51 protein-coding genes and 1 pseudogene (1 of these 52 cut by a window edge) are annotated in these 55,705 nt (G+C 71.8%); 27 read left to right on the top strand and 25 right to left on the bottom strand.

Features of this window, described 5'->3' with window-relative positions; genetic code table 11:
- Positions 1-631 carry the beginning of a glucosamine inositolphosphorylceramide transferase family protein gene (locus tag WDW90_RS17685; RefSeq protein WP_336488730.1) on the bottom strand. It extends 887 nt beyond the left edge of the window, so 631 of the gene's 1,518 nt are visible here — the first part of the coding sequence; it begins with the start codon at positions 629-631; its stop codon lies beyond the left edge, outside the window.
- Between the two features lie 422 nt (positions 632-1,053).
- Here WDW90_RS17685 and WDW90_RS17680 point away from each other — a divergent pair, with 422 nt between their 5' ends.
- Complete coding sequence (locus tag WDW90_RS17680) at positions 1,054-3,165, top strand: GumC family protein (RefSeq protein ID WP_336488729.1); 2,112 nt, start codon at positions 1,054-1,056, stop codon at positions 3,163-3,165.
- Positions 3,162-4,487: a VpsF family polysaccharide biosynthesis protein gene (locus WDW90_RS17675; RefSeq protein ID WP_336488728.1), complete on the top strand. Its 1,326-nt coding sequence runs from the start codon at positions 3,162-3,164 to the stop codon at positions 4,485-4,487. Before WDW90_RS17680 ends, WDW90_RS17675 begins: the two co-directional genes overlap by 4 nt.
- Here the strand turns inward: WDW90_RS17675 and WDW90_RS17670 are convergent.
- Both WDW90_RS17670 and WDW90_RS17665 read right to left on the bottom strand, forming a co-directional pair.
- Positions 4,450-5,721, bottom strand: coding sequence for a glycoside hydrolase family 5 protein (locus tag WDW90_RS17670; protein WP_336488727.1), 1,272 nt, complete (start codon positions 5,719-5,721; stop codon positions 4,450-4,452). The two genes, WDW90_RS17675 and WDW90_RS17670, sit on opposite strands and share 38 nt — an antisense overlap.
- On the bottom strand, positions 5,718-6,956 hold the full coding sequence (locus tag WDW90_RS17665) for a DUF1972 domain-containing protein (protein ID WP_336488726.1): 1,239 nt from the start codon (positions 6,954-6,956) through the stop codon (positions 5,718-5,720). The genes WDW90_RS17670 and WDW90_RS17665 overlap by 4 nt, the downstream gene beginning before the upstream one ends.
- A gap of 207 nt (positions 6,957-7,163) precedes the next feature.
- Between WDW90_RS17665 and WDW90_RS17660 the strand changes: the two genes are divergently transcribed.
- A complete protein-coding gene (locus WDW90_RS17660) occupies positions 7,164-8,318 on the top strand; it encodes a glycosyltransferase (RefSeq protein ID WP_336488725.1) in 1,155 nt (384 codons plus the stop codon).
- Between the two features lie 37 nt (positions 8,319-8,355).
- Here WDW90_RS17660 and WDW90_RS17655 read toward each other — a convergent pair whose 3' ends face one another.
- Positions 8,356-9,663 carry an MATE family efflux transporter gene (locus WDW90_RS17655; RefSeq protein WP_336488724.1) on the bottom strand — a complete coding sequence of 436 codons (1,308 nt, stop codon included), beginning with the start codon at positions 9,661-9,663 and terminating at the stop codon, positions 8,356-8,358.
- Between the two features lie 208 nt (positions 9,664-9,871).
- On the opposite strand from WDW90_RS17655, the gene WDW90_RS17650 reads away from it, so the two are divergent.
- The gene (locus tag WDW90_RS17650; protein ID WP_336488723.1) at positions 9,872-10,822 is read left to right on the top strand and encodes a GNAT family N-acetyltransferase; all 951 of its coding nucleotides are present in this window, start codon (positions 9,872-9,874) and stop codon (positions 10,820-10,822) included.
- Positions 10,823-11,045: 223 nt separating this feature from the next.
- On the opposite strand, the gene WDW90_RS17645 is transcribed toward WDW90_RS17650, so the two are convergent.
- The 12 genes from WDW90_RS17645 to WDW90_RS17590 form a co-directional block, all read right to left on the bottom strand.
- Positions 11,046-11,606 (bottom strand): hypothetical protein, encoded by a 561-nt coding sequence (locus tag WDW90_RS17645; RefSeq protein WP_336488722.1) that lies wholly within the window; start codon positions 11,604-11,606, stop codon positions 11,046-11,048.
- A gap of 55 nt (positions 11,607-11,661) precedes the next feature.
- The gene (locus WDW90_RS17640; protein WP_336488721.1) at positions 11,662-11,883 is read right to left on the bottom strand and encodes a hypothetical protein; all 222 of its coding nucleotides are present in this window, start codon (positions 11,881-11,883) and stop codon (positions 11,662-11,664) included.
- 39 nt (positions 11,884-11,922) lie between these two features.
- Positions 11,923-12,939 carry a formate dehydrogenase subunit gamma gene (locus WDW90_RS17635; protein ID WP_336488720.1) on the bottom strand — a complete coding sequence of 339 codons (1,017 nt, stop codon included), beginning with the start codon at positions 12,937-12,939 and terminating at the stop codon, positions 11,923-11,925.
- A gap of 55 nt (positions 12,940-12,994) precedes the next feature.
- Positions 12,995-13,591, bottom strand: a complete 597-nt coding sequence (fdh3B, locus tag WDW90_RS17630) for a formate dehydrogenase FDH3 subunit beta (RefSeq protein ID WP_336488719.1) — start codon at positions 13,589-13,591, stop codon at positions 12,995-12,997.
- 15 nt (positions 13,592-13,606) lie between these two features.
- On the bottom strand, positions 13,607-16,549 hold the full coding sequence (locus tag WDW90_RS17625) for a formate dehydrogenase subunit alpha (RefSeq protein WP_336488718.1): 2,943 nt from the start codon (positions 16,547-16,549) through the stop codon (positions 13,607-13,609).
- A gap of 7 nt (positions 16,550-16,556) precedes the next feature.
- On the bottom strand, positions 16,557-16,775 hold the full coding sequence (locus tag WDW90_RS17620; RefSeq protein WP_336488717.1) for a formate dehydrogenase: 219 nt from the start codon (positions 16,773-16,775) through the stop codon (positions 16,557-16,559).
- Positions 16,776-16,822: 47 nt separating this feature from the next.
- The gene (locus WDW90_RS17615) at positions 16,823-17,401 is read right to left on the bottom strand and encodes a TorD/DmsD family molecular chaperone (protein WP_336488743.1); all 579 of its coding nucleotides are present in this window, start codon (positions 17,399-17,401) and stop codon (positions 16,823-16,825) included.
- 151 nt (positions 17,402-17,552) lie between these two features.
- Positions 17,553-18,317: a DUF3306 domain-containing protein gene (locus WDW90_RS17610; protein ID WP_336488716.1), complete on the bottom strand. Its 765-nt coding sequence runs from the start codon at positions 18,315-18,317 to the stop codon at positions 17,553-17,555.
- On the bottom strand, positions 18,314-18,823 hold the full coding sequence (locus WDW90_RS17605) for a DUF3305 domain-containing protein (protein ID WP_336488715.1): 510 nt from the start codon (positions 18,821-18,823) through the stop codon (positions 18,314-18,316). Before WDW90_RS17605 ends, WDW90_RS17610 begins: the two co-directional genes overlap by 4 nt.
- 15 nt (positions 18,824-18,838) lie before the next feature.
- On the bottom strand, positions 18,839-19,843 hold the full coding sequence (locus WDW90_RS17600) for a DUF6352 family protein (protein ID WP_336488714.1): 1,005 nt from the start codon (positions 19,841-19,843) through the stop codon (positions 18,839-18,841).
- The gene (locus tag WDW90_RS17595) at positions 19,840-20,397 is read right to left on the bottom strand and encodes a DUF6505 family protein (protein ID WP_336488713.1); all 558 of its coding nucleotides are present in this window, start codon (positions 20,395-20,397) and stop codon (positions 19,840-19,842) included. Before WDW90_RS17595 ends, WDW90_RS17600 begins: the two co-directional genes overlap by 4 nt.
- A complete protein-coding gene (locus WDW90_RS17590; RefSeq protein WP_431311063.1) occupies positions 20,394-21,119 on the bottom strand; it encodes a biotin/lipoate--protein ligase family protein in 726 nt (241 codons plus the stop codon). The genes WDW90_RS17595 and WDW90_RS17590 overlap by 4 nt, the downstream gene beginning before the upstream one ends.
- Positions 21,120-21,279: 160 nt before the next feature.
- Here WDW90_RS17590 and WDW90_RS17585 point away from each other — a divergent pair, with 160 nt between their 5' ends.
- Complete coding sequence (locus tag WDW90_RS17585) at positions 21,280-23,280, top strand: 4Fe-4S binding protein (RefSeq protein WP_336488711.1); 2,001 nt, start codon at positions 21,280-21,282, stop codon at positions 23,278-23,280.
- A 10-nt stretch (positions 23,281-23,290) separates the two neighbouring features.
- Here WDW90_RS17585 and WDW90_RS17580 read toward each other — a convergent pair whose 3' ends face one another.
- Positions 23,291-24,595, bottom strand: a complete 1,305-nt coding sequence (locus WDW90_RS17580; protein WP_336488710.1) for a c-type cytochrome — start codon at positions 24,593-24,595, stop codon at positions 23,291-23,293.
- A gap of 163 nt (positions 24,596-24,758) precedes the next feature.
- Here WDW90_RS17580 and WDW90_RS17575 point away from each other — a divergent pair, with 163 nt between their 5' ends.
- Genes WDW90_RS17575 through WDW90_RS17560 form a run of 4 tightly spaced genes read left to right on the top strand, consistent with a single transcriptional unit; the run spans position 24,759 to position 29,635 of the window.
- Positions 24,759-25,871, top strand: coding sequence for a molybdopterin-binding protein (locus WDW90_RS17575; protein ID WP_336488709.1), 1,113 nt, complete (start codon positions 24,759-24,761; stop codon positions 25,869-25,871).
- The gene (locus tag WDW90_RS17570) at positions 25,868-27,868 is read left to right on the top strand and encodes a molybdopterin biosynthesis protein (protein WP_336488708.1); all 2,001 of its coding nucleotides are present in this window, start codon (positions 25,868-25,870) and stop codon (positions 27,866-27,868) included. The genes WDW90_RS17575 and WDW90_RS17570 overlap by 4 nt, the downstream gene beginning before the upstream one ends.
- Positions 27,859-28,398, top strand: a complete 540-nt coding sequence (mobB, locus tag WDW90_RS17565) for a molybdopterin-guanine dinucleotide biosynthesis protein B (RefSeq protein ID WP_336488707.1) — start codon at positions 27,859-27,861, stop codon at positions 28,396-28,398. The genes WDW90_RS17570 and mobB overlap by 10 nt, the downstream gene beginning before the upstream one ends.
- Complete coding sequence (locus tag WDW90_RS17560) at positions 28,382-29,635, top strand: molybdopterin molybdotransferase MoeA (RefSeq protein WP_336488706.1); 1,254 nt, start codon at positions 28,382-28,384, stop codon at positions 29,633-29,635. The genes mobB and WDW90_RS17560 overlap by 17 nt, the downstream gene beginning before the upstream one ends.
- A gap of 60 nt (positions 29,636-29,695) precedes the next feature.
- Here the strand turns inward: WDW90_RS17560 and WDW90_RS17555 are convergent, their stop codons facing one another.
- Positions 29,696-30,700, bottom strand: coding sequence for a substrate-binding domain-containing protein (locus WDW90_RS17555; RefSeq protein ID WP_336488705.1), 1,005 nt, complete (start codon positions 30,698-30,700; stop codon positions 29,696-29,698).
- A 72-nt stretch (positions 30,701-30,772) separates the two neighbouring features.
- Between WDW90_RS17555 and WDW90_RS17550 the strand changes: the two genes are divergently transcribed.
- The 9 genes from WDW90_RS17550 (at position 30,773) to WDW90_RS17510 (ending at position 39,122) form a co-directional block, all read left to right on the top strand.
- Positions 30,773-31,468, top strand: coding sequence for an ABC transporter permease (locus WDW90_RS17550; RefSeq protein ID WP_336488742.1), 696 nt, complete (start codon positions 30,773-30,775; stop codon positions 31,466-31,468).
- A complete protein-coding gene (locus WDW90_RS17545) occupies positions 31,465-32,193 on the top strand; it encodes an ATP-binding cassette domain-containing protein (protein ID WP_336488704.1) in 729 nt (242 codons plus the stop codon). The genes WDW90_RS17550 and WDW90_RS17545 overlap by 4 nt, the downstream gene beginning before the upstream one ends.
- Entirely contained in the window at positions 32,166-32,996 is an 831-nt protein-coding gene (locus tag WDW90_RS17540) for an ABC transporter substrate-binding protein (RefSeq protein WP_336488703.1), read from the top strand. The genes WDW90_RS17545 and WDW90_RS17540 overlap by 28 nt, the downstream gene beginning before the upstream one ends.
- Positions 32,997-33,280: 284 nt before the next feature.
- Positions 33,281-34,561: a dicarboxylate/amino acid:cation symporter gene (locus WDW90_RS17535; RefSeq protein ID WP_336488702.1), complete on the top strand. Its 1,281-nt coding sequence runs from the start codon at positions 33,281-33,283 to the stop codon at positions 34,559-34,561.
- A gap of 45 nt (positions 34,562-34,606) precedes the next feature.
- A complete protein-coding gene (locus WDW90_RS17530; RefSeq protein WP_336488701.1) occupies positions 34,607-35,509 on the top strand; it encodes an amino acid ABC transporter substrate-binding protein in 903 nt (300 codons plus the stop codon).
- A 384-nt stretch (positions 35,510-35,893) separates the two neighbouring features.
- Complete coding sequence (locus WDW90_RS17525) at positions 35,894-36,814, top strand: amino acid ABC transporter substrate-binding protein (RefSeq protein ID WP_336488700.1); 921 nt, start codon at positions 35,894-35,896, stop codon at positions 36,812-36,814.
- Between the two features lie 9 nt (positions 36,815-36,823).
- Positions 36,824-37,546: an amino acid ABC transporter permease gene (locus WDW90_RS17520; RefSeq protein ID WP_336488699.1), complete on the top strand. Its 723-nt coding sequence runs from the start codon at positions 36,824-36,826 to the stop codon at positions 37,544-37,546.
- Positions 37,546-38,238 (top strand): amino acid ABC transporter permease, encoded by a 693-nt coding sequence (locus tag WDW90_RS17515; protein ID WP_336488698.1) that lies wholly within the window; start codon positions 37,546-37,548, stop codon positions 38,236-38,238. Before WDW90_RS17520 ends, WDW90_RS17515 begins: the two co-directional genes overlap by 1 nt.
- Positions 38,239-38,393: 155 nt before the next feature.
- The gene (locus WDW90_RS17510; RefSeq protein WP_336488741.1) at positions 38,394-39,122 is read left to right on the top strand and encodes an amino acid ABC transporter ATP-binding protein; all 729 of its coding nucleotides are present in this window, start codon (positions 38,394-38,396) and stop codon (positions 39,120-39,122) included.
- Between the two features lie 147 nt (positions 39,123-39,269).
- Here the strand turns inward: WDW90_RS17510 and WDW90_RS17505 are convergent, their stop codons facing one another.
- The 3 genes from WDW90_RS17505 to WDW90_RS17495 form a co-directional block, all read right to left on the bottom strand.
- On the bottom strand, positions 39,270-39,404 hold the full coding sequence (locus tag WDW90_RS17505; protein ID WP_336488697.1) for a hypothetical protein: 135 nt from the start codon (positions 39,402-39,404) through the stop codon (positions 39,270-39,272).
- A 159-nt stretch (positions 39,405-39,563) separates the two neighbouring features.
- Entirely contained in the window at positions 39,564-40,463 is a 900-nt protein-coding gene (ypfJ, locus tag WDW90_RS17500) for a KPN_02809 family neutral zinc metallopeptidase (RefSeq protein WP_336488696.1), read from the bottom strand.
- A gap of 91 nt (positions 40,464-40,554) precedes the next feature.
- Positions 40,555-41,418, bottom strand: a complete 864-nt coding sequence (locus tag WDW90_RS17495; RefSeq protein WP_336488695.1) for a uracil-DNA glycosylase — start codon at positions 41,416-41,418, stop codon at positions 40,555-40,557.
- A gap of 194 nt (positions 41,419-41,612) precedes the next feature.
- Between WDW90_RS17495 and WDW90_RS17490 the strand changes: the two genes are divergently transcribed.
- The 3 genes from WDW90_RS17490 (at position 41,613) to WDW90_RS17480 (ending at position 46,552) form a co-directional block, all read left to right on the top strand.
- Positions 41,613-43,286 carry an electron transfer flavoprotein-ubiquinone oxidoreductase gene (locus WDW90_RS17490; protein WP_336488694.1) on the top strand — a complete coding sequence of 558 codons (1,674 nt, stop codon included), beginning with the start codon at positions 41,613-41,615 and terminating at the stop codon, positions 43,284-43,286.
- 175 nt (positions 43,287-43,461) lie between these two features.
- Positions 43,462-45,333, top strand: a complete 1,872-nt coding sequence (locus WDW90_RS17485) for a tetratricopeptide repeat protein (protein WP_336488740.1) — start codon at positions 43,462-43,464, stop codon at positions 45,331-45,333.
- Between the two features lie 343 nt (positions 45,334-45,676).
- Positions 45,677-46,552 carry a 4-(cytidine 5'-diphospho)-2-C-methyl-D-erythritol kinase gene (locus WDW90_RS17480; RefSeq protein WP_336488693.1) on the top strand — a complete coding sequence of 292 codons (876 nt, stop codon included), beginning with the start codon at positions 45,677-45,679 and terminating at the stop codon, positions 46,550-46,552.
- Between the two features lie 227 nt (positions 46,553-46,779).
- On the opposite strand, the gene WDW90_RS17475 is transcribed toward WDW90_RS17480, so the two are convergent.
- Entirely contained in the window at positions 46,780-47,802 is a 1,023-nt protein-coding gene (locus WDW90_RS17475; RefSeq protein ID WP_336488692.1) for a polyprenyl synthetase family protein, read from the bottom strand.
- Between the two features lie 196 nt (positions 47,803-47,998).
- Between WDW90_RS17475 and WDW90_RS17470 the strand changes: the two genes are divergently transcribed.
- Together WDW90_RS17470 and WDW90_RS17465 are read left to right on the top strand one after the other, a co-directional pair.
- Positions 47,999-48,232: a putative signal transducing protein gene (locus WDW90_RS17470; protein WP_336488739.1), complete on the top strand. Its 234-nt coding sequence runs from the start codon at positions 47,999-48,001 to the stop codon at positions 48,230-48,232.
- Positions 48,216-48,971 (top strand): tRNA1(Val) (adenine(37)-N6)-methyltransferase, encoded by a 756-nt coding sequence (locus WDW90_RS17465; RefSeq protein ID WP_336488691.1) that lies wholly within the window; start codon positions 48,216-48,218, stop codon positions 48,969-48,971. The genes WDW90_RS17470 and WDW90_RS17465 overlap by 17 nt, the downstream gene beginning before the upstream one ends.
- A gap of 38 nt (positions 48,972-49,009) precedes the next feature.
- Here WDW90_RS17465 and WDW90_RS17460 read toward each other — a convergent pair whose 3' ends face one another.
- Positions 49,010-49,354, bottom strand: coding sequence for a hypothetical protein (locus WDW90_RS17460; RefSeq protein ID WP_336488690.1), 345 nt, complete (start codon positions 49,352-49,354; stop codon positions 49,010-49,012).
- 216 nt (positions 49,355-49,570) lie between these two features.
- Here WDW90_RS17460 and WDW90_RS17455 point away from each other — a divergent pair, with 216 nt between their 5' ends.
- On the top strand, positions 49,571-50,428 hold the full coding sequence (locus WDW90_RS17455; RefSeq protein ID WP_336488689.1) for a S49 family peptidase: 858 nt from the start codon (positions 49,571-49,573) through the stop codon (positions 50,426-50,428).
- Between the two features lie 4 nt (positions 50,429-50,432).
- Here WDW90_RS17455 and WDW90_RS17450 read toward each other — a convergent pair whose 3' ends face one another.
- Entirely contained in the window at positions 50,433-50,681 is a 249-nt protein-coding gene (locus WDW90_RS17450; protein WP_336488688.1) for a hypothetical protein, read from the bottom strand.
- A 214-nt stretch (positions 50,682-50,895) separates the two neighbouring features.
- On the opposite strand from WDW90_RS17450, the gene WDW90_RS17445 reads away from it, so the two are divergent.
- Both WDW90_RS17445 and glyS read left to right on the top strand, forming a co-directional pair.
- Entirely contained in the window at positions 50,896-51,825 is a 930-nt protein-coding gene (locus tag WDW90_RS17445) for a glycine--tRNA ligase subunit alpha (RefSeq protein WP_336488687.1), read from the top strand.
- Between the two features lie 59 nt (positions 51,826-51,884).
- Positions 51,885-54,077, top strand: a complete 2,193-nt coding sequence (gene glyS, locus WDW90_RS17440) for a glycine--tRNA ligase subunit beta (protein WP_336488686.1) — start codon at positions 51,885-51,887, stop codon at positions 54,075-54,077.
- Positions 54,078-54,349: 272 nt separating this feature from the next.
- On the opposite strand, the gene WDW90_RS17435 is transcribed toward glyS, so the two are convergent.
- Positions 54,350-55,354 carry a magnesium transporter CorA family protein gene (locus WDW90_RS17435; protein ID WP_336488685.1) on the bottom strand — a complete coding sequence of 335 codons (1,005 nt, stop codon included), beginning with the start codon at positions 55,352-55,354 and terminating at the stop codon, positions 54,350-54,352.
- 222 nt (positions 55,355-55,576) lie between these two features.
- Here WDW90_RS17435 and WDW90_RS17430 point away from each other — a divergent pair.
- A pseudogene (locus WDW90_RS17430) lies at positions 55,577-55,705 on the top strand (co-chaperone GroES); the annotation flags it as partial.

Genomic DNA, 55,705 nt, shown 5'->3' with positions numbered 1-55,705 from the left:
GCTGCACCACGGCCATCGCCAGCATGCGGGCGACGCGCGGGGCGAGCGCGGGCCGCGGGCAGGCCGCCTCCGGCGATCCGGGAGGCGGTGCGCCGGAGGCGGCCGGCCGCGGCCGGTCCTGCGCGAGGGCCGCCAGGATCAGGGTCGTGGTCCGGGCGAGCCCGTCCTCGAAGGCGGTGACCAGCCGTCCCGGAACCTCCGTGCCGAGGTGGCCCGCGCGCACGCGCTCGCCGCCCTCCTGAAGGGTGGCGAGCGGAACCCGCCCGGCCAGAAGGCTCGCCAGCAGCCCGGCCTCGCCCGGCATGCCGTCGAAGGCGAGGCGCCAGATCCGCGCGCCCTCCGGACCCTCCGCGTCTCCGCAGAGGTCCAGGATGAGGTCGGGCGGCCGCCCGGACGGCGGCGGGTGGGCGGCGAGCGCTCCGGACGGCGCCGGGGCGGAGGCGCCGGTCGCCGGCAGCCGGTTGACCAGGCTCTCGAGGCGAAACAGGAGGTCGGCATTGTCGGGCCAGGCCTCGGGCCCGGGCCGGGCGTCGAGCTCGATGTCGAGGCCGGGCATGGCCGCGATCCGCCCGGCGAGCGCCGCGTGCCACCGGCGCGGCCGCCGTCCATCGATTCGCAGCCTCAGACGCATGTCATCCCGTTCCCGGCCCCGATCGACGAATCCTGCACGCTCACGCGCCCCTCTCGGCACCCTGCGCAAGGAGGTGACGTCTTCCGCCCCGCTCCGCCCTCCCCGCACGCGGGAGTGGACCCGGGCCCGATCGGCATGGATCGAGACGATCGTCGGCCTCGTGTCATGTCGCGACGTGAGAAACAGCGCAATGGGGGCGGCGAATAAATCGCCGCGCCGGCTTTATCCCCAAACATTCTCGCGGGATGGTCTGGTATTCGCTCACCTCAAGGCCGGATGCCATTAACCATCGTCCGATGAAACGCCGGTCGAACACGCCCGGATCGGGCGGAATTCGGAAATCCTCAGGCGGTTGCCTGTCTCTTGCAGGGTCGTGGCGGCGGGTGCCCCGCTGTCCCAACTCGAACCGGTAATGGTCAGGCGTGACACAGTTCGACAGAGACATCGCGATCGGGAAGTGGTTGGGGCCGGTCACGCCGGCGCCGTTCCAGCCCGCGCGTCCCGATACCAGCGTGGAGATCGGCGACCTCTGGCGCATCCTGGTGCGCCGGCGGGTGCTGATCATCGGGACGGCCTGCGTCCTCGGCCTGCTGGCCCTGCTCTACGCCTTCCTGACGCCCGCTCTCTACACGGCCTCCGCTCAGATCCTGATCGATCCGCGCGACCGTCAGGTCGTCACCAACGACGTCAATCCCGGGGCGCTGGCGCCGGACGGGGGCGTCGCCCAGATCGAGAGCCAGGTGCGCGTGGTCGAATCGGACAGCGTTCTCCTGCGCGCCATCGCGGCGACGGGGCTCGAGACCGATCCCGAATTCGGGGCGCCGAGCGAGAGCCTGCCGGCGCGCCTCGTCGGCAACCTGCGCAGGGCGCTGTTCGGCACGGGCGAGAGCCCGGTCGATGCGCGCACGCGGGCGCTCACGAGCCTGCGGCGCAAGCTCGCCGTCAAGCGCGCCGACAAGGTGTTCGTCGTGGACGTGATCGTGACGACCCGCGACGCCGAGAAATCCGCCCGCATCGTCAACGCCATCGCCAAGGCCTACCTGACCGACCAGTCGGATTCCCGCGCGGAGGCCGCCAAGCGGGCCTCCGGCGAGTTGCGCTCGCGCCTCGACGACCTGCGCGAGGCCGTGAACAAGGCCGACATGCGGCTCGAGGCCTTCAAGGCCGAGAACGGGCTCATCGCGTCGAGCGGCCGCCTCGTCGGCGAGCAGCAGCTCACCGAGAGCAACGCGCGGGTCGTCGCGGCCCGCACGCGCACGGCCGAGGCCAAGGCGCGGCTGCAGGGCGTCCGGGACGCGCGCGGCCAGGTGATCGGCTCCGGGGCGACGCCGGAGGCGGTCCAGTCTCCCGTGATCGAGCGGCTGCGCGGCCAGTACGCGGAGCTGGCCAGCAAGGAGGCGGACCTCCGCACCAATCTCGGCGAGCGCCATCCCTACATCGCGGCGACCCGCACGCAGATGCAGGACGTCAGGCGCCTGATCGAGGTCGAGCTGAACCGGATCGCGGGCGCGGCCGATACCGAGTACCAGCGCGCGCTCGCCGCCGAGCGCGCCCTGGCGGCCGAGCTCGAACGCCTGCAGAAGGCCTCGGCCGTCACGGCGAAGTCGTCGGTCCGCCTGCGCGAGCTCGAACGGGAGGTCGACGCGAGCCGGGCCGTCTACAACAACTTCCTGGTACGATCGCGCGAGATCAAGGAGCAGGCCGGCATCGACACCACGAACGCCCGGGTGATCACCTGGGCGCGCCCCCCGCAGGACCGCAGCTGGCCGCCGCGCATCGTGCTGATCGTCGCCGCGATCCTCAGCGGCGTCGGCCTCGGCACCGGCCTCTCCCTCGTCAGGGAGTACAGCGACCCGACCGTGCTCTCGCAGCGGCAGCTGGAACGCCTCGCCAACGCGCCGGTCGTGGCGCGGCTGCCGCGCCTGAACCGGGCCGCGGACGGGACGACCCACGCGGCCGCGGCCTTCGTGCTCGACCACCTGACGGGAGCGCGGCGCGGCGCCTCGGCGGGCAACTCGCTCAGCCTCCTCGTCACGTCGAGCGCGGCCGACCTGCGGGATCGGCGGGCGGTGATCGACCTGCTCGCCTCCGTCGCCGTCGCGCGCGGCGACCGCGTCCTCGTCGTCGACGCGGATCCGCGCGGGCCCGGGTCCGGGCGGGGCGGCCTCCTCGACGTGCTGCGCGGGGAGCAGAGCCTGAATGCCGTCGCGGTGCAGGATCCCGCCACCGGCGCGCGCCGGATCGGCCTCGGCGACACCCACAAGCCCGTGCGCGACGCGCTGACCCCCGGCAATGTCGAGCGCTTCCTGGCCGCCGTGAAGGGGCGCTTCGAGCTCGTCGCAGTCGACGGCGGCACGCTCTCGGAGAACCTGCGCGTCGCGCCCGTCGCGGCGGCGGCCGACCGCGTCCTCCTGATCGTGCGGGACGGCGCCACGCGCCAGCGCGACCTGCTCGACATCGTCGAGACCAGCGAGAGCCTCGGGCAGCCCGTCTCCGCCTCGCTCCTCGTCGACGCCCGGGGCAGGGAGCGGTGAACGGCGCGGCGAACTCGGCCGGGGCCGGGATCCGGCGCCCGCTGATCAACCCGGTCGCCGGCCTCGTGAGCGCCCTTGGCCGGGGCGAGACCCTCCTGCTGATCCTCACCGCCCTCCTCGTCATGGGCCTGTCGGGCGGCATGCTGTGGACGGTCGGCCTGAACTACGACGGGCTGTCCGGATCGGCGCCGCAGAAGGTGCATCCCTCGACCTATCTCGCCTGCCTCTGCTTCGGCTGGGCGATGCTGCGCCACGGCAATCCGGTCGGCTATCTCGTCCAGGCGTCGCGGAACCGGCCGGCGAGCTGCTTCATCGCCGCCTGCGGCGTCGGCTTCCTGCTCTTCATCGGCCTGCGCGGCGGCACCGGGCTCGCGGGCGCCCTCGACACGTTCACGCTGCCCGGCCTCGTCGTGATCCTGATGGCCGGGCGAGACCGGCGCACGATGACGTGGCTCGAACGGGTCGTGCACGGGGTGATGATCGTGAACGCCCTGATGGGCCTCCTGGAATTCGTCAGCGGCCAGCGCTTCTTCCCCTTCCGCCTCGACGGCCAGATCTTCGAGACCGACACCCGCTCGGCGGCCCTGCAGGGGCACCCGCTCAACAACGCGACGCTGACCGCCTGCTACGTGCTGGCGCTGATCAGCGGCGGCGGCGAGTTCCCGCGGCTCGCGCGCGCGGCCCTGATCGGGCTTCAGCTCGCCGCCCTCGTCACCTTCGGCGGCCGCTCGGCCAGCGTGATGACGGTGGCGCTCGGCGGCGCCTACGGGCTCGTCGCGCTCCACCGCGTGCTGCGCCATGGCCGGGTGCCGCTCCTCGGCGTGGCCGCCGCGATCTTCCTCTTGACGCTCGTGCCGATCGCCCTCGGGGGCCTGGTGCTCGGCGGCTTCTTCGACACGCTGCTCGGCCGCTTCGCCTCGGACGGGGGCAGCGCGCACGCGCGGGTGGGCATGCTGGAACTGATCGGCCGCTTTCCCTTGCGCGACATGCTGATCGGCCCGGACGCGGCGCTCGTCGACAGCTGGCGGCGGATCGAGGGCCTCGAATGGGGCATCGAGAACCCGGTCGTGAAGACGCTTCTCTATCACGGCGCCCTGATGACGGCCCTGCTCACGCTCGCCGTGACGCTGTTCCTGTTCGAGGTCGCGCGCCTGTGCCGGCCCGGCATCGCGATGCCGATGCTGGCCTTCGTGATCCTGGTGAACACGTTCGAGGGGCTCGGCGGCAAGACCACGCTCCTGGCGAAGTTCGCCCTGTTGCTGATCGTGATGTACCGGCCGCCGCTCAGCGGGGCGGCATCCGCAGGCCGAGGGCGCGGATGACCTCGCCGTCGAGCGCGCGCGAGGCGTCATCCATCAGGCCCATCCCGTCGAACAGGTTCCAGAACGCCCAGGGGAAGCCGAACGCCTCCGCGCTCTCCCGCACGTCCCGGATGTAGCGGACCCGGTCGGCGCGGCGGGCCGCGACGTAGCGCGCGTCGCTGCGCAGCGCGCCGAACTCGCCCATCAGGATGTCCCCGGCCGGGATCCCGTAGATCTCGGCCCAGCTCTTCACGGCGCCGAGATGGCGATCGAGGTAGCGCCGGTCGGGGCCGGCCGCGAAGTACTCGCGGAGTTTGGCCTCCGTCGTCGCGTAGGCGGCCTGCTTGGCCGCGGGCGAGGTCGCCCCGTCCGCTCGCATCCTGGCCCTGACCGAAGCGAGCGTCTCCTCCAGCGTCCCGGCCGAGCCCGGCCAGGGCACGCCGTTGAGGGCGCGATAGACCGGCTCCGTCATCCAGGGGGCGCCCTGGTGCGTGAACAGGTAGGGCTCGTAGAAGTGGAAGGTGAGGAGCAGGGGCGCGTAGGCGCGCAGCGGCGCCGGATCGAGGGCGGTGAGGCCCGCCGCCATGCTGCCGCAGGCGCCGGTCGCCACCAGCGTGATGTCCGGCGCGGCCTTGCGAGCGGCGGCGAGGAGCCCGTGCTGGATCCTGTCCCAGCCCTGCGCGCCGCAGGCCTGCGGCGGCTCGTTGACGGGCTCGAGCGCGATCCGCCCGGGCGCGCGCCCGGCCAGGCGGCGGGCGATCTCGGCCAGGAGGTCGCGGAAGGGACCGAGCAGCGGGGCGCCGCCGCCGTAGAGGTTGTCCGGCGTGTAGTGGTGGGTTGCGGCGTTCGCCTGCAGGTTCAGGACGAGGCGGAGATCCGCCGAGAGAACCTCGTCGACCGCCTCCGTCAGGTGGCCGATGAGCGTCTCGCGCGCCGCGCCCGTGAAGGCCAGGAACGGTCCGGGATCGACCGGGAGGCGCACGAAATCGAAGCCGGCCTCCGCGAGGCGGCGCAGGTCGTCCCGGCTCGGGACGGGCCGGCCGGGCTGGAAGGGCGGCCAGTCGTAATCGGTGCGGGGCGCCGGGAACTCGCGCGTCAGGGCGAACCAGGGCCACAGGTTGACGCCGCGCCGCAGCGTCATCGGCTGCGCGGCCGGCGTGCCGGCCGCGGGTCCGAGCCCGGCGCAGGCCAGCGCCCCGGCGATCAGGGCCCGGCGCGTCGGCGCGCCGGGCCTCGCGGCCTCGGCGCCGCTCATCGGGCTCCGGGCGCCCGCTGGCGGAGGCCGGCCTCGGCACCCTCCCGCGCGCGGGCGGGCAGCGCGCTCGCGGCGGGCGCCGGGAGTCCGGCGCGCAGGGGCCGGCGCTGGGGCTGCACGTAGCCGCCGAGGCTCCTCAGCTCGGTCTCGTAGCTCTCGAGGATCGTGCTCCAGTCGAACCGCTCCGCCTGCTGCAGCGCGGCCCGGCGCGCCGCCGCGACCGCGACCTCGTCCGTCAGCACCCGCTCGATGGCGCGCTCGCAGCAATCCGCGTCCCGGAAGTAGAACTGGCCCTCCCCCGCCGTGCCGCGATTGTAGGGATTGTCGTGCGCGATGACGGCGCTGCCCGCCCACAGGGATTCGACCAGGGACGGGTTGGTGCCGCCGACCGTGTGGCCGTGGCAATAGGCGCGGGCGTGGTAGCGCAGCGCCCCCACCGTCTCGCTCTGGTAGATGCCGCCGGGAAAGATCACCTCGTCGCCCGCGGCCGCCATCACGGCGCGGTGATAGGGGATGCGGGGGTCGAGGTCGCCCAGCACCGCGAGCTTGATGCCGCGGACCTTGCGCGAGAAGGCCTCGACGAAGGTCAGGATGTTGTTGTCGGGCTCGATCCGGGCGATCGACACCATGTAGCGGTCGGGCTCGAGCCCGAGCGGGGCGATGCTGCGCCGCTCCGCCGACCGGACCGGGTCGCCGCCGTAGGGGATCGTCGCGATGGCGGCGCGGGGGCGGCGCGTGGCGAGGTGGTCGGCGATGGCCGGATGATCGGCGACCAGCCGGTTCGAGCTCCAGGCGGCGATCCACTCGTTGACCCAGAACCAGGCCCGCACGGGGAACGACCATTTCGGCCGGCGCCACTCGATGCCGTCCATGTTCGTCAGGATCTTGCGGCCCATCAGGCGCAGGTAGGGCAGGAAGATCGCGCCGTTGTAGCCGAGCACGAGGCAGACGCCGTCGCGGCGGGCGGCGTCGGCGACGCAGTGCCCGTCGAACTCGAGCGTCGCCTTCGGCCCCCGCGAGGCGACCTCGACGGTGATCAGTTCGACCCCGTTCCAAGTCTTGCTGCTGACGCGCTGCCGGACCTCGTCGACCTCGCTCTGGCAGTAGACGCCGACATGCCAGCCGCGCGCGACGAGGAACAGCGCCAGCTTCTCGGCGAAGGTCTCGAACCCGCCGTGCGAGGCCGGGATTCCCCGGGTTCCCAGGATCAGGACGGAGGGCTTGGACACCGGCATACGCTCGACCCTTCTGGCAATGGGCCGGTTCGGGTTCGGGACATCCCGCCGCGCGGCCGTCCCGGCCGCCACCGCGTTTCGTCTCGTTCCGGGACAAGGGCCCAGCTTTCAGGGGGTTGTGCGCAATCGGCGGGCCGGGCTCCGTTCTTGCCCAGTCCAGTCCGGGTGTGCCCGGGCCGTTCCGGTCCGGGCCAGAAGGGTCCCGCGATGATGCGCATCACCTGCGTCCACCAGGGCTACGAGCTGTACGGGTCGGACCGGAGCTTCTGCGAGAGCGTGCGGACGATCCGCGAGACCTATCCCGACGCCCGCATCGACGTGGTGCTGCCGCGCCCGGGACCGATCGTCCCGGCGCTCGAGCCCTTCGCCTCCAGGATCCTGTTCGAGCCCGTCTGGATCCTGCGCCGGCGCGACCTCGGGCGGCTCGCCACGATCGGCCTGGCGGCGCTGCCGCTCGCCGTCGCGCGCGCGCTGCGGCGGATCCGGGGGAGCGACCTCGTCTACGTCAACACCACGGTGGTGGCCGACTACCTGCTCGCCGCCCGCCTGTGCCCGGGCCGCACCCTGCTGCACGTGCACGAGATCCCGGAGGGCGCGACGCGCGCGGTGCTGCGCGGCCTCATCCGCTGGAGCGGCGCGAACGTGATCTTCAACTCGCAGGCGACCGCGCGCGCCTTCGCGCTGCCGCGAGCGAGCGTGAGCCGGGTCGTCTACAACGGCATCGCGGGCCCGGAAGGGCCGAACCCGGCCGGCTACGACGGCACCCGCCCGCTGCGGCTCCTGATGCTCGGGCGGATCAGCCGCATCAAGGGGCAGGAGGTGCTGGTCGAGGCGGTGCGGCGGCTGCCGCCGAACCTGCGCGCGCGGATCGAGGTCCGCATCGTCGGCAGCGCCTTCGAGGACGCGGAGCGGGAGCGGGCGCTCGGCGAGGCCATCGCGTCCGCCGGGCTCGCCGACAGCATCAGCCTCTCGCCCTTCGTCCCCGATCCCGCCCCGCTCTACCGCTGGGCCGACGTGGTGGCGGTGCCCTCGCGATTGCCGGAATCGCTCGGCCGCGTCGCCATCGAGGCGCTCGCCTACGGCGTGCCCGCGATCGTGTCCGAGATCGGAGGCCTGCCGGAGGTCGTGCAGGACCGCGTCTCGGGCTGGACCGTGAGGCCGGGCAGCGCCGGGAGCCTGGCGGAGGTCCTCGAGGCGGTCATCGCGCGGCCCGAGGCGTGGCGCGGCTATCCGGCCGCCGCCCGCCGGCGCTACGAGGCGGTGTTCAGCGAGCGCTCGGTCGCCGAGGGCATCGCCGCCATGCTGCGCCGGACCGCCGCGACGGGCGATGACGCCCCGGCGGCCCCGGTCGGGGCGGGCTGACCGGCCCGCGGTCGAACGGCGCGGCTGTTCCGCCGGCTCAGCCCCGCGCCGGCGCGAATGGCGGGGTCGCGAGCGATGCCTCGGCCGTAGCCTCGCGCAGGCTCCTCAGCCGGCCGCGGAAGGACTTGGCCGACCACCAGGCCGTCGTGAGCTCGGAGGCCAGGAGGCCGAGGAGCGCCCAGGCCGGCACCTCCTGCAGCAGCAGGATCGGGATCATGATCAGGAAGCCGACGGCCCCGCTGATCAGCGCCCCGTGGGCGATGATCCGGAAGTCGGCGGCCGCCTCGAGGAAGGCCCGCGGGATCGCGTAGAGGAGCGAGGCCGTGATCACGGTCCAGACCCCGAGGCCGATCATGTTCATCGGCTCGTGCGCGAAGCGGCCCTTGAACAGCTGCGTCTCGATCACGGGCAGCGCCGTCCACATGATCGCGCCGTAGGTCAGGCAGCCGAGCCCGATCAGAGCGGTGCTGCCCACCACGAGGCGGCGCGCCTTCCTGAGCTGGCTGCCGGCCAGGAGCCCGGTGATCTCGGGCAGCACCATGTTGGTGAGCGCGTTCGTGGGGATGCGCAGCGGCGCGAACAGCACGAGCGTCGCGGCGATCGGCGCGTAGGCGGCGGGGCCCGCGATCAGCGCGAAGAGCAGCGTCAGCCCTTGCGCCTGCACGTTGATCGTCGTGATGCCGACGAGCGACCAGGCGAGCGTCGGCCAGATCGCGAGGTAGCGTCGGCGCATGCTCGGCCGGAACGACAGGCGCACCGGCTGGCGCAGGGCGGCGAGCGCGATCGCGATGCCGATCGCGTGCGCGCTCGCGACGGCCACGAAGGCGTGTTCGAGGAGCCCGATGCCGCCGCCGTGGATGAGCAGGGCGCCGAGCAGCAGCCCGGAGGCCGCGTAGGCGATGTCGCTGAGCCCGGCGATGCGCGAGGCCGCGCGGGCGAGGAGAACGATCCGCAGGTAGCTCCGGAACGCGTAGAGGGCGACGAAGACGCCTCCCGCGAAGGCGCTGTAGCCGAGGGTCGGCATCAGGACGACCGACACGGCGAGGCCCATCAGGGCGGCGACGAGCACCGCCCCGGAGCCGAAGGCGACATCGTAGCCGCGCTCGGCCCCGCGCCCGATCCCGCGCGCCAGGAACAGGGTGGCGGGCACGGCGCAGAGCGCGCGGATATAGGTGATGCCGACCGCCCCGATCGTGAAGACGATCGCGAACAGGCCGTAATCGTGGGCGCTGAGCTCGCGGACCAGCACGACGTTCAGCACGAAGTGGAACAGGCTCTGGATCATCTCGCCGGACAGGATCACGGCGAACCGGCTGCCGAAGCGGCCCAGGCGGAGGCGCTTCACGCCCGCGTCCCCGGACGCGTCGCGGGGCACGGACGGCGTGACTGCATCGGCGTCATGATCGGTCAACCTGTTTACGGGTAGAACACCTGAGAATGGTCCAATCCAGTCACTGCAACTTGCATACCCAGTGTTTCCCGGGCGTGTCCCGGCACCGTTCGTCGCGATCTGTGCCAGACTTGTCACGGGCTTTCCCGGAAAGAGACCGGATATGGCGCTCTCCACCCATCACGAGCCCGAACCGGCCGAGCCGGCGCCCGAGGCGATCCGCACCGCCGACGAGCCGCGGGAGGCGCGGGCCGGCGCGGCCCGGCCGCCTCAGGTCCGGTGCCGGCGCATCGCCGGCGACGACCGGGCGGCGCTGGTCGATCTGCTGGCGCGCGGATTTCCGGCCCACGACCACGTCCGGTGGAGCGCGGCGTTCGCGCGCATCGAGGCGCATGCGCGGGCCCAGGGGCGCGAGCCGCTCGGCTTCGTCCTCGTGGCCGACGGCGCGCTCGTGGGCGTCGTCCTGACCATCTTCGGGCCCGGGCCGGATGGATCGGTGCGCTGCAACCTGTCGAGCTGGTACGTCGATCCGGACTATCGCGGCTACGCGCCGCTCCTCGTCGCGGCGGCGATCCGCGACCGGAGCGTGACCTACATCAACGTCTCGTCCGAGGCTCATACGCGCCCGATCATCGAGGCGCAGGGCTTCTCGCGCTACGCGAATGGAACGCTGATCGCCGTGCCGCTGGCCTCGCGCCCGCGTCGGGGCATCCGCGTCGTCACGGGCGCGGTGCCGGACGGCATCGTCGCAGAGGCGAGCGAGCGCGAGATCGTGCGCAGCCACGCCGCCCTCGGCTGCCTCACGGCCTGGGTGATCGCGGACGGCCGGGCGCATCCCCTGGTGTTCCTGCGCCGCCGCGTGCTGCGCGGCCGCGTCGCCGTCGCCTCGCTGATCTATTGCCGGGAGACCGCGGATCTCGGTCGATACGGCCACGCGATCGGCCGCTTTCTCGCCCGGAACGGCCTGTTCTTCCTGATGCTCGACGCCGATGCACCGGTCCCGGGCCTGGCCGGCCGCGTCCTTCCGGGCCGTATGCCGAAATACGCCCGCGGCCCGCACCGGCCGCGGCTCGGCGACCTGTCCTTCACCGAGGCGCCGCTGCTGGGCTTCTGATACGGCATCCGCCTGATCGAAGCGGACGCCAAAGGAGGTCCGCGCGGATCCGATCCAGAACCGGGCGGAGCCGTCCGTCCGACCCGCGACCTCATCCTGAGGCGCCGCGCCAGCGGCCTCGAAGGAGGCCTCCGCTGCGCTGCGGCACCTCAGGATGAAGGGGGGAAGTTGGAACCCCGCACCAGCACCGAAGGGATCGAGCGGACGCCGTACGAGGGCCGCGCTACGGAGCCGCCTGGAGGTATTTCAGGTCGAGCGCCGCGAGGGCGAGGAGCGGCGAGGGCAGCGGGATGCCGGCGAGCCGCATCCTGCGGGCGGCGTCCCGGCAGCCGGCGATGTTGCCGTCGCGGGCGGCGGCGTCGACCTGCTCGATCATCTCGGGCGTCGGCTTCGGGGGCGCCGGGGCGGCGGGAGCGGCCGGCGGTGCGGCCTGTGCCGCCTTCTGCGCCTCGCCCTGCGGCCCGGCAGCCCCGGGGCCGCTCTGCGGCACCGGCCCGCTGAGCCCGGATTTCTGCTGCGGCTCGCCCGCCGCCGGCGAGGCGGTCGGGGTCGGCTGTCCCGGCTGCGGCGCCTGGACGGCGGGAGTCGCGGCCGGCGCGCCGGCAGGTGCCGCCGCGGGCGCGGCGGGCGCGGGCGGATGCACGTAGGCGACGAGCTCCCGGCAGATATTGGCCGGCTTGCCCGCGCGGACGCCCGGGTCCCCCGCTCCCTGCACCGCGCCCTGCGCCAGGGCGGCGCCCGGCATGGCGATCCCGGCCAGCGCGGCGAATGCCACGGCTCTCATGGTCCGTCCCCCCGTCATCATCGGCTGTCTCCCGCGCCCGCAGCCATCGGCCGCGTCACGACCGCTTCGGTGAATGCGCGTCGCCCGCGACCTCGTCGTGCGGACCTTTCACGTCGCCGGTCCAGCGCGGACCCACGAGGTTGGTGCCGGGCGACGAGACCCGCGTGGAGGTCGTCGAGAAGGCCTGCCAGGCGAAGCGCTGGCTCGACGACAGGACGTAGGAGGCCGCGATGCCGAGCGCCACGGCGCAGATCACGGCGACAGCGAACGCTTTCATGGACCTCTCCTGCTCTCGGCCCCGCCGAGACGAACCTTCCTACTCGGCCGGCGCCTGACGCGGCCGCAGCTGCGGGCCGCTCGCCGTCCTGGCCTGCTCCTTCTCGACCCAGAGGTCGTGGTGCGAGCGCGCCCAGGCGAGATCGACCTTGCCGCTGCCCATGGCGTCGTAGGCGCCCTCCATCCCGAGCGAGCCGATGTAGATGTGCGCCAGGATCGCCGCGATGAACACGACGCCGATCAGCGAGTGGATCGCCTGCATCACCTGCATGCCGTTGATGTCGGTCGCGTAGAACGGGAACAGCATCATCAGGCCGGTGACCGACATGGCGGCGCCGAAGCCCGCCACCATCCAGAACACGACCTTCTGGCCGGCGTTGAAGCGCTCGGCATGCGGGTGGCTCTTGCCGATGAAGCCGCCGCCCGCCTTGATCCACTGCCAGTCGATCCGGTTCGGGATGTTGTCCTTCAGCCAGACCGCGACCATGAAGACGATGCCGAGCATGAACGGCCAAGCGAGGTAGACGTGGGCGTACTTCGCCCATTGCGCCAGCGTCGCGAAGGCCTCGGGCCCGATCAGCGGCATCAGCAGGCGCTTGCCGAAGATGTAGTTCAGGCCCGACAGGGCCAGGATCACGAAGCAGCTCGCCGTCATCCAGTGGGTGAAGCGCTCGAAACTGTTGAAGCGCAGGATCTTCCGGCCCGATTCCTCGCTGTGCTCGAGCCTGATCCGCCCGCGCGTGAAGTAGAACAGCGCCAGCGCGGCGATCATGCCGAGGATCGCGGCCGCGCCGATCCAGGGCATCCAGCCCTCGTGGAAGCCGCGCCACTCCCGGCCCTGCGGCTGGATCAGGTTGGCCGCCTTCTGGTCCGGGATGGAGATGCGGCCGCGGATCTTCGGGTCCTGCTTGAACAGGAGGTCCTCGTTCACCGAATCCGCGGTCGGGTTCGGCGCCGTGGTCGGGGCCTGCGCGGAGGCCGGCAGGCCGGCGGCTGAGACCGCCGCGAAGGCCATCGCGGCGATCAATGTCCTGGTGAGCGTCGTTCCCCGCCGCATGGGCTCGTCCCTTCCCTGAAACCTGATCGTCTGAACGCGTTCGGCGCCGGGCCTCTCAGATCGCGACGGTCTCGCGATAGGCGGTCTTCCACCCCCAGGCGCCCGAGCCGTAGCCGCGCTTGATCACGCGCTCCTTGTAGATCTGGGCGATCATCTCGCCGTCGCCGGCGAGCAGCGCCTTGGTCGAGCACATCTCGGCGCAGAGCGGGAGCTTGCCCTCCGCCAGGCGGTTCGAGCCGTACTTCTCGTACTCGATGGTCGAGAGGTCGGGCTCGGGGCCGCCGGTGCAGTAGGTGCACTTGTCCATCTTGCCGCGCGACCCGAAATTCCCGACCCGCGGGTATTGCGGGGCGCCGAACGGGCAGGCGTAGAAGCAGTAGCCGCAGCCGATGCAGAGATCCTTCGAGTGCAGCACCACCGCGTCGGCCGTGGTGTAGAAGCAGTTGACCGGGCAGACCGACGCGCAGGGCGCGTCGGTGCAGTGCATGCAGGCCATCGAGACCGAGCGCTCGCCGGGCTTGCCGTCGTTGAGGGTGACGACGCGGCGCCGGTTGATGCCCCAGGGCACCTCGTGCTCGTTCTTGCAGGCGGTGACGCAGGCGTTGCACTCGATGCAGCGATCCGCGTCGCAGAGAAACTTCATGCGAGCCATGATGACGTCGTCCTCTCAAGCCGCACGGATCTGGCACAGGGCGGCCTTGGGCTCCTGCATGCCGGTGACGGGATCGAAACCGTAGGTGGTGATGGTGTTGACGCTCTCGCCGAGCACCACCGGGTCGGTGCCGGCCGGGTAGTACTGGCGCATGTCCTTGCCCTGGTACCAGCCCGAGAAGTGGAACGGCATGAAGGCCACGCCCTTGCCGACCCGCTCCGTCACCAGCGCCTTCACCTTGGCCTGCGTGCCGTCCTCCGGGCCGGAGACCCAGACCCACTGGCCGTCCTTGATGCCGCGCTCGGCGGCATCCTTGACGTTGATCTCGACGAACATCTCCTGCTGCAGCTCGGCGAGCCACGGGTTCGAGCGCGTCTCCTCGCCGCCGCCCTCGTACTCGACGAGCCGGCCCGAGGTCAGGATGATCGGGAAGCTCTTGGCGATCTCGCGGTCGACCGCCGCCTTCTGCACCGTGAAGCCGATATTGGGCATCCGGAACTGGCGGTCGTCGGGCCGGGTCGGGTACTTGGCCACGAGGTCGGGCCGCGGCGTGTAGATCGGCTCGCGGTGGACCGGCACGGGATCGGGCAGGTTCCAGGCATTCGCCCGTGCCTTGCCGTTGCCGTAGGGGGTCACGCCGTGGTCGAGGCAGACGCGCTGGATGCCGCCCGACAGGTCGGTCGCCCAGCTCACCGCGTCGACGTTGCTGCCGCCGACCTTGGTGATGACCGCCATCTCCTCGGCCGTCAGGTCCTTGTCCCAGCCGAGCTTCTTGAACACCGCCATGGTGAACTCGGGATAGCCGTCGGTCAGGTCCGAGCCCTTGCTGAAGGAATCCTCGGCGAGCAGCGTCTGGCCGTTGCGCTCGACGCCGAAGCGGGCCCGGAAGGTGCCGCCGCCGTCCTTCACGTGGAGGTTGGTGTTGTACAGGATGGCCGAGCCCGGGTGCCGGATCTCGGGCTTGCCCCAGCAGGGCCAGGGCAGGCCGTAATAGTCGCCGCCGACCTCGGGGTCGTCCTTGGGCGCGCGCAGCGTCACCAGATCGAACTTGTGCTGGTTCTTCATGTGCGCCTTGAGGCGCTCGGGCGACTGCCCGCAATAGCCCGTCGACCAGCCGCCGCGGTTGATCTCCCGCAGCAGGTCCTCGGCGAGCGGCACGTTGTTCTCGACCTTGATGTTCTTGAACATCTGCTCGGCGAAGCCGAGCTTGCGCGACAGCAGGTACATGACCTCGTAGTCGGACTTCGACTCGAAGGCCGGCTTCACGATCGTCTCGCCCCATTGCAGCGAGCGGTTCGAGGCCGTGCGCGAGCCGTCGCACTCCAGCGTCGTGCAGATCGGCAGCAGGTAGGTATTGTCCCGGCGCGCGTCGAGCGCCGAGAAGGTGGTCGGGTGCGGGTCCGCCACGACCAGGAGCTCGAGGTTGTTCATGCCCCTGATGGCATCGGGCAGGCGGGTCACCGTGTTGCCGCCGTGGCCGAACACCATCATGGCCTTGATCGGGCTCTTCTGGTCGATCTGGTCGGCGGGCAGGTTGACGGCGTCGAACCAGCGCGTCGAGGTGATCCCCGGCGCCTCCATGTTCTCCTTGCGGGTGCGGGCCTTGCGGCCGGCCTGCGCGGGAACCTCGTCGAAGCGCGACTGCAGCCACTCGTAGGGCACGTCCCAGACGCGGGCCCAGTGCTTCCAGGCGCCCTCGACCAGGCCGTAATAGAGCGGCAGCGTCGTCACATCGAGGCCGAGGTCGGTCGCGCCCTGCACGTTGGTGTGGCCGCGGAAGATGTTGGCGCCGGTGCCCGGCTTGCCGACATTGCCGGTGGCCAGGCACAGGATGCAGAAGGCCCGCACGTTGGCGGTGCCGACCGTGTGCTGGGTCGCGCCCATGCACCAGATCAGCGTCGCGGGCTTCTGGGTCGCGAAGAGCTCGGCCACCCGCTTCAGCTGATCGCCCGGCACGCCGGCGACGCGCTCGACCTCGTCGGGCGTCCACTTGGCGACCTCCTTGCGGACGTCGTCCATCGCGTAGACGCGTTGCCGGATGAATTCCTTGTCCTCCCAGCCGTTCTGGAAGATGTGCCACAGCATGCCCCAGATCACCGGGATGTCGGTGCCGGAGCGGATGCGCACGTACTCGGTGGCGTGCGCGGCGGTCCGCGTGAAGCGCGGATCGATGACGATCATGTTCGCGCGGTTGATCTCCTTGCCCGACAGTACGTGCTGCATCGCGACCGGATGCGCCTCGGCCGGATTGCCGCCCATGATGATCATGGTCCGGGAATTGCGGATGTCGTTGTAGGAGTTCGTCTGCGCGCCGTAGCCCCAGGTGTTGGCCACGCCCGCCACGGTCGTCGAGTGGCAGATGCGCGCCTGATGGTCGACCGAGTTCGTGCCCCAGAAGGCGCCGAGCTTGCGGAACAGGTACGAGGCCTCGTTGGTGAACTTGGCGGAACCCAGCCAGTAGACCGCGTCGGCGCCCGACTTCTCCCGGATGGCGGTGATCTTGTCGCCGATCTCGTCGATGGCCTGATCCCAGGAGATCTTGGTCCACTGACCGTCGACCATCTTCATCGGGTATTTCAGGCGCCGGTCGCCGTGGACCAGCTCGCGGATGGCCGCGCCCTTGGCGCAGTGGGTGCCCCGGTTGATCGGGCTCGCGAAGGAGGGCTCCTGGCCGACCCAGACGCCGTTCACCACCTCGGCGGTGACCGTGCAGCCGACCGAGCAGTGCGTGCAGATGTTCTTGCGGATCGTGACTTCGGGCCCGCTGACGGCGGAGCCGGCGGCCTGCGCCCGGCGCACCGAGCCGAGCTGGATCGAGCCGGCCGCCGCGAGGCCGCCCGCGAGAAGGCCCGAGCGGCGCAGGAAGCCCCGGCGGTCGAGCGTGCCGGAGGCGAGACCCGCGACCACGGCCTGATGTTTCGTGCGGCTCGCCTCGCCGCTCTTGCGCTTGATCAGCATCGCGATCTCACTTCTTCAGGGTCTCGTAGCCGTTCGTCCGGTAGAAGGCCTTCACGTGATCGGTCTCACGGTAGCGGGCCTTCGTCTCCTCGGAGCCGGGATCGTAGGCCTGCGCCTCCGTCGCCGAGATCGGGGAGATCAGCGTCGCCGCGGCGACGGCCGAGCCGCCGCCGATGGTGCGGAAGAACTGACGGCGGCCGATCCCGTCCTTGTTGTCCCGTCGCATCGTCGTCCCTCCAGCTGGTTCGTCCCGTTCGCGCGTCGCGGTCATGCTCAGGGGTCCATCGCGAAGGCTTCCGCCTCGATCTCGAGGAAGAGCCGCCCGAGCGCGCCCACCGCGCGGTAGAAATCCGTTCCGGCCGCCCCCTCGAGGTCCTCGAAGAAGCGCCGGGCCCAGGGCTTCAGGTGCCGCTCGAAGAAGCGCTGCTCGAAGCCGGGCTCGGCATCGAAGCGCGCCGAGGCGAGGCCCGCCATGACCTCGAGCAGGATCGCCGCGTGGTCCTCGGGCTCGCTCACGCTCTCGCTGCGCTCGAGACCGAGGGCGGCAAGATCCTCGCGCACCCGCGCCAGCGGCCGCTCGTTGAGGAAGCCCGTCAGGTAGTAGGAGGCGTAGGGAAGGAGCTTGCCGCGCCCGACGCCGATGAAGACGTCGAAATGGTCGCGCTCCAGGGACTGCGGGTCGGCGCCGCGCGCCGCCCGCCCGAGCGCTCCGAGCGCGCTCCCCAGGGGCGTCGCGTCGCCGTGCAGGCCCGAGACCTGCGCGAGAACCCGCCCGCACGGCACCCGCCCCAGCACGGTCGCCAGGAGATCGTAGTGGCGGGCGCGCAGGAGATCGATCTCGTCCACGCGCATTGCGCCGCCGGAACCCCCCTCAGTCCCGAAATCGCCCGACAGGCCACCCGATTGCATTGGACCCCTCAACCCGCGAGCGCCCCCGCGGACCGAATTCATTGTGCACACTATAAGCGCGTTCGAGAGTGCCGCAATCTCACTTTTGATCCATTCAAATCGGAATCGCGCCTCCATGGCGTCGCACCGGTGACAGAGGCGGGCTTTTGTGGCGTGCCTGCGCCGTTTCCCGCCCGGCCTCGGAGCCCTCGTCACAGGCTCGGGCCGTGGCCTCGCCGGCGACCGGGAGCGGATGAGCGGCCACGTCCTGCGTGCCCGCGCCGCCCTCCGCCGTGTCGGGCGGCGCGGGCTCCGGAGCGGCGGACCAGGGATTCGCCTCCTCTCCCGCGCGGGAGGGTGGGCCAGCATCCGATCCGGAAGCGTCGAGGCCCGCGGGCGCGACGTCGTGCCGATCCGCGGGCTTCGGCCCGGCCGCGCCGGCCTCCTCGGACGGTCGGCCGATGACCTGGCGGAGCAGGTCCCCGACGTCGTCGGTCGGCAGGAGCGGCCCGTAGCCCGGCACGCCGCCCGGGACGTTCCAGTCGTAGGCATATTCCCGCGCCTCGCAGAGGTAGTCGCGGATGCCCGGATCGAGCGACCACATCCGGCGCAAGGCCGCGTTGCGCAGGCCCGGCGGGACGCCCCTGCGCAGGAATTGCGTGAGATCCGTGTCGAGCCGGAACTGGTCGGGCGTCGGCAGCGCCGCAATCTCCTCCGCTGAGAGAGCGTCGATCTCGGCGTCGGTCGCCGCATCGGTCGCGGTCGTGGGCGGCGCGGCGGCGCCCGGCTCGTCCCCCATCGCTTCCGGCGCGGGGCCGGGGCCCGGTTCCGCGGCCTCGCGCTTGCGGCGGGACCAGCGTGAGAGGAAATCGCCGCTCATTCCGTCCCGCTCCTCGGCTTCGCGGTGAGGTCGCGGCGGGCCAGGGCCTCGGGGTCGGCCCGGTCGCGCTTGCGCTTCTCGAAGGGACGCTCGACATGGAACGCCTCGACGAAGGCGGCCACCAGCGCCTGGACCGGCGCCGGCATCGGCACCGGCTCCACGATCTCGCCGATCCCCTCGGCCAGCGCCTCGCCCTCGTAGGGATCGGCCGTGACGGCGGCGATCTCGTAAGCGTCCCCGGCCATCTCGCGCAGCGCCACCCACAGGGAGGGCCGGCCGGACACGAGGTTGTCGCGGTAATGCCCGGTCTCACCGACAAATAGGCGGACCTCATGAGACCCGGCGAAGAAGGTCTCCTCGTCGGCGCTCGCGGAGAGGCGGGTCCAGGGGGCGACGTCGGGCACCGCGGGGAGCGCGCCGACGGGCAGCCACTGGTGGTCGATCCAGGCGTTCCTCAGGCGACGCCTGGCGACGATCAGCCCGATCTCGAAACGATCCTGCGGCATGCGCCCTCCGTGGCCTCAGGCGTGACCGTCCGCCAGCGGCAGCCCGGCGACGAGGTTCTGCGGCTTCAGCGAGACCTGCTTGCCCGTGCTCATCGCGAGCAGGAGATAGACCGGATGGCCCGCGACCCGCGGGTCAACGCGCGAGACGTCCGGAATGGTCATGCGGAACAGGGCGACCACCCGCGCAAGGGCCTCCGGCGCCACCGCGTCCCCGCGCCAGAGGGCGTTGCCGATGCGCGTCGCCTCGGCGTCGAGGCCGACGAACCAGCGCCAGTCCCGGTCCTCGATGCGGGCGACCGGCTCGACGCGTGCCTCCAGGGCGAGGAGGTGGCGCAGCCACGCCTCGATCGCGCGGGCGAGGCCCTCGCGGCTCTTCGGGTTCGCCGCGACATCGAGCGCCATCGTGAAGGCGTCGGAGCGGCTCCAGTAGGTCCAGGCGTTCTCGTCCGTCATCACGTCGAGCTCGGTGGCCGGCTCATGGCCGAACATCGCCATCAGGGGCGAGTGCGCGGGCCCGGCCTCCTGCGCGTCGATGAGCTCCGCGTCGGCGAGCAGCGTCCTGCCATCGGCGAGCGAGACGCGCTGGGGCCGGAAGAACAGCTCGGCGGCGCGCAGCACATAGGGGTCGTCGCAGCCGTCGAGCGCGTTGCGCAGGATCAGGTGGACGAGCTGGTTGAGGAAGAGAGGCGGCGTGCCCGCGCCGTTGCCGCGCACGATGTCGAGGTAGGCCGCCTCGATCGAGCGCGCGGCGACGAGCCGGTCGCGGAAGGCGAGGATCACCTGCCAGTTCTCGACCGCGTCCGGGTCCGCGATGGCGGCGATCTCCTCGCGCGCGACGGCGCGACGGGGATCGTCGAGGAGCGCGGCGTGGAGCGCGCGCTCGGCCGCGCAGGCCTCGGGCGGCGGCACCAGCTCGGGTCGCGCGAGGTAGGCGAGCAGCAACGCGTCGGTGACCGCGAGGCCGCCGCCCGCGTTGCGCCCGGCGAGGTGGTGCCCGCTCGAGACCCAGAACTCGGTCATGCCCCGTCCTTGCGCATCAATCCGATCAGGTCGACCGATTCCTCCGGCTCCTCGTCCGTCTCCACGAAGGTGAAGGCGCGGGCCCCGGCGTGCAGCCCGTCGGCGCCCGGGGCGGCGGCGCGCCGCTGCAGGGTCCGGAAGCGCTCGCGCAATTCGCCCCGCTCCAGGCTGCGGCTCATCGCGATCACGCTGTTCACGGGCGGCGCGCAGAGCGAGGCCGCCACCGCGATCTCCTCGCGCGCGGCCTGCCGGGCGCTCTCCCGGTCGGGCGCGCCGAGCCGATCGTGGATGTGGCGGGCGAGCGCCTCGACGGCCGCATCGCGCTCGGCCTCGCTCGCCTCGCTGACGACGACGAGCGTGGAGAAGCCGAGCGAGGCGACGCCGACGAAGCCGGAGCGGAAGGCGGTGCGAGCCTTCGGGGCGAGCGCGGCCGGGTCGGCGTCGAGGAACAGGAACGAGCCGGTCACCGCCCATTCGCCGGGCTCGGCCGCATGCTCGAACACGAAGGTGTCGGACGGATCGAGGCGGAGCGTCCGCGGCAGCTTGAGGGTCACAGGCGCGGGCTCCCGGTGGCGGGGTCGAGCCAGGCGGGCTTCTCGAGCGCGGCCCGGAGCGGCCGCACCCCGTCCCCGACCGCGAGATCGCCCGCCGCGGTGAGGCGGCCGGCCTCCCCGTCGGGCAGGTAGGCGCGATAGGCCGCGCCGAGCGGCTCGAAGCCGTCCTCCGCCCAGATCTCGAATGCCTTCATCAGGTAGCGCGCGAAGCTTTCCACGAACACGCCCCGATCCTCCACCTCGAACACCTCCTCCTCGATCGAGGTGGTGTCCGGCGTCAGGCCCGGGTCTCCCGCATGCCGCTTGGAGGCGATCAGCATGGCCGAGAAGACGAGCCAGTCCGGCACCGCCTCCTCGGGGCAGTCGCCCGGCCAGGCGAGGCGCCCGCCGCCGAGGCCCGCCTCGTTGAAGCGCAGGCCGTCCGGCCAGACGAGGCGGATCGCCTTCTCGGGGGGCGCGTGGGCGCCGACCGCGTCGGCCAGCGCCGTCATGCCCACCAAGAATGCGCGGCGCGCCGTCCATAGCGGCTCTTCGGGCGCGAGCACCACCGCGAAGCCGACGTTCCGCCCGTCATCGGCGTGCAGGAGTGTGCCGGCCCGCTCGCCCGAGGCCAGCGCGCAGGCATCCCGATGCACCGCCGCGGGGTTCGCGGCGGCTATGCCGATGAAGAGCGGCGGCAGGACGAGGGATCGTCCCGGCCTGTCCTGTGCGGGGGCCGACATCATCGCGTGGCCTGAAACCCTGCGCCCATCCGGTGAATCGCAGTTTGGACCTATTCGAGTATAACGGCGGGCGGCAAGCGTGCGGAGGCCACAGGCCGTCCGTTTTGAGGATGACACAGTGTCCGACCGGTTGGTGATCGCCTGTTCCTGCGAGAAGACGATGTCGCTTGACGCGGGGACGATCGCGAAGGGCTGCGGCGGGAGGCTCTCCACCGCCGACCAGCTCTGCGGCAGCGAGCTGGAGCGGTTCCGCGAGGCGGCCGCCTCGGGCGCGCCCGTCACGGTGTCCTGCACCCTGCAGGCGCCGCTCTTCGGCGAGATCGCGGAGGAGCTCGGCGCGGCGGACCGCGTGCGCTACGTCAATATCCGCGAGCATGCGGGCTGGTCCCACGATGCCGCGGGCGCCGGGCCGAAGATGGCCGCGCTGCTCGCCGCCGCGGCGGAGGAGCAGCCCGAGGCCACCCTCGTCTCGATGGAGAGCGCCGGCGTCGCGCTGGTCTACGGCCGCGACGAGGTCGCGATCGAGGCCGGGCGGCGGCTCGCCGAGCATCTCGACGTCACCGTGCTGCTGAGCCGGCCGGGCGCCGTGGCCCCGCCCCTCTCCGCCGAGTTCCCGGTGCTGCGGGGCACGGTGCGGACGGCCGAGGGCCATCTCGGCGCCTTCGCGCTGCGCATCGACGACTACGCCCTGCCGAGCCCCTCCTCCCGCGAGAGCCTGCTGTTCGGGCCGACGCGCGACGGCGCAACCTCGACCTGCGACCTCGTCGTCGACCTCGCGGGCGGCACGCCGCTGTTCCCGGCGCATGAGGCGCGCAGCGGCTATCTCAGGGCCGACCCGCGCGACCCGGCGGCGGTCGAGCGCGCCCTGTTCGAGGCCTCCCACCTCGTCGGCGAGTTCGACAAGCCCCGCTTCGTCGACGTCCACGCCGATCTCTGCGCCCATTCGCGCTCGCGGATCACGGGCTGCACGCGCTGCCTCGCGGTCTGCCCGACCGGCGCCATCGCGCCCGCCGGCGACCACGTGGCGATCGATCCCTACATCTGCGCCGGCTGCGGGCAGTGCGCGGCCGTCTGCCCCACCGGCGCGGCCGCCTACGCGCTGCCGCCGGCCGACGCGCTGATGCGGCGCCTGCGCAGGCTGATGCTCGCCTACGGCGAGGCCGGCGGGCGCGACGGGATCGTGCTGCTCCACGACGGCGACCACGGCGAGCCCCTGATCCAGGCCCTCGGCCGTTTCGGCGCGGGCCTGCCCGCGAACGTCCTGCCGGTGCGGGTCAACGAGATCACGCAGCTCGGGCCGGAGGCCTTCGCGGCGCTCTTCGCCTACGGGGCGGCCGGCGTGCAGGTGCTCGCCCGCGCCAGGCCCAGGCACGACCTCGCGAGCCTGCACGGCACGGTCGCGCTCGCCGACACGGTCGTGCGGGCCCTCGGCTACGGCGCGCCGGGCGGCGGCCCGGTCGTCGGAGTGATCGAGACCGACGACCCGGATCTCCTCGGCGAGGCGCTGCGGGCGATCGCGCCCGGCACGCCGGCCCTCGCTCCGGCCGGGTTCCGGCCGGTCGGCGACAAGCGCGGCGTGCTGCGGGTCGCCTTCCGCGAGTTGCACGCGGCGGCGCCGAGCCCGGTCGCGGCGGTGCCGCTCGCGGCCGGCGCGCCGTTCGGCGGCCTCGACTTCCGCACGCAGGACTGCACCCTCTGCCTCGCCTGCGTGGGCGCCTGCCCGACCCACGCCCTGTCCGACAGCGCCGACCGGCCGCTCCTCGCCTTCGAGGAATCGCTCTGCGTCCAGTGCGGCCTCTGCGCCGCCACCTGCCCGGAGGACGTGATCGCCCTGGCGCCGCGGATCGACTTCGCGGCCTGGGCGGAGCCGCGCCGCATCGTCAAGGCGGAGGAGCCCTTCGACTGCGTGGCCTGCGGCAAGCCCTTCGGCACGCGCAGCACGATCGAGCGGGTGATCGGTAAGCTCAAGGGCAACCACTGGATGTTTGCGGGCGCCGCCGGCGAGGCGCGCATCCGCTCCCTGATGATGTGCGAGGATTGCCGCGTCGAGGCCGCGCTCAACGCGGGCTTCGACCCGCACGCCGTCCCCGAGCGCCCCAGGCCCCGCACCACCGAGGATTACCTGCGCGAGCGGGCCGAGGAGGCGGGCGGGACGGCCTGACGCGCCTTGCTCACGGCTGCCGCGTCGCCTTCTCGAGGAACCGCACCAGCGCCTCCCGGTCGGCCGCGCTGCCGACCGTCTGCTCGGGCATCTTGGTGCCCGGCGTGTAGCGGGCCGGGCCGACCTCGAAGAGCCGCGCGATGGTCTCGGCGTTCCAGACGATGTCGAGCTTTCGCAGCGCTTCGGAGAAGTTGTAGCCTTCCGCCGTGGCGATGCGCCGGCCGAACACGCCGCTCAGCGTCGGGCCGGCCCGGTTGCCGCCCTCCGGCGTCAGGCTGTGGCACGCGGCGCAGGCCTTGAACACCTCCGCGCCCCGGTCGCCCGCGAAGCGCGCGAGTTCGTCCGGCGGACGGCCCATGGCGAGGCTGCCGATCGGCGTGCCGCCGCGCATGTCCCAGCGCCGCAGCAGCCGGTCGCCGCCGCCGGTGACGAGCTCTCCGTCCGACCGGAAGGCCAGCGACCAGACCGGCAGGCCGGGACCGACGAGATTGAACAGCACCCTCGCCTCGGCCCGGTCGATCACCGCCACCGCGCCCGCCACGGTCGCGGCCGCGATGCGCCGGCCGTCGGGCGAGAGGGCGAGCGCGATGACGGGACTCGGGCCGAGCTCGACGCCCGCGCGCGGGCTGCCGTCCGGCCGCAGGATCCGCACCGTGCTGTCGGCGCCCGCCGCTACGATCTCGCCGTCGGGCGCCGCCGCCGCCGCGTTAAGCGGGCTCGACAGGGTGACGACCCGGGGCGGGTCGGGCTCGCCCGGCCGCGGCCAGATCCGGAGGGTGGCGTCGTAGCCCGCGCTGACGAGGCGGCCGCCGGGCAGGAACGCGACGGCGTTGACGTTGCCCTTGTGCCCCTCGAAGGTCTCGCCCTCGCCGCCCGCGAGCGGGCGCACCCGCACCGTCTCGTCCCAGGAGGCCGAGGCGAGGCTGCGCCCGTCCGGCGAGACGGCGAGGCCGGCGACGGGGCCGCGATGCTCGGAGAAGACCCGGACCGGCGCGGTCCCGCCAGGCTGCCAGAGGGCGATGCGCCCGTCCTCGCCGCCCGTGGCGAACCGCCCGTCCGGAAGCGCCGCCACGGCGTTCACCGCGCCCTCGTGGAAGCGCAGGACCTGGCGGGCGGTGCCGTCGTCGAGGGACCAGAGGATCGCCGACTGGTCGAAGCTGCCGGAGATCGCGGTCCGGCCGTCCTGCGTGACCGCGAGTGCCCGCACCGGCCCGCCATGGCCGCGCATCTGCGCCAGCGCCGGAGCCGGCGCGACGAGCAGGAGCAGCAGGGTCGGGACAGCGCGACGGAGGCGGGCGGGGCGTAGCGGCGGCATGTCGCCTCGGGTCGGAATGCGGGGACGCGCGAGCATAGCCGAGGCGGGCCTGCGCTGTCGCCCGAGCGGATCGGCGCGGCCGGCCCTTGATCGGCAAGCCCCGATGCCGCAAGCCGGCCCCCTACCCTCGCCCGCCGCGGCGAGCCCGAACGAGGGATGCCCGATGCGCCGGCCCGCCTCCTCGGCCCTGATGCCGCTCTCCGAAGCGCTGTCGCGCCTGCTCGACGGCGTCGTGCCGGTGGCCGCGCGCGCGGTTGCGAGCGCGGCGGCGATCGGGCGCGTCGCGGCGGAGACGGTCGAGGCCGCCTCCCCCGTCCCTGCGCTTCGCGTCGCCCTGCGCGACGGCTTCGCCGTGACCGCCTCCGAGATCACGGGCGCCTCGTCCTACGGGCCGGTTCCCCTCCCCCGCGCGCCGCTCTGGGTCGAGGCGGGCGAGGCCCTGCCCGAATCCGCAGATACCGTGCTGCCCGAGGAGGCGATCGAGCGTTCCGGTCCGATGACGGAGGCGGTGGCCGACGCACCCGCCGGCGAGGGCGCCGGCGCCACCGGCCGGGACTTCACGGCCGGGCACCGGCTGATCGAGGCGGGCGCGCGCGTGCGCCCGCTCCACGCCCTCGCGCTGGCGAGCGCGGGAATCGTGCGGATCGGGATCCGGGAGCCCCGGATCGGGCTCGTGCTCGCGGGCGCCGAGCGCCGCGGACCCGATGCCCGCGAAGCGGCCCTCCGCGCCCTGGTGGAGGCTGCCGGGGCGATCGTGACATCCGTCGTACCGGTCCCGTCCGAGGTCGAGGCCATCGCCGGGGCACTGGCGGCGGAGGCCGACGCCCTCCTCGTCGTCGGCGGAACGGGCTTCGGGCGTCGCGACCGCAGCGCCGCGGCGCTGGCGCGGGCCGGAGCGCTCGACGTGCACGGGATCGCCCTGCGGCCCGGCGAGACCGCGGGGTTCGGACGGGTCGGCGCCGTGCCGGTCCTCCTCCTGCCGGGCGCCCCCGAGGCGATGCTGGCCAGCTTCCTCACCCTCGGGCGCCCGCTCCTCGCGGCCCTCTCCGGCGCCCGCCCGGAGCCCGGCCGCGCCGCGCCGCTCGCCCGGAAGGTCGCCTCGACGATCGGACTGAGCGAGGTGGTGTTCGTGGCGCCGGAGGGCGACGCGGCGCTGCCGCTCGGCGGGGCCGAGCTTGCCCTCAACCGCCTGATGCTGGCACGAGGAGCGATCCTGGTTCCGCCGGAGCGGGAGGGCTACCCGGAGGGGACCCACGTCGAGATCATGAAGCTGTGAGCGGATCCAACTCGAACAAGCCGGACGACGCGTTCCTGGAGCGGCTCGCCCAGGTCGCCCGGCAGGAGCAGTTCCTCACCGTCCTGTCGCGCGAGGAGGCGCTGGCGCGCTTCCGCGCGGCCGTGCCGCACGCGCCCCTGCCCTCCGAGACCGTGCCGCTCGCCGAGGCGCTCGGGCGCGTGCTCGCCGCCGACCTCGCCTCCCCGATCGACGTGCCGCCCTTCGACCGCTCGCTGGTCGACGGCTTCGCGGTCCGCGCCGCGGATAGCTCGGGCGCCGCCGAGGCGAGCCCGCTGCGCCTTCGCCTCAACCCCGAGATCCTGGCCTGCGGCACCGCGCCGGCGCTGGCCGTCGCCCCCGGGACCGCGACCCCCATCGCCACCGGCGGCGTGATCCCGCGCGGCGCCGACGCCGTCGTGATGGTCGAGCAGACGGAGTTCGTCGAGGCCGGCGAGGGCCCGTCCGTCGCGCTGGTGCGGGCCGCCGCGCCCGGCCAGTTCATCGGCTACGCGGGCGCCGACATGGCGCTCGGCGAGACGGTCCTGCGGCGCGGCGCCCTCGTGACGGCGCGGGAAATCGGGATGCTGGCGGCCTGCGGGCTCGCGCAGGTCTCGGTGGTGCGCCGGCCGCGCGTGGCCGTGCTCTCGACAGGGGACGAGCTGGTGAGGCCGGGCGAGCGCCTGAGGCCGGCCGCGATCTACGATTCGAACGGGGCCATCGTGGCGGCCTCGGTCGCGGAGAACGGCGGCACGCCGGTGCCCGGCGGCATCGTGCCGGACGACGAGGTCGCGCTCGAGCGGGTCATCCGCGCGAGCCTCGACGCCTGCGACCTCGTGGTGCTCTCGGGCGGCACCTCGAAGGGGGCCGGCGACGTCTCGCACCGCATCCTGTCGCGGCTCGGCCAGCCCGGCATCCTCGTGCACGGCGTCGCGCTGAAGCCCGGCAAGCCCCTCTGCCTCGCGGTGGCCGACGGCAAGGCCGTCGTGGTGCTGCCGGGCTTCCCGACCTCGGCGATGTTCACATTCCACGAATTCGTGGTGCCGCTGGTGCGGGCGCTGGCCGGCCTGCCGCCGCGCGAGGAGGCGAGCGTGGCGGCGCGCGTTCCGCAGCGCCTGAATTCGGAGCTCGGCCGGATGGAGTTCGTGATGGCGTCGCTGGCCAACGGCCCGGACGGGCTCGTCGCGCTGCCGCTGCCGAAGGGCTCGGGCTCCGTCACGGCCTTCTCGCAGGCCGACGGCTTCTTCGCGGTGCCGGCCAGCCGTGCCGGGCTCGAGGCCGGCGAGAGCGTGGCGCTGACCCGCCTCGGCGCCGGCGTGAAGCCGCCCGACCTTAGCATCGTCGGGAGCCATTGCCTCGGGCTCGACCGGGTCGTCGGGCTCCTCGCCGAACGGGGCCTGCGGGCGCGCACGATCTGGGTCGGATCCTCGGGCGGGCTCGCGGCGCTGAAGCGCGGCGAGTGCGACCTCGCCTCGCTGCACCTCCTCGATGCGGAGAGCGGGCGCTACAACGCGCCCTTCCTGCAGCCCGGCATGAGCCTCGCGCCCGGCTGGCGCCGCCTGCAGGGCGTCGTGTTCCGGCCGGGCGACCCGCGCTTCGAGGGACGGGAGCCCGAGGCCGCCGCGCGGGCGGTCATCGCCGACCCCGATGCGGTGATGGTCAACCGCAACACCGGCTCGGGTACGCGGCTCCTCGTCGAGGGCCTGCTGCAGGGCGCGCGGCCGCCGGGCTTCTGGAACCAGCCGCGCTCGCACAATGCGGTGGCGGCCGCCGTGGCGCAGGGGCGGGCCGATTGGGGCGTCGCCATCGAGAGCGTGGCGCGCGCCTACGGCCTCGGCTTCCTGCCGCTGACGGAGGAGCATTACGACCTCGCCTACCGGGACGAGCGCCGCGACGCGCCCGCCCTTGCGGCCTTCCTGGCCCTTCTGCGGGAGCCCTCGACCACGGCCGCGCTCGCCGCGCTCGGCTTCTCTCGGCCGGAGGGCGGCGCATGCGCGTGATCGGACTGGCTGGCTGGAGCGGGGCGGGCAAGACGACGCTGCTCGCCAAGCTGATCCCGGCGCTCACCGGCCGCGGCCTCAAGGTCGCGACCCTGAAGCACGCCCACCACGAATTCGAGATCGACCGGCCGGGCAAGGATTCCTTCGTGCACCGCGAGGCCGGGGCGAGCGAGGTGATCATCGCCTCGGCGCGCCGCTGGGCGCAGATCCACGAGCTCGGCGACGCGCCGGAAGCGAGCCTCGCCGACCTGCTGCGGCGCCTGAGCCCCTGCGACGTCGTGCTGGTCGAGGGATTCAAGCGCCAGCCGCACCCGAAGCTCGAGGTCTTCCGCGCCGCGAACGGCCGCCCGTCCCTACACCGCCGGGACGACCGCATCGTCGCGGTGGCGAGCGACCGGGCCTTCCCGGAGGCGGGCGTGCCGGTGGTCGACCTCGACGACGTCGAGGCGATCGCCGATCTCGTGCTGGCGCGGGCCGAGCCGATCGCCAGAGTCCTCGAAAGGCTGGACGGCCATGGCGCAACTGACTGACGATTGCTTCGCCTTCGGCGGCCCGCTGATGACGATCGAGGAGGCCGTGGCGCTGATCGGCGAGCGCCTGCCCACGGTCTCGGAGGTGGAGACCGTATCGCTCGACGAGGCCGACGGGCGCATCGCGGCCGCCGACATGCCGGCCGCCATCGACCTGCCGCCCTTCATGAACTCGGCGGTGGACGGCTACGCGGTGCGCTTCGCCGACCTCGCGGGGACCGGCGAGACGCTGCTGCCCGTGCGTGGGCGCCTCGCGGCGGGCGCCTCGGCGCAGGCCGTCGCGGCTACGGGATCCGCCGTGCGCATCTTCACCGGCGCGCCGATGCCGGCGGATGCCGACACGGTGTTCATGCAGGAGGACGTGCGGCTCGACGGCGACCGGGTCGGGCTGCCGCCCGGGCTGAAGCCCGGCGCGAATTGCCGTCCGGCCGGTGAGGACCTCGCCCGCGGCGCCGTGGCGATACGAGCGGGGCGGCGCCTGACGCCGCAGGACCTGGCGCTCGCCGCCGCGGTCGGCCTCGACGCGCTGCCGGTGCGCCGCCGCCTGCGGGTCGCGGTCTTCTCGACCGGCGACGAGCTGGCGGAGCCCGGCGCGGCGCTCCGGCCCGGCGCGATCCACGATTCGAACCGGATCCTGATGGCGGCGCTCCTGCGGCGCCTCGGGGCCGATGTCAGCGACCTCGGCATCCTGCGGGACGACCCCGCCGTCCTGCGCGCGCGGATCGACGCGGCGGCGGGCACGCACGACCTCGTCCTGACCTCGGGCGGCGTCTCGACGGGCGAGGAGGACCACGTGAAGGGCGCCGTCGAGGCGGCCGGGCGCCTCGTCTTCTGGCGCCTCGCGATCAAGCCGGGCCGTCCCGTGGCCATGGGGGTGATCCGGGGCACGCCCTTCATCGGGCTGCCGGGCAACCCGGTCGCGGTCTACGTCACGCTGCTCTTCGTGGTGCGCCCGCTCCTCGCCCGGCTCGGGGGCGCCCTCTACGCCCCGCCGCTGCCGATGCGGGTGCGCGCCGCCTTCGCGTACCGTAAGAAGACGGGCCGGCGCGAATATGTCCGGGTCAGCCTGCGCCGGGGCGCGGACGGCCTGTACGAGGCGGTGAAGTACCCGCGCGACGGGGCGGGCGTGATCACCTCGCTGACCGCGAGCGACGGGCTGGCCGAGCTGCCCGACGACGCGTCAGGCCTGAGCGCGGGCGACACCGTGGCCTTCTACCCGCACGCGCTGCTCTGGTGAGCGCTCGCGGCCCCCCCTCTCCCGAGCGGGAAGGACGGGCTGCGAGCGGGGAGCACGACATCAACCCACGGGCTCCCGTCCGGCCGGGGCGTAGCCGATCATGACGCGGGAGAGCCCGCGCACCGCGTCGAGAAGGCTCGCGAGCGCGTCGCCTTCCGCCTCGCGCCGGACGGCCAGGAAGTAGGTCTCCTCCCCGACCCGCCGGAAGCCGAGGCCGAAGCGCTCGGCCACCGCGCGGGTGCCCATGCCGATATCGGCCGCGCCCGAGGCGATGAGCGCCGCCACCGCCTGGTGGGTGAATTCCTCGCTCTCCGAGCCACGGATGCTCTCCGGCGCGATCCCGGCCTCGCGGCAGAGCCGCTCGAACCAGATGCGCGTGCCCGCCCCCCGCTGCCGGTTGACGAAGCGCGCGCCCGTGCGGGCGATGTCGGCGACGTCCGCGAGGCCGAGCGGGTTGCCGGCCGCGAACATCAGCCCCTGCTCGCGCAGGAACAGGGGCTCCACGACGAGGGCCGGATCCGCGAAGACGGCCGCGAAGAGCGAGCCCGGCTCTGGCGAACGCGCCCCGAAATGGAAGCCCGCGGCCTCGACGCTGCCCGCCGCGAGCCGCGCGAGGGCCTCGGCGCTGCCGGCGATCGCGACCTCGTATTCGGGCCGCCCCGCGAGGGCGGCGGTGAGGAGCGTGTCGTGGCTCAGCGCCACCCGCAATCGGGGCGGCACCGGCGAGAGGAGCGCGGCGAGCCGGCCCGCGAGCCGCGCCTCGCTCGCCGCGACGGCCGGCGCGCAGGCCCCGAAAGCCTCGGCCAGCGCATCGCGCAACTCCGCGCCGAACGCCGTCAGAGCGGTTCCGTGCCCCTTCGTCTTGACGGCGACCGGACGGCCGAGCGCCGCCTCGAGCGCCGCGATCCGGCCCCAGGCCGAGCGATAGGAGATGCCGAGGCCGCGGGAGGCCGCCTGCACCGAGCGCTCGCGCGCGACGGCGTCGAGGAGCGCGAAGGCCGGCTCGAGCGCGACCTCCCCGTCCGTCAGGCGCATCCTGCCGACGACCTTGAGCGTTACCTTCATAGGAACAGGCTTTCCTATTGAAATGTCGCGATCCCCGATAGCATGAGGAGGGAGGCCGTTCAGCTCCGGATCATGATCGAGACCTTGCAGGAGAGCGTTCAGCGGCTGGCGAGCCTCGACCGCGAGGTCCTGGCGATCGCCTGGCTGTCGCTGCGCGTGAGCGTCCTGGCCGTCCTGATCGGGACGGTGATCGGGGTGCCGCTCGGTGCCCTCGTCGCCGTTCTGCGCTTCCGCGGCCGGGACTGGCTGGTCGGCCTCCTCAACGCCTGCATGGGCCTGCCGCCGGTCATCGTCGGCCTCCTCGTATACCTGCTGCTGTCGCGCTCGGGGCCGCTCGGGCCGCTCGGCCTCCTCTTCACCCCGTCCGCCATGGTCGCCGCGCAGAGCGTGCTCGTGACGCCGCTGATCGCGGCGCTCACCCGCCAGATCGTCGCGGATGCCGACGCGCATCTCGGCGAGCAGCTGCGCTCGCTGCGCCTGCCGCCCTGGCGGCGGGCCGGCGTGCTGATCTTCGACGTGCGCTTCTCGCTCGTCACGGCGCTCCTCGCCGCCTTCGGCCGCGCCGTCTCGGAGATCGGCGCGGTGCTGGTCGTGGGCGGCAACATCGACGGCTACACCCGCACGATGACGACCGCGATCTCCCTGGAGACCCAGAAGGGCGACCTGGCGCTCGCGCTGTCGCTCGGCCTCGTCCTGATCGGCCTCGTGCTCGCCGTGAACGCGCTCGCGACCCTGCTGCGGGCCTACGCGGTGCGGGCCTACGGATGAGCACGGCGCTCCCCATCCGCCTCGACGGCCTCGTCTACCGGGCCGGCGCGAAGACGATCATCGACCGGCTCGACGCGACCATCGCGGCCCCCGGCATCACCGCGCTGATCGGCCCGAACGGGGCCGGCAAGAGCGTGACGCTGCGGCTGATCGACGGCCTCCTCGCGCCGGCTTCCGGCTCGATCCGCATCGGCGAGTGCGGCGCGGCGGCGCGGCGCGCCTTCGTGTTCCAGCGCCCGCCCCTCGTCCGCGCGAGCGCGGCCAGCAACGTCGCCCTCGGCCTCGCGGCACTCGGGCTTCCCCGCCGCGCCTGCCGCGACCGCGCCCGGGCGGCGCTCGCCCGGGTGCGGCTCCTCGACCGGGCAGAGGACCCCGCGACCCGGCTCTCGGGCGGCGAGCAGCAGCGCCTGGCGCTGGCCCGCGCGCTGGCGAGCGAGCCGGACCTCCTCCTCCTCGACGAGCCGACCGCGAGTCTCGACCCCGCGGCGACCGAGCTGATCGAGGAGATCGTCGCCGAGACCGCGCGCGCCGGCACCAAGGTGCTGATGGTCTCTCACAATCTCGGGCAGGTCGCCCGCCTCGCGGCCGAGGTCGTGGTCCTGAGCGGCGGCCGTGCCGTCGAGCAGGGGCCGACCCGGCAGGTCCTGTTCTCGCCCCGCTCCGTGCAAGCCCGCGCCTACCTCACGGGAGAACTCCCATGGTCGTCCTACGCCGCAGCCTCCTGAGCCTCGCCCTCGCGTTCCTCGTGGCCGGGCCGGCCTCGGCCGAGCCGGAGCGCGCCATCACGGTGGCCTCGACCACCTCGACCGAGCAGTCCGGCCTGTTCCGCTACCTCCTGCCGCGATTCACCGAGAAGACCGGCATCGGCGTGAAGGTGGTGGCGCTCGGCACCGGGCAGGCGCTCGATGTCGGACGGCGGGGCGACGCCGACGTCGTCTTCGTGCACGACAGGCCGGCGGAGGAGACGTTCGTCGCGGAGGGCGCGGGCGTGAAGCGCTACGAGGTGATGTACAACGACTTCGTCATCGTCGGGCCGAAGGGCGATCCGGCCGGCGCCGCCGGGCAGGACGTGACCGTCGCGCTCCGCAAGATCGCTGAGGCCAAGGCGCCGTTCGTCTCGCGGGGCGACCGCTCGGGCACGCACGCGGCGGAGCTGCGCTACTGGAAGGACGCCGGCATCGACCTCGGCGCCGTGCGGGGCGACTGGTACAAGGAGATCGGACAGGGCATGGGGCCGGCCCTGAACACGGCCTCGGCCGCGAACGCCTATGTCCTGAGCGACCGCGGCACCTGGCTCTCCTTCAAGAACCGGGGCGACCTCGCCATCCTGGTCCAGGGCGACAAGCGCCTGTTCAACCAGTACGGCGTCATGCTGGTGAACCCCGAGAAGCATCTGGCCGTGAAGGCGAAGGAGGGACAGGCCTTCATCGACTGGCTCGTCTCCCCGGAAGGCCAGCGCGACATCGCCGGCTACAAGATCGACGGCGAGCAGCTCTTCTTCCCGAACGCCCAGGGCGGCAAGTCCTGATCCCTTATCCCATGCATCGATCGGGTATTGTCACGCGTCGCTTCACGCGACGCTTGCGGTCGCGCCGGATCAGGCTAGCCTGACCAGGTCCACGGCGCGACGCCTCCGATCTCGGGAAGTCGAAGCTGCGGACGGTGCGCCGTCGTCTGGTCTTGCCCGGTCGCTTCCGGCCGTCAGAGCTTCGGGTTGCCTTGCCCGGGACCTGTCTGGCCTGTCTCGTGCAAGCGTCTCCGGACGGCATTCGCCGGCGCTGCGCGTCGCGGCTTACGCCCGGGGAGATCTCGATGCGTTCAAGGCTGACCACCTACATCTTCATCGGGATGCTGCTCGGCATCGGCGTCGGCTACCTGTGCAGCATCACCTGGCCCGACCCGCAGACCGCCAAGGAGATCGCCGGCTACATCGCCCTCGTGAGCGACATCTTCCTGCGGCTGATCAAGATGATCATCGCGCCGCTGGTGTTCTCGACGCTCGTCGTCGGCATCGCGCATCTCGGCGACACCGCCTCGGTCGGCCGGGTCGGCGGCAAGGCGCTGATCTGGTTCATCGGCGCCTCGCTCTGCTCGCTGCTCCTCGGGCTCGTCATGGTCAACATCCTGAGGCCGGGCGACAACCTGAACCTGCCTCTGCCGGATGCCGGCGCCACCACCAACCTCAAGGCCGCCTCGCTCTCGCTGAAGGAATTCGTGATCCACCTCGTGCCGAAGAGCCCGGTCGAGGCCATGGCCACCAACGAGATCCTGCAGATCGTGGTGTTCTCGGTGTTCTTCGGGGTCGCCCTCGCGGCGATCGGGGAGAAGGGCAAGCCGCTCGCCGTCGGCATCGAGAGCCTCGCCGACGTGATGCTCAGGATCACCGGCTACGTGATGAACTTCGCGCCCGTGGCGGTCTTCGCGGCGATCGCGGCCACCATCACCACCCAGGGCATCGGCGTCATCGTCACCTACGCGAAGTTCATGCTGGAATTCTACGCCAGCCTCGCGATGCTCTGGTGCCTCCTGGTGCTGGCAGGCTTCTTCCTCGTCGGCGGCGGCGGCATCCGCCGGCTCCTCGACCTCATCAAGGAGCCCTTCGTGCTCGCCTTCTCGACGGCCTCGAGCGAGGCGGCCTACCCGAAGACGCTCGCCAACCTCGAGCGCTTCGGGGTGCCGAACCGCATCACCTCGTTCGTGCTGCCGATGGGCTACTCGTTCAACCTCGACGGCTCGATGATGTACTGCACCTTCGCGGTGATGTTCATCGCGCAGGCCTACAACATCCCGCTGAGCCTCGGCCAGCAGCTCACCATGCTGCTCCTGCTGATGGTCACCTCGAAGGGCATGGCGGGCGTGCCGCGCGCCTCGCTGGTGGTGATCTCGGCGACGCTCTCGACCTTCCACATCCCGGAGGCGGGGCTCCTGCTCATCATCGGCATCGACCAGTTCCTCGACATGGGCCGGTCGGCGACGAACGTGCTCGGCAACAGCGTCGCGACGGTGGCGGTGGCCAAGTGGGAGGGGCAGCTCGCCGGCACCGACCAGCGCCTCGACCGCGACGTGAACCCGCTCCCGGAACCGGCCGAGTAGGAGCGGGCGGGAATCGCGCCAGGGATCACGGCAGGAGACCGGGCCATGCGTGTTCGAGGCTTCATCGCCCTCTCGCTCGGGGCGCTGGCCGCCCTGACGGCCGCCGCACCCGCGGGCGCCGGCGACGTGCTGACCGGCACGCTCAAGAAGATCAAGGATTCCGGCGCGGTGACCCTCGGCTACCGCGAGAGCTCCCTGCCCTTCTCCTTCCTCGACGGCACCGGCAAGCCGGTGGGCTACGCGATCGACCTGTGCCTCGACGTCGTCGACGACATCGCCGCGGAGATCGGGCGGCCCGACCTCGCGATCCGCTACGAGCCCGTCACCTCCGAGAACCGCATCCCGGCGGTGACCTCGGGCCGGATCGACATCGAGTGCGGCTCGACCACCGCGAACCCGGAGCGGCGCAGGCAGGTCGCCTTCTCGCCCGTCACCTATCTCAGCGCGACCAAGCTCCTGGTCCGCCGCGATTCGCCCGTGAAGTCCTTCCGCGACCTCGCCGGACGGACGGTGGCGGTGACGGCGGGCACCACCAACGAGGGTGCGCTGCGGACGCTCTTCGCGCAGCTCAAGATCCCCGCCACCATCGTGACGGGGCGCGACCACGCCGAGTCCTTCGCGATGGTGAAGGACGGGCGCGCCGACGCGCTCGGGCTCGACGACATCCTGCTCTACGGCCTGATCGCCGGGGCCGGCCCGGAGGGCGCCGCCTACACGGTGCTGCCCGACAAACTCTCCTTCGAGCCCTACGGCCTGATGTTCCGCAAGGACGATCCGGAATTCGCGGGCCTCGTCTCCGGCACCTTCACGCGCATCGCCGAGTCGCGAGAGCTGCGCTGGCTCTATGAGAAGTGGTTCCTCAAGCGCCTGCCGAACGGCGAGCGGCTGAACGTACCGATGTCCGACGAGCTGCGCACGAGCTTCCAGGTGATCGGGCTTCAGGATTGAGGCGCCGGCGCGCCGGCTAGCGAGGGGCCTTGGGAAGAGGCCGAGGCGGCGCCCGCCGGCCCGTCACCGCTCCCGCCGGCCTCGCCGTACACACCTAAAGAGCGTCACCAACTGCACAAACCGGAGGCACCGAACCGTCCCTCGTTCGCGCGATGGACCAGTCGTGCGCCGATCCGCCCCGGCGCGCCCGGCCGTCCCGCTCGCGGCAGCCCGCTCCGGGCAAGTTCGCGTCCGTGGGACAAAATTTTCCCGTTGATCGCAGTCAGCATTCCGCCCTTCGGCACCGTCGTTGCAGTATTGCAGCGGCCTGCTAGGCTCCGGATCGCGGACCGTGGCTCTCGCGCCCGTCCGGCGGGCAATGATGGATCAGGAGTTCGTTCGTCGATGCATTCCCATAAATGCCGCCGCGGCATCTTCGCGGGCCTGGGTCTGTTCATTCTTGCCGCCGGTGCGGCTCAAGCCGAGGAACTCACCGGGACCCTCAAGAAGGTCAAGGATTCGGGCGCGATCACCATCGGCTATCGCGATTCCTCGGTCCCGTTCTCCTACCTCGACGGCGATCAGAAGCCGGTCGGCTACGCCTACGAGATCTGCCGCAACATCGCGGATGCCGTGAAGGCGAAGCTCAAGATGGACAAGCTCGAGGTGAAGCTGAACCCGGTCACCTCGGCCACCCGCATCCCGCTGATCGCCAACGGCACGATCGACCTCGAATGCGGATCGACCACCAACAACGCCGACCGCCAGAAGCAGGCCGCCTTCACCAACACCCACTTCCTCACCGCGACCCGCTACGTGGCGAAGAAGGACAAGAAGCTCGACAAGATCGAGGACCTGAAGGGCCGTACCGTGGTCTCGACCTCGGGCACCACCAACATCCGCCAGATCAACGAGGCCAATACCGAGCGCAAGCTCGGCATGACCATCCTGCCGGCCAAGGACCACGCCGAGGCCTTCCTGATGGTCGAGACCGGCCGCGCCGACGCCTTCGTGATGGACGACGTGCTGCTCGCCTCCCTCGTCGCCGGCTCGAAGACGCCGGACGCCTACACGATCTCGACCGAGCCGCTCTCGAAGCCCGAGCCCTACGGCATCATGCTCCGCAAGGACGACGCGCCGTTCAAGGCGGTGGTCGATGAAGCGACGGCCAAGCTCTACAAGAGCCCGGAGGGCAAGGCTCTCTACGACAAGTGGTTCACGCAGCCGATCCCGCCGCGCGGCATCAACCTGAAGCTGCCGATGAGCGAGGCTATGCAGAAACAATTCGCCAACCCGAGCGACAGCGCCGACCCGGCCGCCTACTGATCGAACGCGATGAACTACAACTGGAACTGGTCGATCTTCTTCGACCTCTCGCCCGAGGGCACCGGCACCTACGCCGACATGCTGCTCTCGGGCCTCGTCTGGACGATCACGACGGCGCTCTGCTCCTGGGTCATCGCCTTCGGTCTCGGTTCCATCATCGGCGTCATGCGCACCCTGCCCTCGCGGGGCGCGCAGCGCATCGGAACAGCCTATGTCGAGCTGTTCCGCAACGTGCCGCTGCTCGTCCAGATGTTCCTCTGGTACTTCGTGCTGCCGGAAGTCCTGCCCGCCGGCCTCGGCTCCTGGCTGAAGCAATTGCCGAACGCCCCCTTCTACACGGCGGTGGTGTGCCTCGGCTTCTTCACGGCCTCCCGCGTCGCCGAGCAGGTGCGGGCGGGCATCCAGTCGCTGCCGCGCGGGCAGCGGATGGCCGGCACGGCCATGGGCCTGACGGTGGCCCAGACCTACCGGCACGTGCTCCTGCCCAACGCCTACCGGATCATCCTGCCGCCGCTCACCTCCGAGTTCCTGAACAACCTCAAGAACACGTCGGTGGCCCTGACGATCGGCCTGCTCGAGCTCACCGCGCGGGCCCGCTCGATGCAGGAATTCTCCTTCCAGGTCTTCGAGGCCTTCACGGCGGCGACGGTCCTGTACGTGCTCGTCAACCTCGTGGTGATCACCTGCGCGAGCTTCCTTGAGCGGAGCGTCGCGGTGCCGGGGCAGCGCTGATGTTCGCCAATTTCGACTTCAGCGTCATCCTGACGTCGCTGCCCTACCTGTTCGGGCAGGGCATGGTCTTCACCGTCACCCTGACGGCACTCGCGGCCGGCATGGGCGTGATCCTCGGCACGCTGCTCGCCATGATGCGGCTCTCGGGGCTCCCGGGGCTGAAGCACCTCGCCAAGGGCTACGTCGAGCTGATGCGCTCGCTGCCGCTCGTGCTGGTGATCTTCTGGTTCTACTTCCTGGTTCCGTATATCGGCGCCTGGATCACGCGCTCGCCGAACCCGATCCAGGTCGGAGCCTTCTCGTCGGCGCTGATCACCTTCACGCTGTTCGAGGCCGCCTACTTCTCCGAGATCATGCGGGCCGGAATCCAGTCGATCCCCAAGGGGCAGACCGGCGCGGCCTACGCGCTCGGCATGACCTACTGGCAGGCGATGGCGACCGTCATCCTGCCCCAGGCCTTCCGCAACATGCTGCCGCTGCTGCTCACGCAGACCATCGTGCTGTTCCAGGACACCTCGCTCGTCTACGTGCTCTCGCTGACCGACTTCCTGGGCGCCGCCTCCAAGGTGGCCCAGCGCGACGGCCGCCTCGTCGAGATGTATCTGTTCGCAGCGGTGGTATACTTCGCCGTGTGCTTCACGGCCTCCTTCCTGGTGCGGCGCCTGCAAAGCCGCGTCGCCATCATCCGCTGATGCACCGTTTCGAGGACCGCGCCATGACCTCTTCGCCCATGCCGGACCCCACGGTGACGGAGTCCGTCGCCTCGGCCGACCAGGCTTCCGCCGATGCCGGCCTGCAGCCCGGCCGCCTCGTCGAGCCGAGGGCCGGCGCCGCCACCGGCAGCGCGATGATCGCGATCGACGGCGTCAGCAAGTGGTACGGCGACTTCCAGGTGCTGACGGACTGCACGACCAGCATCAAGAAGGGCGAGGTGGTGGTGGTGTGCGGCCCCTCGGGGTCGGGCAAGTCGACGCTGATCAAGTGCGTCAACGCGCTGGAGCCGTTCCAGAAGGGCCAGATCACGGTGGACGGCACCAAGGTCCTCGACAAGGCCACCAACCTGCCGAAGCTCCGCTCGCGGGTCGGCATGGTGTTCCAGCACTTCGAGCTGTTCCCGCACCTGTCGATCACCGAGAACCTGACGCTCGCCCAGCGCAAGGTGCTCAAGCGCCCGGGCGAGGAGGCGAAGAGGCGCGGGCTCGACCTGCTCGCCCGCGTCGGCCTGTCGGCCCACGCCACGAAGTATCCCGGCCAGCTCTCCGGCGGCCAGCAGCAGCGCGTCGCCATCGCCCGCGCGCTCGCCATGAACCCGATCGTGATGCTGTTCGACGAGCCGACCTCGGCGCTCGACCCCGAGATGGTGGGCGAGGTGCTCGACGTGATGGTGGAACTCGCCCGCGACGGCATGACCATGATGGTGGTGACCCACGAGATGGGCTTCGCCAAGAAGGTCGCCGACCGGGTGATCTTCATGGATCGCGGCGAGATCGTCGAGGACGCCACCAAGGCGGACTTCTTCGGCAAGCCGCGCTCCGAGCGCGCGCAGCAATTCCTCTCGAAGATCCTCCAGCACTGAGGACGATCAGGCCGCGCGCATGCCAGGAGGTTCGCGGACCGGTGCGGATCCCCCGCTCCGCCACGGGAGCGGGGGCCCGCGCGCCGTGCGGCTTGTCAAGGCGCGGGCCTTCGCGATCCAGAGGTCACGCGGAACGCGCCGGCGCTCCTACTCCTCGGCCGCCGAGGAGCCCTTCCGCCTCGGCAGCTTGAGCAGGATGCGCCGGACATGGGCGCGGACGGGCGCGTGCAGGGCGTCGCGCGCCACAACGGCGTGTCGCGGGGCCGGGGAGGACGAGCGCATGGACGGCAACCCTCGCTGCAGAACCGCCCGGATATGGGCGCGGAGTTCGCTGTGATCGGTCATACCGCCCGGTACGCACGACCTGTGCTCGCAGGTTCAACGGCCGCGCTCGTGCGTCGGCTCGGGTAGATTCCGTACGGCGCCGGCATGACGGCCGGGCTAGTTATCGGCGGTCCGGAAGGTGTCGCAGGACCGCGTCTGGCCGCTCTTGTAGCCCGTCATGAACCAGCGCATCCGCTGCTGCGAGGTGCCGTGCGTGAAGGAATCGGGCACCGCGTAGCCCTGGCTCTGCTGTTGCAGCTTGTCGTCGCCGATCGCGCTCGCGGCCTGTAGCGCCTCCTCGATGTCGCCCTGCTCCAGCGCGTTCCAGCGGTCGTTCGAGTTCTTGGCCCAGACGCCCGCGAGGCAATCGGCCATCAGCTCGACGCGCACCGACAGGTGATTGGATTCGACCTTGCCGGACGCCTGCTGGCGCGCCTGGACCTTGCCGAGGATGCCGAGCACGTCCTGCACGTGGTGGCCGACCTCGTGGGCGATCACGTAGGCGTAGGCGAAGTCGCCCTTCACCCGGAAGCGCTGGGCCATCTCCTTGAAGAAGTTCGTGTCGAGATAGACCTTCTTGTCCAGCGGACAGTAGAACGGCCCCATCGCGGCCTGGGCGGACCCGCAGCCGCTGCGCGTGCCGCCGGTGTAGAGCACCATCGCGGTCGGGGTGTACCGCTTGCCGGTCTGGTCCGGCAGGACGGTGCTCCAGACATCCTCGGTGTTGCCCAGGATCTTCGCGGCGAACTGCCCGCTCTGGTCGGTAGGCGCGGTGCGCCGCCGCTGCTGGGTCTGCGGATCGACCTGCTCCTCGCGCTGGCGCCCGCCGGTCATCTGCTCGGCGCCGCCGATGAGGATGGCCGGGTTGATGCCGGTGACCCAGCCGATGATGCACAGGATCACGATCGTGCCGATGCCGAGGCCGCCGGCCCCGCCGCCGGGAAAGCCGAAGCCGCCCCCGCCCTCGCCGCGGCGGTCCTCGACATTCTCCGAGCTCCGAAAGTCTTCCCAGCGCATGTCCGCCACCACTCATTGAACGCCGCCGCCGGCGCCTGTCTAATGGCCCCGGCGCCGCAACGGTTCCGCTTGCGCCAGCGCCTAGACCGATTCAGGCGGTCCCGTCGAGGGCCTGGCGCAGCAGCCGGAAGTCGCGCCAGGCGAGGCGCTTCTGCACGGGCTGGCGCAGGAGGTAGGCCGGGTGCAGGGTCGCCAGCGCGCGCACCTCCCGGTTCTCCAGCCTGTAGGGATAGAAGCGGCCCCGCGCCTTCAGGATTCCGTCCTTCGTGCCGGTCAGCGCCTGCGTCGCCGGGCTGCCGAGGCAGACGATCAGGTCGGGGTCGGCGAGCTCGATCTGCCGCTCGATGAACGGCTTGCAGATCGAGACCTCCTGGGGGGTCGGGTTGCGGTTCCCCGGCGGCCGCCAGGGCACGATGTTGGCGACGTAGGCGCTCGTGCGGTCGAGGCCGATCGCCCGCATCATCCGGTCGAGCAACTGGCCGGAGCGGCCCATGAACGGCTTGCCGATCCGGTCCTCGTCGGCGCCCGGCGCCTCGCCGACGAACATCACGCGCGCCTCGGGGTTGCCGTCGGCGAAGACGAGGTTCTTGGCCGTGAACTTCAAGGGGCAACCGTCGAAGCCGGCGAGCAGCGCCTCGAGCTCATCGAGGGTCCGCGTCTCCCTGGCTCGGGCGCGGGCATCGTCGGCCGCCTCGTCGGGCTTGGCCGAGGCCGATCGGCCGTAGGTGCGGCCCTGCGGGGCCCGGACAGCCGGCGGCGCGGCGGGCACGGCCCGCGGGCGGGGCGCCTCTGCCTCGAGCGTCGCGGCGGCGGGCGCGGCCCGCGCTGGGCTCGGCGCCTCCGCCTCGCCGAAGCGGTCGTGCGGCCGTTCGTCGAGGGCGGCGTCGACGCCGGCCTCGACGTGGAAATCGAGATACGAGATCAGGTCGCGCTGCGTGTCCGCGTTCGAAGTCATGTCGGAGAAATGGTGGTCCGCGAGTCTGTGGACAACTGATCACGGGCCGATTGTATGCCCGCCGCGGCGTTGTTGCACGCATGGTCATTGCCGCTTGCCTTCCTACCCTGGAACGGGTTGAGAGAGAACTTGAGAGGACAGGCCGCTGACGCCCCGCGCCGGCGGGCGCCCGAGCGGCCTCAGGAGGAAACAGGATGGCGCTTCCCGAACGCGAGGGGATGGATTTCGACGTGGTGATCGTGGGCGCGGGGCCCGCGGGCCTCGCCGCGGCCATCCGCCTGAAGCAGCTCTCGGCGCAGACGGGCAGCGAGATCAGCGTTGTGGTGGTCGAGAAGGGCTCGGAGGTCGGCGCCCACATCCTGTCGGGCGCCGTGATCGATCCGAGCGGCCTCGACGCGCTGGTGCCGGACTGGCGCCAGGATCCCGAGCGCCCGCTCAAGACGGCGGTCGAGCGCGATGAGTTCATGTTCCTCACGAAGAACAGCGGCGTCAGCCTGCCGAACGTGTTCTTCCCGCGTCTGATGTCGAACCACGGCAACTTCGTCGGCTCGCTCTCGAACGTGACCAAGTATCTCGGCCGCAAGGCGGAGGAGCTCGGCGTCGAGATCTACCCGGGTTTCCCGGCCTCCGAGGTCCTCTACGACGACAAGGGCGCGGTCACGGGCGTCGCCACGGGGGACCTCGGCATCGGCAGGTCCGGCGAGCCGCGCGACGACTTCACCCGCGGCATGGAGCTGCGCGGCCGGTACACGGTCTTCGGCGAGGGCGCGCGCGGCTCGCTCACCAAGACGCTCGTCGACCGGTTCGGGCTCAACCGCGACAGCGACCACCAGAAATACGGGATCGGCGTCAAGGAACTCTGGCAGCTCGCGCCGGAAAAATTCCAGCCCGGCCTCGTCCAGCACACGATGGGCTGGCCGCTGCCGAACAGGGCTGGCGGCGGCTCCTGGCTCTACCATTTCGACGATCACCTGCTCTCGGTCGGCTTCGTCACGCACCTGAACTACGAGAACCCCACCCTCTCGCCCTTCGAGGAGTTCCAGCGCTTCAAGACGCACCCGATGATCCGCGACGTGTTCGAGGGCGCCAAGCGCATCGGCTACGGCGCGCGCGCCATCATGGAAGGCGGCTGGCAATCGGTGCCGAAGCTCGTCTTCCCGGGAGGCTGCCTCGTCGGGGACTCGGCCGGCTTCGTCAACGTGCCGCGCATCAAGGGCTCGCACAACGCGGTGCTCTCCGGCATGCAGGCGGCGGAGGCGATCGCGGCGGCGCTCGCGGCCGGCCGCCAGGGCGACGAGCTCAGCGATTACGAGAACGGCTGGCGCGCCAGCCCGATCGGCCAGGACCTCAAGGCCGTGCGCAACGTCAAGCCGCTCTGGTCACGCTACGGCACGCTCGTCGGCGTGGGCCTCGGCGGCCTCGACATGTGGTCGAACACGCTGCTCAACGCCTCGCCCTTCGGCACGCTCAAGCACGGCAAGCCGGACCATGCCTGCCTCAAGCCGCTCGCGGAGGTGACACCGATCGTCTACCCGAAGCCGGACGGCAAGCTGACCTTCGACCGGCTCTCCTCGGTCTACCTGTCGAACACGAACCACGAGGAGGACCAGCCGGCCCACCTGAAGGTCAAGGACATGGGCCTGCAGAAATCCTCCGAGCACGACGTGTTCGGCGGCCCCTCGGCCCGCTACTGCCCGGCCGGCGTCTACGAGTGGGTGGAGGACGCCGCGTCGAGCGACGGCGTGCGCTACCAGATCAATGCGCAGAACTGCGTCCACTGCAAGACATGCGACATCAAGGACCCGAACCAGAACATCAACTGGGAGACGCCCGAGGGGCCGGGCGGACCCAATTACCCGAACATGTGAGGGCCGCGGCACCCCGCGCCGGGGTGCCGGCGAGCCGGCCGTTCGGCCGCAGGCGGAGCGCCCTTCGCGCCATCCTTTCGCCTTGCGGGCATGGCGGGAAGAGTCCACTGTCCCCGCCAATCGGCGCCGGCCTCACCTCGCGGACCGGCGCTCGCAGGAGCCGTGACTGGTGCCCATCAACGGAAACGCCGCCCGCCGCACCGCCTCGGTGCTTGCCCTCGCGCTGGCCGCGAGCCTGCCGCTCTCGGTGGGCGTCCTCGCCGCGCAGCCGCGTGACTCGTCGCCGATCTCCGATTACGAGCCGGCCGAATCCCTCGAGGGCAACTTCCTCTCGGCCTACATCGCTGGCGCCTCGCGCGACACCGCGGCCGCGGCGAGCTTCTACCGCGAGGCCGTGAAGGCCGATCCGCGCAACGCCGAGCTTCTGGAACGCGCCTTCGTGTCGCTGCTCGCGGACGGCGCGCTGCCGGACGCCTTCCGGGCGGCCGAGCGCCTGTCGGCGCGGGACGGCGCCAACGGCCTCGCGCAGCTCGCGCTCGGGGTTCGCCAGATCAAGGCCGGCCAGTGGGCGGCCGCGCGCCAGAACTTCGCCCGCAGCGGTCGCGGCGCGGCGGCCGACCTCACCGCGACGCTCCTGACCGCCTGGGCCTATGCCGGCGCGGGCGACGGCAAGCGGGCGCTGGAGACCGTCTCGCGTCTCAAGGGCGAGCGCTACTACAACACCTTCCGGGACTACCATGCCGGCCTGATCGCCAGCGTGGTGGGCGATCAGGCGGAAGCCGAGCGGCGCCTCAAGGCGGCCTACGACACCGACCGCAACACGCTGCGCATCGTCGACGCCTACGCGCGCTTCGAGGCACAGGCCGGCCGCACCGACCTCGCGATCCAGGCCTACACCGAGTTCGACAGCCTGCTGCCGCGCCACCCGATCGTGCGCGACGCGCTCGACAAGCTGAAGGCCGGCAAGCCGCTCACCCGCCTGATCACGACCGCGCAGGAGGGTGCGGCCGAGGTGCTCTACGGCCTCGGCTCGGCGGGCTCGACGCAGGGCGACGAGCTGCCGGCGGTGGTCTACCTGCGCCTCGCCCTCTACCTCGCGCCCGAGCACGCACTGGCCCGCCTGACGCTGGCCGACACCCTCGACCGGATGAAGCAGCCGGACCGGGCCAACGAAGCCTACATGCAGATCCCGTCCAACTCGCCGCTCAAGCTCAACGCCGACATCCAGGTTGGGCTGAACCTCGAGCAGATGGGCAAGGGCGAGGAAGCGCTCGCCCATCTCGACGCCGCCATGAGGGCGCATCCGGACGACATCGACGTCATCACGGCGCTCGGCAACGTGCAGCGCTCGCGCAAGAAGTACGAGGAGGCCGCTGCCACCTACTCGCGCGCCATCGCCCTGATCGGCGAGCGCCCGCTGCAGAACTACTGGACGACCTTCTACTTCCGCGGCACGGCCTACGAGCGTGCCAAGCAATGGTCGAAGGCCGAGGCCGACCTCAAGAAGGCGCTCGAGCTGGTCCCGCCGAACCAGCCCGCCGCCAAGGCGCAGGTGCTGAACTACCTCGCCTATTCCTGGGTCGACCAGAACATCAACATCGACGAAGCCTTCAAGATGCTGAAGCAGGCGGTCGACGCCGCGCCGCGAGACGGCATGATCATCGACAGCCTCGGCTGGGCCTATTACCGCCTGGGCCGCTGGGACGAAGCCACCCGCGAACTGGAGAAGGCTGTCGAGCTCAAGCCCGGCGACCCGACCATCAACGACCATCTCGGCGACGCCTACTGGCGCTCCGGGCGCCGGCTTGAGGGCAAGTTCCAATGGCAGCACGCCAAGGACCTGAACCCTGAGCCCGAGGATCTCGAGAAGATCAACGACAAGCTCAAGAACGGGCTGCCGGAGCTCGACAAGCCCACCGCGACCGCCGAGAACCCGCCCGCACCGGTGGCGGCCCCGCACAACCCGGAAAATCCGGAATTGCCGAAGGGGGCGCCTGCTCCGAACGAGCCCCCGGGCGCGGCCGACAAGAAGAAGACGGGGGGTTGAGGCCGCGCAGCGTCCGGCAGCCGATCCCGTCAGGCCGGGGCCGCGCAGCGGCGCCCGGAGCCGGGCGGGTGTGCCGGTGGCTGCGCAATACGGAATCGCCGGGGAAGCCGGTCCATCACCTCGCCGCACCCCACCCGCGACCTCATCCCGAGGTGCTGCGCGATCGACGATCGCGCAGGCTCGAAAGAGCCCCCCGGAAGACGCGCGATCCCCGCAATTATCCTTCGAGGATCGTTCGAGGCTGCTTCGCAGCACGTCGGGATGAGATCGCGGGTGAGAGAGGCTTCTCGATGCCACTGGGCCCGGACGCGACCCGGAGCCCGTCCAACGCCATGATCCCAGCATGCCTCGCCTCTCCACCCGCGCGCCCGCCAAGATCAACCTGACGCTCCACGTGCTCGGCCGGCGGGCCGGCGACGGCTATCATGCCCTGGAGAGCCTCGTCGCCTTCGCGGGCGCCTGCGACCGGATCAGCCTCGAACCCGGCGGCCCCTTGCGGCTGACGGTGGAAGGGCCGACCGCCGGACCTGCCGGGCCGACCGACGACAACCTCGTGCTGCGTGCCGCCCGGCGCCTCGCCGAGGCGGTGCCGGGCCTGGCGACCGGCGCCTTCGACCTCGTGAAGCGCCTGCCGGTCGCGGCCGGCATCGGCGGCGGCTCGTCCGACGCGGCCGCGGGCCTGCGGCTGCTCGTCGAGCTGAACGGCCTCACCCTCGACCATCCGGCCGTGGTCGCGGCCGCGCGCGCCACCGGGGCCGACGTGCCGGTCTGCCTCGATCCGCGGGCGCGGATGATGCGGGGGGCCGGCGAGGCGATCGGCCCGGCACTCGGCCTCGCGCCGCTGCCCGCGGTGCTGATCAACCCCGGCGTGCCGGTGCCGACGGCGCCGGTCTTCAAGGCCCTCGGCCTCGCGGTCGGCCAGACCCTCGACGGTGCCGCCCATCCGGAGATCGCCCCCGGTTCCGGCCCGGGCGACCTCCTCGCCGCCATCGGCCCGGCCCGCAACGACCTGGAGATCCCGGCGCTCACCGTGGCCCCGGTCATCGGCGCGGCGCTGGCCGCGCTGCGGGCGGAAGGGGGATGCCGGCTCGCACGGATGTCTGGATCCGGCGCGACGGTGTTCGGAATCTTCGGTCACCGCAGCGAGGCCGTCCGCGCGGCCGGTGCGATCCGGGCCGCCGAGCCGGGCTGGTGGGTCGCCCCGACGCTGCTCCGGTAAGCGTCGCGCCGAGCCCCGGAGTTATCCCTGCCAGATCGATCAATCGATCCTGCCGGCCGATCCCATCCAAGCCCTCATCCTGAGATGCGGGGCGGTCGAAGATCGAACGCCCTCGAAGGAGCCCTCCAGCTCGCGCGCGATTCCCGGAGATCTCTTTCGAGGCTAGGCTTTCGCTCCGCGCCTTGGGATGAGGACGGAGGGCCGGGATGGATCGATCGGACGGGCGCTCAGTGCGCCCTTGCGATGCAGAAATCGACCACCTGCAGCAGCGCCGCCTTCATCCGGCTGTTCGGGAACAGCGCGAGCGCGTCGCGCGCCATGGCGCCGTAGTGCCGGGCGCGCTCCACCGTGTCCTCGAGCGCCCGGTGCCGCCGCAGGATCGCGCGCGCGGTCTCGAGGTCGCCCTCGCCGACCTCGCCCTGCTCCAGGGTGCGCCGCCAGAAGGCCCGCTCCTCGTCGGTGCCGCGCCGGAACGAGAGCACGATCGGCAGGGTGATCTTGCCCTCGCGGAAATCGTCGCCGACGTTCTTGCCGAGGCTCGCGCTGGTGCCGCCGTAATCGAGCACGTCGTCGATGAGCTGGAAGGCGATGCCGAGGTTCATCCCGTAGGAGCGGCAGGCCGCCTGCTCGGCGCGCGGCCGCTCGGCCAGGACCGGCCCGACCTCGCAGGCGGCGGCGAAGAGTTCCGCGGTCTTGGCGCGAATCACCGCGAGGTACTCGTCCTCGCTCGTCTCGGTGTTCTTGGCGGCGGTGAGCTGCATCACCTCGCCCTCGGCGATCACGGTCGCGGCCGCCGACAGGATGTCGAGGGCGCGCAGCGAACCCACCTCGACCATCATGCGGAAGGCCTGGCCGAGCAGGAAGTCGCCGACGAGGACGCTCGCCTCGTTGCCCCACTTGATGCGCGCGGCCACGCGCCCGCGGCGCATGTCGCTCTCGTCCACGACATCGTCGTGCAGGAGCGTCGCCGTGTGCATGAACTCGACGCTGGCCGCGAGCTTCACGGCGCCGTCGCCGCCCGCGTAGCCGCAGAGGTCGGCGGTGGCCAGCGTCAGGATCGGGCGCAGCCGCTTGCCGCCCGAGGCGATCAGGTGGTTGGCGACCTCCGGTATCATGGCCACGTCCGATCCCGTCCGCGACAGGATCATCGTGTTGACGCGATCCATGCCGCCGGCCACCAGGGCGACGAGGTCTGACAGGCTCGCCTCCGGATCGGAGCGGCCCTCATCGAGGGAAACGACGACACCCAAGGCCCGATGCCTCCAACGGATCAGCTTGCGACGAACGTGCGGCCCCCCTTCGCACGGGCTCGTTGGCGCTGCAACACGCGGCGCGCCGGGGCGTGCCAAGCCTGATATGGCGCGGGCGCCCGCGAAGCTGTACGCGGCGAATGCGCATCCCCGCGCCCGACCGCCCGCCACGGGCAAGCCTTCGAGCCTCGCGGCCATGACCGAGCTGATCCGGACCAACGACATCGTGCTGATCGGCTTCGCCCGCTCGCTCCTGGAGGGCGCCGCCATCCCGGTGCTCGTGGCCGACGACCACATGAGCCTGATGGAGGGTTCGATCGGCGCCTTCCCAAGGCGCCTGCTGGTGCCGGACGACCATGCCCGGCAAGCGCGCCGGCTCCTCACCGATGCGGGGCTCGCCCACGAATTGCGCGATGAGCCCGCCCGCTGATCCGGACCTCTTCCTCGGGGGCGCCCTGAGGCTGCACCAGCCGCCTCGCGGCGCGCATCGCGCCGGGACCGACGCCGCCCTCCTGGCCCATCTGATCGTGCCGCCCGATGGCGCGACCGTCTGCGACGTCGGGGCCGGCACCGGCGCGGTGGGCCTCGGCTGCGCCCGGCTGGCGCCGGGCTGCCGCGTCGTGCTGGTCGAGCGCGACCCGGATCTCGCCGCCCTCGCGATCCGCAATGCGGCCGAGAACGGCATGGCCGAGCGCGTCCGCGTGATCGCGGCCGACGTGCTGGCGCCCGGTGCGGTGCGACGTGCGGCCGGCCTCACGGCAGGACTCTGCGACGTGCTGCTGACGAACCCGCCCTATTTCGAGGCCGGCCGCGACCGTCCCTCGCCGCGGGCCGGCAGGGCCGAGGCGCACACCTTCGCGGAGGGCGGGCTGGAAACTTGGCTTCGCACCTGCACGGACCTTCTGCGTCCTGGCGGCCGGATCGGCCTGATCCATCGGGCGGACGCCTTGCCGGCCTGTCTCGATGCCCTGCGCGGGCGCTTCGGGGCGATCCGGGTGCGGCCCGTCCATGCCCGGGCCGATCGGGCCGCGACCCGCATCCTCGTCACCGCGGTCAAGGGCAGCCGCGCCGTCCTGTCCCTGGCGCCCCCACTCGTGCTGCAGGACGCGTCGGGGCGCTTCACCCCGGAGGCCGAGGTGCTGCACCGGGGCCGGCCGGCGGCCCCGTGAGAAACGGGCGCCCGCTCTGGGGCGCCCTGCCGTGACGCTCAGTAGAACGGCCGCCAGCCGTAGTGGCGACGGTAGTAGGGCCGGTGCCAGCCATAATGGCGGCGGTAATGGTGCCGCCGGTAATAGGGCCGATGCCAGTAATGCCGGCGGTGCCAATGATGCCGGCGGTGCCAGTGATGGCGCCGCCAATGGTGCCGGCGCCAGCCATGATGGCGATGCCAATGGCGGCGGTGGTGCCAGCGCGCCTGCGCAACGAGGCCGGACTCGGCCGCCTGCCCCACTCCCGCCATCACCGGCAGCGGCGCCGCATGGGCCGCGATGCCCAGGCCGGCGGCACCGCCGAGCATCCCGATTACCAGGATCATCAAACGTAAGACACGCATCTCGTCCGGTCTCCTCCCGTGGAACACGGCCGCCCGCAGGGCGCCGCGGCGCGACCGAATTCGGGCGCGCCGTGACCGGGAAACGGCGAAATCGCCAAACGGTTCGGTTGCGGACGCGGACGCGATGGCGCGAAGCCTTGCGGTGGACTACGCAATGCCCACCTGCGGGTGCGACCTGCGCCTATTTTCCCGCCCCCGACCGGAAGACGGACAGCCATGCCGCTCGCGATTCCCGCCCCGCTCCGCGCGCTCCTGCCCGAGCGCTTCCGCGAGAAGCGGCCGCGCGTGGCGGTGGTGCGGCTGAGCGGGGCGATCGGCGCGGTCTCGCCGATCCGGCCGGGCCTCTCGATCGGCACCGTCGCGGGAAGCCTCGAGCGCGCCTTCGCGATGACCGGGCTGGTGGCGGTCGCGGTGGTGATCAACTCGCCGGGGGGCTCGCCCGCGCAGTCGCATCTCATCCACCGGCGGATCCGGGCGCTCGCCGCCGAGAAGAAGCTGCCGGTGATCGCGTTCGTGGAGGACGTCGCGGCGTCGGGCGGCTACATGATCGCCTGCGCGGCCGACGAGATCGTGGCGGACCCGACCTCGGTGGTCGGCTCGATCGGCGTCGTCTCGGCCGGCTTCGGCTTCGACCGCCTGATCGAGCGCATCGGCATCGAGCGGCGCGTGCATACGCAGGGCGAGGCCAAGGCGATGCTCGATCCCTTCCGGCCCGAGGATCCCGCCGACGTCGCGCGGCTGAAGCGCATCCAGGCCGACGTCCAGGACATGTTCACGACCCTCGTCACCTCCCGCCGCCCGAACCTGCGCCAGGACGGCGAGAACCTGTTCACGGGCGCGATCTGGACCGGGCGTCAGGCCCTCGAACTCGGCCTCGTCGACGCGCTCGGCGATGTCCGCGCCGTGATGCGGGCGCGCTTCGGCGAGAAGGTCGACCTCCGGATGGTGGCGGAGGCGCGCGGCTCGATCCTGGCGCGGCTCCTGCGCCGGGCGACGCCGGGCGGCATCGGTCTCGCCGAGGAGGCGCTCGGCGCCATCGAGGAGCGCGCCGCCTGGGCGCGCTTCGGACTGTGACGGGTCAGCGGGCCGCGCAGGCGGCGTTCGGGTTGCCGTAGCCGGAATAGACCACCCGGACCTTGCGCGTGCAGGCCTCGGACTGGGGCGGGCTCGCGATCGGCGCGACCTCCACGGGAACGACCGCGACCGGCTCGGCCACGGCCGACTTGTCCTCGGAGGTCGCGAGCGCGTTGCTGGCGCTCATCACGACCGGCGTCGCGACGAGCGAGGCGGCGACGAGAGCGGCGAAAACTGTGAAACCCTTGCGCATGACTGGTCGTCCGAAGCGTTCGGCCGCTGGGAGGCGGCTCCTGATCCCCTGGTTGCTGCGTAAACTTGGCCGGGGGCTTGGCAGTTCCGGATCTTGATCGAATTGGGGCGGAAATGTGTGCGACCGCGCACGACCCCGCTCGCTTGACACCCCGCCGCACGCTCTTAAACGCTCCGGCCCACCGCTTTCCCCGCCGACCGGAAGTTTGTGAACGATGCCGAGCGAAGTCGATCTCGCGCCCCATGCCTCGTTCCAGGGGCTGATCCTGACGCTGCAGCGATTCTGGGCGGCGCGGGGCTGCGTGATCCTGCAGCCCTACGACATGGAGGTCGGCGCGGGCACCTTCCACCCGGCCACGACCCTGCGGGCGCTCGGGCCGAAGCCCTGGAAGGCGGCCTATGTCCAGCCCTCGCGCCGCCCGAAGGACGGTCGCTACGGCGAGAACCCGAACCGGCTGCAGCACTATTACCAGTTCCAGGTGATCCTGAAGCCGAATCCCGAGAACCTGCAGGAACTCTACCTCGATTCGCTGAAGGCGATCGGCGTCGACCTCGCGCTCCACGACATCCGCTTCGTCGAGGACGACTGGGAGAGCCCGACGCTGGGTGCCTGGGGCCTCGGCTGGGAATGCTGGTGCGACGGCATGGAGGTGAGCCAGTTCACCTATTTCCAGCAGGTCGCGGGCTTCGAGTGCGCGCCGGTGGCGGGCGAGCTGACCTACGGCCTCGAGCGGCTCGCCATGTACGTGCAGGGCGTCGAGAACGTCTACGACCTCAACTTCAACGGCGGCGCCGGCGACGACAAGGTGACCTACGGCGACGTCTTCCTGCAGGCCGAGCAGGAATATTCGCGCCACAATTTCGAGGCGGCCGACACCGCGATGCTGTTCCGGCAGTTCACCGATGCCGAGCAGGCCTGCCGCAGCTACCTCGACGCCGGCGCGCCGGATGGCGAGACCGGTCGCCACCGCATGGTCCAGCCGGCCTACGACCAGTGCATCAAGGCGAGCCACGTCTTCAACCTGCTCGACGCGCGCGGCGTCATCTCGGTGACGGAGCGCCAGAGCTACATCCTGCGCGTGCGCGAACTCGCCAAGGCCTGCGGCGCGGCCTGGCTGCAGACGGCCGGGGGCGGCGCGGCCTGACCGCCCGACGACCCGGCCGCACACCGACACCCTGAACCTCCTTCCGGACGCCGCCTCCCATGCCCGATCTTCTCCTCGAACTCCGCTCCGAAGAGATCCCCGCCCGCATGCAGCGCCGCGCGGCCGAGGACCTGCGCAAGCTCGTCACCGACGCGCTCGTCGAGCGCGGCTTCCTCTACGAGGGCGCCAAGGCCTTCGCGACGCCGCGCCGCCTCGCGCTGCACGTCGCCGGCCTGCCGCCGCGCGGCGAGGCGGTGCGCGAGGAGCGGCGCGGCCCCCGCGTCGGCGCGCCGGAGGCGGCCGTCCAGGGCTTCCTGAAGGGCGCCGGGCTCGCGAGCCTCGATCAGGCGACGACCGTGACCGATCCCAAGAAGGGCGCGTTCTACCTCGCGGTGATCGAGCGGCCGGGGCGCGAGACCCTCGACGTGCTCGCCGAGATCCTGCCCCAGATCATCCGCAGCTTCCCCTGGCCGAAATCGATGCGCTGGGGCGGGGCCTCGGCCCAACCCGGCTCCCTGCGCTGGGTGCGCCCGCTGCAATCGATCGTCGCGACCTTCGGGCCCGAGACCGAGACACCCGAGGTGGTTCCGTTCTCGGTCGACGGGATCGCGGCCGGCACGCTGACCTACGGGCACCGGTTCCTCGCGCCCGGCGCCATCGAGGTGCGCCGCTTCGACGATTACGGGCCGAGCCTGGAGCGCGCCAAGGTCGTGCTCGACGCGGACCGGCGCAAGGACATCATCCTGCACGACGCACGCGACCTCGCCTTCGCCCGCGGCCTCGAACTCGTGGAGGACGAGGGCCTCCTGGAGGAGGTGGCCGGGCTCGTCGAGTGGCCGGTGGTGCTGATGGGTTCCTTCGACGAGAGCTTCCTCGATATCCCGGCCGAAGCCATCCGCGCCACGATCCGGGCGAACCAGAAATGCTTCGTGCTGCGGAAGGGCGGCTCGGACGCGCTGGCCCCGGCCTTCATCCTGGTCTCGAACCTCGAAGCCAGCGACGGCGGCGCCGCGATCACGGCGGGCAACGAGCGCGTGGTAAGCGCCCGCCTCTCGGACGCGAAGTTTTTTTGGGACACGGATCGTGCGGTCTCGCTGGAGAGCCGGCTGCCGAAGCTCGACAGCATCGTGTTCCACGAGAAGCTCGGGACGCAGGGGGAGCGGGTGCAGCGCATCGCGGCGCTCGCGCGGGAACTGGCGGGCTCGATCGGCGCCGACATCGGTCTCGCAGACCGGGCGGCGCGCCTCGCCAAGGCGGATCTCGTCACCGAGATGGTCGGCGAGTTTCCCGAACTGCAGGGGCTGATGGGATCCCGATACGCCGCGCTCCAGGGCGAGCACCCGAGCGTCTGCGCGGCGATCGGCGATCACTACAAGCCGCTCGGTCCGTCCGACCGTGTTCCGACCGATCCGGTGGCGATCGCGGTCGCGCTGGCCGACAAGCTCATTTCCTTGGCCGGCTTCTGGTCGATCGACGAGACGCCGACCGGGAGCAAGGATCCCTACGCTCTGCGGCGGGCCGCCCTCGGCGTGATCCGGCTGATCCTCGAGAACGAGGTTCGGCTGTCGCTATCCGACGTCGTGTTGCCGGAGGCATTCGACTTGCAACCTGCCGGTCGCCGCGTCGTCGAACTCGACCTGTCCGGCGGCCTGGAACGTGTCCAAGCCGCCCTCGAGGCTCTGCCTCCGGACACCGACCTGTTCGCCGACCCCCGCGTGCAGGATCTCCTCACCTTCTTCGCCGACCGCCTCAAGGTCTACCTCCGCGACCAGGGCGCGCGCCACGACCTGATCGACGCGGTCTTCGCCCTGCCCGACCAGGACGACCTGCTGATGGTGGTGCGCCGCGTCGAGGCGCTTGGCCGCTTCCTCGACACCGACGACGGCAGAAACCTGCTGGCCGGCTACAAGCGCGCGGCCAACATTCTGCGGATCGAGGAGAAGAAGGACGGGCGCGTCTACGATGCGGAGCCGGACGCGGCGCTGATCGCCTCGGCCGGAGAGCCCGAGGAGCGGGCGCTCGCCGACGCTCTCGCCTCGGCCCGGACGTCCGCCTCCCTGGCGGTGGCCGCGGAGGATTTCGAGGGCGCGATGCGGGCGCTCTCGACCCTGCGCGCGCCGGTCGACGCCTTCTTCGACAAGGTGACGGTGAACGCCGCGGACCCGGCGCTCCGCGCCAACCGGCTCGCCCTGCTCAACGCCCTGCGGGCCGCGACGCGGGAGGTGGCGGAGTTCTCGAAGATCGAGGGGTAGGCTCGTCTGCTCCTCCACGCCTTGCCCGTGCGGGAGCGGAGGATCGCCACGACCGGCCTCATGCCCGATCCGCGTGATCCCTTCGGCGTGGGTGGGGCTCCCAACCCTCGACCTCATCCTGAGGTGCCGCGTCAGCGGCCTCGAAGCAGAGATCCAGCGGCCCGCGCGCTCCCTGGAGCCCTCCTTCGAGGCCTCCGCTCCGCTGCGGCTCCTCAGATGAGGTTGAGGGTGGGAAGCCCAGCGCCGAACCGAAGGGATCGAGCGATGCCGTGTCAGAACCAGCCCTTCACCTTGAAGTAGACGATCGGCACGATCGCGCTGATCGCGATCAGCGCCAGGGCATAGGGATAGCCGTAGGCCCAGTCGAGTTCCGGCATGGCCTTGAAGTTCATGCCGTACATCGAGGCGATGAGCGTCGGGGGCACGCCGACCACCGAGACGACGGTGAGCACCCGGAAGGCGTTGTTCTGCTCGATGCTGATCAGGCCGAGCGCGGCGTCGAGCAGGAACTGGACGTTCTCCGAGAGCCGCATCTCGAACTCGTCGAGGGAGGCGATGTCGCGCCGGATCGTCTCGAAGCGCGCATCCGCCTCGCCCCCCAGGAAGCTCTCGCACTCGGCGGCCACGAAGGGGACGATCCGGCCGAGCCCGAGCAGGCTGGAGCGGATCTTGCCGAGCGCCTTGCCCCGCCGCCCGATGCCCCGGAGGATGCGCCGCAGCGCGAGGTCGCGGCGGCGCGGCGGCTTGCGGTCGTCGGGCCGCGCCCCGGGCCGGGCGCTGACGTCGAAGTCGAAGATCCGGCTGGAGAGGCTGTCGAGGTCCGCCCCCATCTCCTCCAGGGCGTCCGCGAGGCTGTCGACCAGCTCCTCCATCAGCAGGAGGAAGATCTCGGTGCTCGACGCGGCGGGCCCGTCGCCCCGGCGGATGCGCGCCTTCACCTCCTGGAACGCACGAAGCTCATGGAAGCGCACGGTGACGAGGCGGTCCCTGGTCAGCACGAAGCCGAGCGGCTTCAGCTGCGAATCCGCCTGATCGAAGGTGATCATCGGCGTCGAGAGCGAGAGGCCGTTCTTCAGGCGGCGCAGCCGGCTCGAGCTCTCGACCTCGCTCAGCGCCTGGCGGGAGGGCACGCGCAGGCCGGTCGCGTCCTCGACGCGTTCGGCCTCCTCGGCGGTCGGGTCGTCGAGGTCGATCCAGACCGCCTCCGGCGGCAGATCCCCACGGCGCGGCAGCGCAGAATGGTCGACCACGCCCTCCGGGCCGTGGATGCTCAGCATGGTGGGGAATCCCGTGGCGGGAAGGCTCCGGATGATCGCGGCGGGAATTTTGCCGTGATCGGTGTCCGACTGGGGGCTGGACAGCCTTGACTCGAAAAACGACCGCGCCTATCTCGCCGCCAGCTTTAGCACTCAACATTCGAGAGTGCTAACGGCCGGTGCTGAGTGCGGTTCCGAGGCCGCATCAACGCCATCTCTGAATTCGAAGCAAGAGGGCAGCTCATGAAGTTCCGTCCGCTGCACGACCGTGTCGTCGTCCGCCGCATCGAGGGCGAGGAGAAGACCAAGGGCGGCATCATCATCCCCGACACCGCCAAGGAGAAGCCCCAGGAGGGCGAGGTCGTCGCCGTC

The organism is Methylobacterium nigriterrae (genome assembly GCF_037106235.1).
In the GTDB taxonomy this organism is placed as follows: Bacteria; Pseudomonadota; Alphaproteobacteria; order Rhizobiales; family Beijerinckiaceae; genus Methylobacterium; species Methylobacterium nigriterrae.
The sequence above is the reverse complement of the archived record's forward strand: the minus strand, read 5'-3'. Positions and strand labels throughout refer to the sequence as shown.

Bases quoted from the DNA above. Each gene is read 5' to 3' on its own strand.
- WDW90_RS17670 (WP_336488727.1), bottom strand. From the start codon at position 5,721: ATGAGCGGCGCCGAGGCCGCGAGGCCCGGCGCGCCGACGCGCCGGGCC.
- WDW90_RS17665 (WP_336488726.1), bottom strand. From the start codon at position 6,956: ATGCCGGTGTCCAAGCCCTCCGTCCTGATCCTGGGAACCCGGGGAATC.
- WDW90_RS17660 (WP_336488725.1), top strand. From the start codon at position 7,164: ATGATGCGCATCACCTGCGTCCACCAGGGCTACGAGCTGTACGGGTCG.
- WDW90_RS17650 (WP_336488723.1), top strand. From the start codon at position 9,872: ATGGCGCTCTCCACCCATCACGAGCCCGAACCGGCCGAGCCGGCGCCC.
- WDW90_RS17645 (WP_336488722.1), bottom strand. From the start codon at position 11,606: ATGAGAGCCGTGGCATTCGCCGCGCTGGCCGGGATCGCCATGCCGGGC.
- WDW90_RS17640 (WP_336488721.1), bottom strand. From the start codon at position 11,883: ATGAAAGCGTTCGCTGTCGCCGTGATCTGCGCCGTGGCGCTCGGCATC.
- WDW90_RS17635 (WP_336488720.1), bottom strand. From the start codon at position 12,939: ATGCGGCGGGGAACGACGCTCACCAGGACATTGATCGCCGCGATGGCC.
- fdh3B (WP_336488719.1), bottom strand. From the start codon at position 13,591: ATGGCTCGCATGAAGTTTCTCTGCGACGCGGATCGCTGCATCGAGTGC.
- WDW90_RS17625 (WP_336488718.1), bottom strand. From the start codon at position 16,549: ATGCTGATCAAGCGCAAGAGCGGCGAGGCGAGCCGCACGAAACATCAG.
- WDW90_RS17620 (WP_336488717.1), bottom strand. From the start codon at position 16,775: ATGCGACGGGACAACAAGGACGGGATCGGCCGCCGTCAGTTCTTCCGC.
- WDW90_RS17615 (WP_336488743.1), bottom strand. From the start codon at position 17,401: ATGCGCGTGGACGAGATCGATCTCCTGCGCGCCCGCCACTACGATCTC.
- WDW90_RS17610 (WP_336488716.1), bottom strand. From the start codon at position 18,317: ATGAGCGGCGATTTCCTCTCACGCTGGTCCCGCCGCAAGCGCGAGGCC.
- WDW90_RS17605 (WP_336488715.1), bottom strand. From the start codon at position 18,823: ATGCCGCAGGATCGTTTCGAGATCGGGCTGATCGTCGCCAGGCGTCGC.
- WDW90_RS17600 (WP_336488714.1), bottom strand. From the start codon at position 19,843: ATGACCGAGTTCTGGGTCTCGAGCGGGCACCACCTCGCCGGGCGCAAC.
- WDW90_RS17590 (WP_431311063.1), bottom strand. From the start codon at position 21,119: ATGTCGGCCCCCGCACAGGACAGGCCGGGACGATCCCTCGTCCTGCCG.
- WDW90_RS17585 (WP_336488711.1), top strand. From the start codon at position 21,280: ATGTCGCTTGACGCGGGGACGATCGCGAAGGGCTGCGGCGGGAGGCTC.
- WDW90_RS17580 (WP_336488710.1), bottom strand. From the start codon at position 24,595: ATGCCGCCGCTACGCCCCGCCCGCCTCCGTCGCGCTGTCCCGACCCTG.
- WDW90_RS17575 (WP_336488709.1), top strand. From the start codon at position 24,759: ATGCGCCGGCCCGCCTCCTCGGCCCTGATGCCGCTCTCCGAAGCGCTG.
- mobB (WP_336488707.1), top strand. From the start codon at position 27,859: ATGCGCGTGATCGGACTGGCTGGCTGGAGCGGGGCGGGCAAGACGACG.
- WDW90_RS17560 (WP_336488706.1), top strand. From the start codon at position 28,382: ATGGCGCAACTGACTGACGATTGCTTCGCCTTCGGCGGCCCGCTGATG.
- WDW90_RS17555 (WP_336488705.1), bottom strand. From the start codon at position 30,700: ATGAAGGTAACGCTCAAGGTCGTCGGCAGGATGCGCCTGACGGACGGG.
- WDW90_RS17550 (WP_336488742.1), top strand. From the start codon at position 30,773: ATGATCGAGACCTTGCAGGAGAGCGTTCAGCGGCTGGCGAGCCTCGAC.
- WDW90_RS17545 (WP_336488704.1), top strand. From the start codon at position 31,465: ATGAGCACGGCGCTCCCCATCCGCCTCGACGGCCTCGTCTACCGGGCC.
- WDW90_RS17540 (WP_336488703.1), top strand. From the start codon at position 32,166: ATGGTCGTCCTACGCCGCAGCCTCCTGAGCCTCGCCCTCGCGTTCCTC.
- WDW90_RS17535 (WP_336488702.1), top strand. From the start codon at position 33,281: ATGCGTTCAAGGCTGACCACCTACATCTTCATCGGGATGCTGCTCGGC.
- WDW90_RS17530 (WP_336488701.1), top strand. From the start codon at position 34,607: ATGCGTGTTCGAGGCTTCATCGCCCTCTCGCTCGGGGCGCTGGCCGCC.
- WDW90_RS17525 (WP_336488700.1), top strand. From the start codon at position 35,894: ATGCATTCCCATAAATGCCGCCGCGGCATCTTCGCGGGCCTGGGTCTG.
- WDW90_RS17520 (WP_336488699.1), top strand. From the start codon at position 36,824: ATGAACTACAACTGGAACTGGTCGATCTTCTTCGACCTCTCGCCCGAG.
- WDW90_RS17515 (WP_336488698.1), top strand. From the start codon at position 37,546: ATGTTCGCCAATTTCGACTTCAGCGTCATCCTGACGTCGCTGCCCTAC.
- WDW90_RS17510 (WP_336488741.1), top strand. From the start codon at position 38,394: ATGATCGCGATCGACGGCGTCAGCAAGTGGTACGGCGACTTCCAGGTG.
- WDW90_RS17505 (WP_336488697.1), bottom strand. From the start codon at position 39,404: ATGCGCTCGTCCTCCCCGGCCCCGCGACACGCCGTTGTGGCGCGCGAC.
- ypfJ (WP_336488696.1), bottom strand. From the start codon at position 40,463: ATGCGCTGGGAAGACTTTCGGAGCTCGGAGAATGTCGAGGACCGCCGC.
- WDW90_RS17495 (WP_336488695.1), bottom strand. From the start codon at position 41,418: ATGACTTCGAACGCGGACACGCAGCGCGACCTGATCTCGTATCTCGAT.
- WDW90_RS17490 (WP_336488694.1), top strand. From the start codon at position 41,613: ATGGCGCTTCCCGAACGCGAGGGGATGGATTTCGACGTGGTGATCGTG.
- WDW90_RS17480 (WP_336488693.1), top strand. From the start codon at position 45,677: ATGCCTCGCCTCTCCACCCGCGCGCCCGCCAAGATCAACCTGACGCTC.
- WDW90_RS17470 (WP_336488739.1), top strand. From the start codon at position 47,999: ATGACCGAGCTGATCCGGACCAACGACATCGTGCTGATCGGCTTCGCC.
- WDW90_RS17465 (WP_336488691.1), top strand. From the start codon at position 48,216: ATGAGCCCGCCCGCTGATCCGGACCTCTTCCTCGGGGGCGCCCTGAGG.
- WDW90_RS17460 (WP_336488690.1), bottom strand. From the start codon at position 49,354: ATGCGTGTCTTACGTTTGATGATCCTGGTAATCGGGATGCTCGGCGGT.
- WDW90_RS17455 (WP_336488689.1), top strand. From the start codon at position 49,571: ATGCCGCTCGCGATTCCCGCCCCGCTCCGCGCGCTCCTGCCCGAGCGC.
- WDW90_RS17450 (WP_336488688.1), bottom strand. From the start codon at position 50,681: ATGCGCAAGGGTTTCACAGTTTTCGCCGCTCTCGTCGCCGCCTCGCTC.
- WDW90_RS17445 (WP_336488687.1), top strand. From the start codon at position 50,896: ATGCCGAGCGAAGTCGATCTCGCGCCCCATGCCTCGTTCCAGGGGCTG.
- glyS (WP_336488686.1), top strand. From the start codon at position 51,885: ATGCCCGATCTTCTCCTCGAACTCCGCTCCGAAGAGATCCCCGCCCGC.
- WDW90_RS17435 (WP_336488685.1), bottom strand. From the start codon at position 55,354: ATGCTGAGCATCCACGGCCCGGAGGGCGTGGTCGACCATTCTGCGCTG.